The organism is Streptomyces sp. CT34, assembly GCF_000805335.1.
GTDB lineage: Bacteria > Actinomycetota > Actinomycetes > Streptomycetales > Streptomycetaceae > Streptomyces.
The window spans coordinates 2,213,651-2,260,555 of sequence record NZ_KN708638.1; the positions used below are offsets into that span (position 1 = coordinate 2,213,651).

Below are 46,905 nucleotides of genomic sequence, written 5' to 3' on the forward strand. Positions count from 1 at the left end.
ACAAGGGGAGGGGGCGGGCCGGAGGGGCAGGGTGTCCGGACGTAAAGCGCAGCAGTCCGGACACCCTGCCCCGCAGGCCCGTCACCGCACCCGAAAGCCCCGCGCAGCGGACCCGCCCGCCGCAGGCGCAACGGCGCCGCACCCGGCAACGTGGGACGCCGGCAAAGCGCAGCGGAAGGGCGCAACGGCGCCGCACCCGGCAACGTGCGAGGCAGCCCCGCCGCAGGCGCACGGCGGGAAAGCCGACAACGTGGGGCGCAGGCAAAGCGCAGCGAACCGGCTACGCGCGGGAAGGCGCAGGCACGCAACGGCCCTCCTCCGTGCGGTAGTTCCACCGCGCGCCGTTCGTCACCAGTTCCTTGACGGCACGGACGAAGCGTGCCACGTGCTCGTCGGGGGTGCCGGCGCCGAAGCTGACCCGGATGGCGTTCAGCGACCGCTCCCCCGGGGCCGCTTCCGGGGCGCCGCACTCGCCCGGGTCCTGCGGGGCGCCGCCCAGCAGGGTGCGGACCAGCGGGTGCGCGCAGAACAGGCCGTCGCGGACGCCGATGCCGTACTCCGCGGACAGCGCCGCCGCGAAGTGCGAGCTGTTCCAGCCCTCGACCACGAAGGACAGCACGCCGACCCGCGGGGCGTCCTCCCCGAAGAGGGAGAGGACACGGACCTCGGGGACCTCGGCGAGGCCCGCGCGGACCGCGGCGATCAGCTCCTGCTCGCGGGCGACCAGGCCCGCGAAGCCGGCCTCGGTCAGCGCCCGGCAGGCGGAGGCGATGGCGTAGGCGCCGATGACGTTGGGCGAGCCGGCCTCGTGCCGGGCCGCGGTGGTGTGCCACTCGACGTCCACCCCGCCGTCGGTGCGCCGCGCGACCTTCCGGCTGGCGCCGCCGCCGGCCAGGTACGGCTCGGCCTGCTGGAGCCAGTCGGCGCGGCCGGCCAGTACGCCGGCGCCGAACGGGGCGTACAGCTTGTGGCCGGAGAAGGCGACCCAGTCGACGTCCAAATCGGCGATGTCCACCGGGTGGTGCGGGGCGAGCTGGGCCGCGTCCAGCACGAGCCGCGCGCCGTGGGCGTGCGCGGCGGCGGCCAGCTCGCGGACCGGCCACAGTTCGCCGGTGACGTTCGAGGCGCCGGTGACGCAGACCAGTGCCGGGCCGTAGGGCTCGCGGGCGGCAAGCGCCTTGTCCAGGGTGTCCACCGCCTGGCGCGGTGTGCGCGGTGCGTTCAGATAGGTCACCGCGAGGTCCGCGCGGTGCTCCCAGGGCAGCAGCGAGGCGTGGTGCTCGGTCTCGAAGACGAACACCCGGGTGCCCCGCGGGAGCGCGGCGGCCAGCAGGTTGAGCGAGTCGGTGGTGGAGCGGGTGAAGACGACCTGGTCGTCGGCGCGGCAGCCGAGGAAGTCGGCGACGGTCCCGCGGGCGTTCTCGAAGAGGTCGGTGGAGAGCTGGGAGAGGTAGCCGGCACCGCGGTGGACGCTGCCGTAGTACGGGGCGTACGCGGCCACGTCGTCCCAGACCCGCTGGAGCGCCGGCGCGCTGGCGGCGTAGTCCAGGGCGGCGTAGTCGACCTCACCGCCGGTCACCAGCGGGACGAGGACATCGCGCCCGAGTACGGGGAGCGGGGCACAGACGGAGCGGTCGGCGGCAACGGCGGAAACTGGCATGGCGAACTCCCGTAAGAGACAAGCGAATTCGCTGCGGGCGGGCGCATCGGCAGGCGTACGGACGTACACCGGAGCGCACCGCGGCACCGCAACGTGAAGGAAAGCCCTCGACACAAGAGGAGGGAAGGGGTGCGGAAAACGGGCCGACCGGCCCTAACGCATTCGCTGCATCACGGAAGGACTCCCTCGGGGACCAGGATCCCTGCCGAGGGATCCGCGCTTGCCGCAGACCTCGCTGCCTGCGGCCTGGTCATCACCCGGGGCACCCCGCCACGGAAGGAGGGTTGCCGGACAGCGGGCCGGGGCCTGTGTCGCTGTCACTCGTGACCTGGGCTGAATCATGCCACACGCTCGACACGGCGCAAGCCCCGGTCCGTATCCCGGACCGGGGCCCGCGTCACATCCGACGGACGTCAGGCGTTGCTGGCCGCCACCCAGCGCTCCAACGCCCGCTTGGCGGCGCCCGAGTCGATCGCCTCGGCGGCCTTCCCGAGGCCGGTGCGGATCTGCTCGGCCAGCGGGGCGTGCGACGGCTCCAGCGCCACCAGCGCCGCCGCGGCGTTCAGCAGCACGGCCTCGCGGACCGGCCCGGTCTCCCCGTCCAGCAGCCGGCGGGCCACGTCCGCGTTGTACGACGCGTCGGCGCCGCGCAGCGCCGCCACCGGCACCAGCGCGATGCCGACGTCCCGAGGGTCGAAGGGCTCCTCGCGGACCGTGCCGTCGCGCACGATCCACACCCGGGAGGTGGCGGTCGTGGTCAGCTCGTCCAGCCCGTCGTCGCCGCGGAACACCAGCGCCGAGGAGCCGCGCTCGGCGAGCACCCCGGCCATGACCGGCGCCATCCGGGCGTCCGCGACGCCGGTCGCCTGGGCGCGGACCCGGGCGGGATTGGTCAGCGGGCCCAGCACGTTGAACGTGGTGCGGATCCCCAACTGCCCGCGTGCGGCGGCCACATGACGCAGCGCGGGGTGGAACTTGGCCGCGAAGCAGAAGGTGATCCCGGCCTCTTCGGCGACCTCCACCACCCGCCGCGGGCTCAGGTCCAGATTGACGCCCAGCTTCTCCAGGACGTCGGAGGCGCCGCTGGCCGACGAGGCGGCCCGGCTGCCGTGCTTGACGACCTTGGCACCGGTGCCGGCCACCACGATCGACGACATGGTGGAGATGTTGACCGTCTTGGCGCCGTCACCGCCGGTGCCGACGATGTCCACGCTGGGACCGGGCACCTCGATCAGGCTGGCGTGCGCGTACATCGCCCGCACCAGCCCGGTGATCTCCGCGACGGTCTCGCCCTTGGCGCGCAGTGCGACCGCGAAGCCGGCGATCTGCGCGTCGGTGGCCTCACCGCGCATGATCCGGTCCATGACCCAGGCGGTGTCGTCGGCGCCGAGGTCGCGGCCTTCCAGGAGGGCGTTCAGTACGGCCGGCCAGGTGCGGTCCGCCACGCTGCCGCCGCCTGCCGGGGTCACAACGTTCATGGTCCACGCTCCTGGTTCGTCTCCTGCGTATGCCGTCACCCTATCGAGCCCCGGACACGCCGAAGGGCCCCGTCCGGGGTCTCCCCTGCTCGACGAAGTCGAGAGCTCGGGGAACGGACGGGGCCCTCTGGGTGGCGTACTACGAGCGGTGCGCGCGGTGGCGCCCGCGGGGATCAGTGGTGGCCGTGGCCGCTGGTGATCTCCTTGTACTCCTCGACGGTGGGCTTCGGGATGACGTTGTCCTCGCCGTAGTAGCCCTTGGAGAGCTTGGCCCGCAGCTTCTGCGAGCGCTTGATCTTGCGCCGGACGCCGTTCTCGTCGACCTCGGGGCCGAGTTCGACCGGCTCGGGCTGCTCGTGCTGCGTCAGGAAGTGCAGCTGCTCCTGGTCGAGCGGCTCGTGGACCTCGATGAACTCACCGTGCGGCAGGCGCTTGATGATGCCGGACTCGCGTCCGTGCAACACCTTGTCCTTGTCGCGGCGCTGGAGGCCGAGGCAGATCCGCTTGGTGGCGATGAAGGACAGCACCGGCCCGACGAAGAACGCGATCCGGACGAACCAGGTGATCGAGTTGATCGACAGGTGGAAGTGGGTGGCCCACAGGTCGTTGCCACCACCGATCAGCATCACGAAGTACGCGACCAGCCAGGCCACACCGAACGCGGTGCGGGTGGGCACGTTGCGCGGGCGGTCCAGGATGTGGTGCTCGCGCTTGTCGCCGCGGACCCAGGACTCGACGAACGGGTAGACCGCGATCGCGATCAGCACCAGCGGGAAGACCAGGATCGGGATGAGGACACCGAAGTTGACGGTGTGGCCCCAGAAGTTCCACTCCCAGCCCGGCATGACACGCACCAGGCCCTCGGCGAAGCCCATGTACCAGTCCGGCTGCGCACCGGTGGACACCTGGTCCGGCCGGTACGGGCCGATGGCCCACACGGGGTTGATGCTGGCGACCGCGGCGATCACCGCGATGACGCCGAAGACCAGGAAGAAGAAGCCTCCGGCCTTGGCCATGTAGACCGGCAGCAGCGGCATGCCGACGACGTTGTTGTTCGTCTTGCCGGCACCCGGGAACTGCGTGTGCTTGTGGTAGATGACGAGGATCAGGTGGGCCACCAGCAGGCCCAGCATGATGCCCGGCAGCAGCAGCACGTGGATCGTGAAGAACCTCGGGATGATGTCGTGCCCGGGGAACTCGCCGCCGAAGATGAACATCTGCAGGTACGAGCCGATCAGCGGCATCGCCAGGATGACGCCCTCGATGAACCGCACACCGGTGCCGGAGAGCAGGTCGTCGGGGAGCGAGTAACCGGTGAAGCCGGTGAACATGCCGAGCACGAACAGCAGGAAGCCGAAGAGCCAGTTGACCTCACGCGGCTTGCGGAACGCGCCGGTGAAGAACACCCGCATCATGTGGACCATCATCGCGGCCAGGAAGACCAGCGCGGCCCAGTGGTGGATCTGCCGGATGAGCAGACCACCGCGGACGTCGAAGCTGATGTCCAGCGTCGACTCGAACGCCTGGGTCATCTTGATCCCGTGCATCGGCACGTAGGACCCGTGGTAGGTGACCTCGGCCATGCTCGGGTGGAAGAACAGCGTCAGGTAGACACCGGTCAGGATGATGATGACGAAGCTGTAGAGCGCGACCTCGCCCAGCATGAAGGACCAGTGGTCCGGGAAGATCTTGCGCATGTTGGCCTTGGCGAGGCTGTAGATGCCCAGCCGGCCGTCCGCCCAGTCGGCGATCCGCTCGCCCCGTGGTGCCTGCCCACGGCGCGCAGTGGTCGCGGTTGTCTCGTTACTCATCCGCGCTCCCAGAAGCTCGGGCCGACGGGCTCCGCGAAGCCGCTCGCGGCCTCGAGGAAGCCGTCCTTCACCGTGATGTGCAGCTGCGGCAGGGCGTGCCCGGCCGGACCGAAGATCACCCGACCGCCGTCGGAGAGGTCGAAGGTCGACTGGTGGCAGGGGCAGAGCACGTGGTGCGTCTGCTGCTCGTACAGGCTGATCGGGCAACCGACGTGGGTGCAGATCTTCGAGTACGCCACGATGCCCTCGTGCGACCAGGCCAGTTCCTGCTTGTCCTTGATGTTCTGCGGCTGGATCCGCACGAGCATCAGGGCGTCCTTGGCGATCTTCTCGTTGAACTCCTCGTCGCTCTCCTCCAGGCCCTCGGGCTTGGCGAAGGTGAGGGAGCCCACCGCGATGTCCTCGGGACGCAGCGGGAGGTTGGTGGACGCGTTGACCAGGCGGATGCCCTTCTTCCAGCCCGTGGTGCGCAGCTTCTTCTCGGGCAGCGGGCCCAGGTCGCGCAGCAGGACGACGCCGGAGAGCGGCACCAGGGCCAGCGCGCCGAACATCGTGTTGCGGATCAGCTTGCGGCGGCCGAACTGCGACTCCCGGGCACCGTCCGCGAAGTCCGCCAGGACCTTGGCCTTGACCTCGGGCGCGGCCTCGATCGGGTGCCGCTCGTCGGCGACCTCCTCGTCGGACATCAGCGTGCGGGCCCAGTGGACCGCGCCGGCGCCGATGCAGAAGAGCGCCACACCGAGGGTCAGCCCGAGCGCGAAGTTCAGCGCGCTGATGTGGCCGAGCGGGAAGATGTAGACGATCTTGTCGATCGGGATCGCCACATACGACGCGATGAAGCCGACGGTGGCCAGCATGGACACCAGGAAGAGGAACGCCACGGTGCGCTCGGAGCGTCGGGCGGCCCGCTCGTCGATGTCCTGGACGCGGTGCTCGTGGGGCGGCAGCCCCGGGTCGGCGAAGGGGTTCTCCGCCTTCGCCACCGCGCCTTCGTGAGCCGTCTCCCGCTCACTGGGAAGGTTTTCTTCTGTCTCACTCATGACTTCTTGGCCTTCGTAGTCCGGGCTGCGACCCAGATGGCGACCGCGACACACGCACCCAGGCCGAAGATGTAGCCGAAGAGTCCTTCGGTCACCGGGCCCAGACCACCGAGTTCCATACCGCCCGGGCTCGCGGACTTATCGCTGTTGACGGCGCCGAGGTACGCGACAATGTCCTTCTTGTTCTGCTTGCTCAGCGTGCCGTCACCGAAGGAGGGCATGTTCTGCGGGCCGGTCTCCATGGCCTCGTAGATGTGCTTCGGGTTCACGCCCTCGAGCGTCGGTGCGAACTTGCCGTTGGTGAGGGCACCGCCCTTACCGGTGAAGTTGTGGCACTGCGCACAGTTGGTGCGGAACAGTTCGCCGCCCTTGCCGATGTCGGCCCCGTCGGCGCTGTACTGCGACTTGTCGGGGACGGACGGGCCGGGACCGAGCGACGCGACGTAGGCCGCGAGCTGGTCGATCTGGGCGTTGTTGTAGATGTTCCGCTTCCGCGGCACCTGGGCGCCGGGCTGCTGGGCGGGCATACGGCCGGTGCCCACCTGGAAGTCGACGGCGGCGGCGCCCACGCCGACCAGGCTCGGGCCGGTGGAGCTGCCCTGACCGCCGGTGCCGTGGCAGCTTGCGCAGCCCACGGCGAAGAGCTTCTTGCCCTCCTTGATGGCAAGAGACTGGGCGGTGTCATCGGCCTGAGCCTTGTCCGCCGGCGCGAACGCGGCGTACAGCCCCCCAGTGACCGCCAGCGCGAAGAGTAGGACGACGAGCGCCGCCAGCGGATGGCGCCGTCGTGCGGAGAGCTTTTTCACGGATTACCCCGGTGTCAGGATCTTCTGCGTCGATGCTTTGGCTATGTCTGTCTGATATGCGGGCCCGGCAACAGGCCCGGTACCGGTTACCGGATCAGGTAGATCGTGGCGAAGAGGCCGATCCAGACGACATCGACGAAGTGCCAGTAGTAGGACACGACGATGGCCGCGGTGGCCTGCGTGTGGGTGAACCTCTTGGCCGCGTACGTCCTGCCCAGGACCAGCAGGAAGGCGATCAGACCGCCCGTCACATGCAGTCCGTGGAAACCGGTGGTCAGGTAGAACACCGAGCCGTACGGGCCGGACGAGAGCGAAAGGCCCTCGTGCTTGACCAGATCGGTGTACTCGAAGACCTGACCGCCGATGAAGATGGCACCCATGACGAAGGTGATCACGAACCAGGTCCGCAGCTTCTTGACGTCGCCGCGCTCGGCCGCGAAAACGCCGAGCTGACACGTCAGGGAGCTGAGCACCAGGATCGTGGTGTTGGTCGCGGAGAACGGAAGATTCAGCGCATGGGCGGATTCCTTCCAATACGCCTCGCCCGTCACCGATCGAAGGGTGAAGTACATCGCGAAGAGGGCCGCGAAGAACATCAGCTCGGAACTCAGCCAGATGATGGTTCCGACGCTGGTGAGGTTCGGCCGATTGACCGACGGGTGCGCGTGCCCGGTTTCTACTGTCGTTGCTGTCGCCACGACCGACATTATGTCGGTCGCTTATCCCGCCCTCACTCCGGGGGGTGCCGTTCGGTGTGTCAAGGCCGTGTGCCCTGCTCGTACGGACCTCCGCGTCGGTCGCCCGAAGGGGGGAAGCGCACCCCCCGGCACCGTTCGCCGGCCCTGGACTCCCCGGTCCTGACGAGTCGTTGGGCCGATCCCGGATGCGTCCGGCATCTCCTGCCGGGGCCCGTCCGGGAGTAGCATCGCGCAACGGTTTGACCAAGCCGTACCGCTACGAAAGTGGAGGAACGATGCAGGCGACTGCCACGGTGCTGGTCTACAGCGACAACGCCAACACCCGCGAGCAGGTCCGGCTGGCGGCCGGGCGGCGGCCGGCCGCCGATGCCCCGGAGATCGAGATCCTGGAGTGCGCCACCGCCCCGGCCGTCCTGGAGGCCCTGGAGCAGGGCGGCATCGACGTCTGCGTCCTGGACGGCGAGACCGCTCCGGCGGGCGGTATGGGCGTCTGCCGGCAGATCAAGGACGAGATCTTCCAGTGCCCTCCGGTGCTGCTGCTCATCGGCCGCCCGCAGGACGCCTGGCTCGCCACCTGGAGCCGCGCGGACGCCGCGGTGACCCATCCCGTCGACCCGGTGGCGTTCGCCGAGGCGCTGGCCGGTCTGCTGCGCCGCCGGCGTCTCGCGCAGGCCGTGGCGCCGGTCCGAGCGGGGGCCTGAGGGGCCGCTGAGCGGCCTTCAGAACTGCGGGCGCAGCCGGGCGTCAGCGGCGGGGTTCTGCTCCCGCTCGGCCGCGCCTGTGGTGGTGGAGGCCCTGTTCTTGAGAGCGCTGCCGGCGCGCCAGTCCTTCCAGGGCATGTTCCAGTCGCCGAAGCCGTTGTCGAACGGTGACATGGCGGCGCCGCCGCTGTTGACGACCTTGACGATGTCGCCGACCCGGACGGTGTTGAAGAACCACTGGGCGTTGCCGGTGGACATGCCGGTGCAGCCGTGGCTGACGTTGGCCGCGCCCTGGGAGCCGACCGACCACGGGGCGGCGTGCACGTACTCCCCGCTCCAGGTCACCCGGGTGGCCCAGTAGACCGGCAGGTCGTAGGAGTCCGAACTCCCGGCGGCGATGCCCACGGTGGAGCTGCGCATCCGTACGAAGCTCTCCTTGCCGAGCACGACCTTGACGCCGTTGCGGGTGGAGAAGCCGGGCTTGCCGGTGGTGACCGGGATGGTGTTGATCGTCTTGCCGTTGCGCAGCACGGTCATCTGGTGCGCGGCGGCGTCGGTGACGGCCTCGACCCGGTCGCCGGTGGTGAGCCGTACGGGCTTGGCGGGGCCGCCGTAGAGCCCGCCGGAGATCTTCAGGCCGTCGAGGTTGCTGTGGACGGCGACGGTGGCGTGGGCGGGCCAGTATTCCTTGGGGCGGAAGTGCAGCTTCTTGTTGTCCACCCAGTGCCAGGCGCCCTCGACGCGCGGTGTGGAGTCGACCTTCAGGGCACTCTCGACGACGGCCCGGGCCTTGGGGTCGGTGACCGGCTTGCTGAGTTCGGCGGTGACCGGCTGGCCGACGCCGTACTGGCCGCTCTCCGGGCCGAACCTGACGGTCAGCCGGTCGTCCGCGTCCTTGGTGTCGACCACCAGGGTCTTGCGGCCCGGGGTGCCGTCCTCCTCCTCGGTGCTGACCTGCACCGAGTAGCGCGTGCCGGCGGCCAGCGGCACGGTGGTGCGCCAGTGCTTGCCGTCGGCGCTCAGCTCGCCCCGGATGTAGCGGCCGGTGGCGTCGGTGGCGGTGACATCCGTGATACGCACCTCGTCACCCTTGACGGCGAGCTCGAGGGGCTGGTCGGGGTCCGCCTTCTTGCGTCCGTCGGCCGGGGTGTTGGCCGATATCTGGTCGCCCGCGTCGTAGGGATCGGTCGAGAGTGTTTCCGACGCCGAGCCCCCGCACGCGGCAGTGCTCACCGCAAGGGGTACGAGCAGGAGGCCGCAGCTCAGCACCGTCCGGGTTCGAGGTCTGTGGTTCATGCCCCAAACGTACGAAGAAGCGCCCGTACCGGCGCGCTGGAGGACTGCAAACGGGTCTGTCCCGAAGGGCCGAACAGAGCGGGCCCGGACACCCCATCAGGTGTCCGGGCCCGGCCGTACGGCGTGTCTGCCGCGCGCTGCGCGGAGGGTGCCTTACTGGGTGCGGTTCTCGCCGCGGTAGTACTCGAACACCCAGCCCCAGAGGGACACGAGGATCACCGGCAGGGAGAAGTACAGCAGCCAGAAGCCGAAGACCACGCCCATGAAGGCGAGCGCGCCGCCGATGCCCAGGAAGAGCGGCTGCCAGCTGTGCGGGCTGAAGAAGCCCAGCTCACCGGCGTCGTCCGCGACCTCGGCGTTCTCGTTGTCCTGTGCGCCCGCGTCGACCCGCCGGGCCGTGAAGGCCAGGTAGTAGCCGACCATGATGCACAGACCGAAGGCGAGGAACAGTGCGGTGGTGCCCGCCGGCTCCTTCGACCAGATGCCATAGACGATCGCCATGGCCAGGACGAAGACGGAGAGCCAGATGAACATCTTGCCCTGGATCTTCACTTGCCCGCCTCCTTGCCGCCGGCCAGCGCCTTGTCACCCTCGCGGCCGTGGTGCAGCGCGTCCAGCGCCGCGATCTCCGGGTGGTGCAGGTCGAACGCCGGGGATTCGGACCGAATACGCGGCAGGGTGAGGAAGTTGTGCCGCGGCGGCGGGCAGGACGTCGCCCACTCCAGCGAGCGGCCGTAGCCCCAGGGGTCGTCGACCTCGATCTTCTCGCCGTACTTGGCGGTCTTCCAGACGTTGTAGAGGAACGGCAGGATCGACATGCCCAGCAGGAACGAGCTGATCGACGAGATGGTGTTCAGCGTGGTGAAGCCGTCGGCCGCGAGGTAGTCCGCGTAACGCCGGGGCATGCCCTCCGCGCCCAGCCAGTGCTGGACGAGGAACGTGCCGTGGAAGCCGACGAACAGCGTCCAGAACGTGATCTTGCCGAGCCGCTCGTCGAGCATCTTGCCGGTGAACTTCGGCCACCAGAAGTGGAATCCGGCGAACATCGCGAAGACGACCGTACCGAAGACCACGTAGTGGAAGTGCGCCACGACGAAGTACGAGTCGGAGATGTGGAAGTCCATCGGCGGCGAGGCCAGGATGACGCCGGTCAGACCACCGAAGGTGAAGGTGATCAGGAAGCCGATCGCCCAGAGCATCGGCGTCTCGAAGGACAGCGAGCCCTTCCACATCGTGCCGATCCAGTTGAAGAACTTCACACCGGTCGGGACCGCGATGAGGAACGTCATGAAGGAGAAGAACGGGAGCAGGACCCCGCCCGTCACATACATGTGGTGCGCCCACACCGTGACCGAGAGACCGGCGATGGAAATCGTCGCGGCGATCAGACCGATGTAACCGAACATCGGCTTCCGGGAGAAGACCGGAACGACCTCGGAAATGATGCCGAAGAACGGCAGCGCGATGATGTACACCTCTGGATGGCCGAAGAACCAGAAGAGGTGTTGCCAGAGCAATGCCCCGCCATTTGCCGCGTCGAATACATGGGCACCGAATTTACGGTCCGCCTCCAGGGCGAACAGCGCGGCGGCCAGCACCGGGAAGGCGAGCAGGACCAGCACACCGGTCAGCAGCACGTTCCAGGTGAAGATCGGCATCCGGAACATCGTCATGCCCGGGGCGCGCATGCAGATGATGGTGGTGATGAAGTTGACCGAACCGAGGATCGTGCCGAAGCCGGAGAAGGCCAGACCCATGATCCACATGTCGGCGCCGACGCCCGGCGAACGCACCGCGTCGGAGAGCGGCGAGTACGCGAACCAGCCGAAGTCCGCCGCGCCCTGCGGGGTGAGGAAGCCGGCGACCGCGATGAGCGAGCCGAAGAGGTAGAGCCAGTAGGCGAACATGTTCAGCCGCGGGAACGCCACGTCGGGCGCGCCGATCTGCAGCGGCATGATCCAGTTCGCGAATCCGGCGAACAGCGGCGTCGCGAACATCAGCAGCATGATCGTGCCGTGCATCGTGAACGCCTGGTTGAACTGCTCGTTCGACATGATCTGCATGCCGGGACGCGCCAGTTCGGCGCGCATGAGAAGCGCCATCAGGCCGCCGATGCAGAAGAACGCGAACGACGTGGCCAGGTACATCGTGCCGATGGTCTTGTGGTCAGTGGTGGTGAGCCACTTGACGGCAGCGATGCCGGGTTGCTTCTTGCGTACGGGCGGTGCTGCCGGAGCCGTATCGGCGGCGGCACCCTGAGGTTCGTTGAGGATGCTCACTGGTTCTTGGTCTCCGCATTCCTGGCGTGATCAGTCTGCTTGATACCCGCCGGCAGATACCCGGTCTGCCCCTTCGCCGCCAGGTCCTTCAGGTGCTGCCGGTACTGGGCAGGCGAAACGACCTTGACGTTGAAGAGCATCCGGGAGTGGTCGACACCGCAGAGCTCGGCACACTTGCCCTTGAAGGTGCCCTCCTTGTTGGGGGTCACCTCGAAGACGTTGGTGTGCCCGGGGACGACGTCCATCTTCATCAGGAACGGCACCACCCAGAAGTCGTGGATGACGTCCCGGGAGGTCAGGATGAACTGGACCGTCTCGCCCTTCGGCAGCCACAGCGTGGGACCCGGGTTACCGGTCTGCGGGTTGCGCGTCGCCGGGGTTCCCGTGTCGTAGACGCCGTCGGCATGCGCCGGGGCATTCTTCTTCCACTTGTCCGGAATGGCCGCGAGCTCCGGAGAGTTGATGTTCGTGGCCGCCTTGCTGCCGCCCACGTTCTCCAGGTAGTTGAACGCCCAGCTCCACTGGAAGCCCACGACGTTGATGACGTGGTCCGGCTTCTTGGAGGTCTTGAGGAGCGCACTCTCATCGCGCGCGGTGAAGTAGAAGAGCACCGCGATGATGATGAACGGGACGATGGTGTACAGCGCCTCGATCGGCATGTTGTACCGCGTCTGCGCAGGGACCTCCACCTTGGTCCTGCTGCGGCGGTGGAAGATCACGCTCCAGATGATCAGGCCCCACACCAGCACGCCCGTTGCGAGGGCGGCGGCCCAGGAGCCCTGCCAAAGGGAGAGGATCCGCGGCGCCTCGTCGGTGACGGGCGTCGGCATGCCGAGGCGGGGGAAGTCCTTGTATGTGCAACCAGTCGCGGTCGCCAGGACCAGGCCCGCAGCAAGCACCTGCGGCAGCTTCCGCCGCATCGGGCGCCGCGACGAGCGGTCGGAGCCGTTGGGACTCACGTAGCGCCTTCCCGAGAGTCTCGCCCGCGCGGTCGGCTGCGGCCTTACTCGCTGGTCGGTCGCCGCCCTGCGTCGGGCAGGGGTTTGGATGTTTATGCGGACCAAACCCTACTGGACGCTATTTGGGGTCGCGCGGGGAGGGTGCCCAACGCGCCGCGCGGCACCCCTATGGGGTGGCCGGGTGCTCCGCGGCCCGCTCGCCGGGGCCCCGATCAGCCCCCGCCACCAGGCATCTGACGCCCTGCCCGGCGGTGCGGCGGCCGGTGTTCTACCGTCTCGTACGTGCCCTACTTCGACGCCGCCTCGGCCGCTCCCCTGCATCCCGTCGCCCGGGAGGCACTGCTCGCCTCGCTCGACGAGGGGTGGGCCGACCCGGTCCGCCTCCACCGCGAGGGGCGGCGGGCCCGGCTGCTGTTGGACGCCGCGCGGGAGACCGCCGCCGAGGCGGTGGGCTGCCGGCCCGATGAGTTGACGTTCACCCCTTCGGGGACGCACGCGGTGCATTCGGGCATTCTCGGCACGCTGGCGGCCCGCCGGCGGGCCGGCCGCCGGCTGGTGCACTCCGCCGTCGAGCACTCCTCGGTCCTGCACGCCGCCGAGGTGCACGAGGCGGCCGGCGGGACGCTGACCGAGGTGCCGGTGGACAGTGTGGGCCGGGTGGCGCCCGGGGAGGTCGCCGTGGCGCTGGGTGCGGACGCCGCGCTGGTCTGCCTCCAGTCGGCCAACCACGAGGTGGGGACCGAGCAGCCGGTGGCGGAGGTGGCCGCGCTGTGCCGGGAGGCCGGGGTGCCGCTGCTGGTGGACGCGGCGCAGTCGCTGCCCTGGGGGCCGGTGCCGGGTGCCTGGTCCGTGCTGGCGGCGAGCGCCCACAAGTGGGGCGGGCCGCCCGGGGTGGGGCTGCTGGCGGTCCGCAAGGGAACCCGGTTCGCGCCCCAGGGACCGCTGGACGAGCGGGAGTCGGGCCGCAGCCCGGGGTTCGGGAACCTGCCGGCGGTGGTCGCCGCGGCGGCGTCCCTGCGCGCGCTGCGGGCGGCGGCGGAGACCGGGCCGGACGAAGCGGCCCGGCTGCGGGGGCTGGTGGAGCGGATCCGGGCGCGGGTGCCGGAACTGGTCCCGGACGTCGAGGTGGTCGGCGATCCGGTGCACCGGCTCCCCCATCTCGTCACCTTCTCCTGCCTCTACGTCGACGGGGAGGCCCTGCTGCACGAGCTGGACCGCTCGGGCTTCTCCGTGTCGTCCGGTTCGTCGTGCACGTCCAGCACGCTGACGCCCAGCCATGTGCTGCGCGCGATGGGCGTGCTGTCGGAGGGGAACGTCCGGGTCTCGCTGCCGTACGGCACCGGCGAGGCGGATGTGGAGCGGTTCCTGGAGGTGCTGCCGGAGGCGGTGCGCTCGGTCCGGGAGCGGTTCGGGGTGCCGGTGCGGGAGACACCCGCGGCGGCGGAAGAGGAACCGGGCGGGGTGGTGGTCGACTCGCTCGGCAGGCGCTGCCCGATTCCGGTCATCGAGCTGGCGAAGGCGATCGGCGGGGTGCCGGTCGGCGGGACCGTGACGGTGCTGTCGGACGACGAGGCGGCGCGGCAGGACATCCCCGCCTGGTGCGCGATGCGCGGCCAGGAGTACGTGGGCGAACGGCCCGCGGAACGCGGCGCCGCATACGTGGTGCGGCGCCGCGGCTGATCCGGCGGCTCAGGCCAGGTGCTGCTGGACCTCGGCGGCGGCCTCGTGGCCGTACGCCTTGGTGAAGCGGTCCATGAAGTGGCTGCGGTGCAGCTCGTACTCCTGGGTGCCGACGGTCTCGATGACCAGCGTCGCCAGCATGCAGCCGACCTGGGCGGCGCGCTCCAGGCCGACGCCCCAGGCCAGACCGGCCAGGAAGCCGGCCCGGAAGGCGTCGCCGACGCCGGTCGGGTCGGCCTTGGTCTTCTCCTCGGGGACGCCGACCTCGATGGCCGGCTCGCCGACCCGCTCGATACGGACGCCGTCGGAGCCGAGGGTGGTGACGCGAGTGCCGACCTTGGTGAGGATCTCCTCGGCGGTCCAGCCGGTCTTGGACTCGATCAGCCCCGCCTCGTACTCGTTGTTGAAGAGGTAGGTGGCGCCCTCCATGAGGGTGCGGATGTTCTCGCCGCCCATGCGGGCGATCTGCTGCGAGAAGTCGGCGGCGAACGGGATCCCGCGGGTGCGGCACTCCTCGGTGTGCCGGATCATCGCCTCCGGGTCGTCCGCGCCGATCAGCACGAGGTCCAGGCCGCCGACCCGGTCGGCCACGGCCTGGAGCTCGATCAGCCGGGCCTCGCTCATGGCGCCGGTGTAGAAGGAGCCGATCTGGTTGTGGTCCGCGTCGGTCGTGCAGACGAAGCGGGCGGTGTGCAGGACCTCGGAGATGCGCACCGAGCGGGTGTCGACGCCGTGCCGGTCGAGCCAGGCGCGGTACTCCTCGAAGTCGGTGCCGGCGGCGCCGACCAGGACCGGCCGGATGCCGAGCTGGCCCATGCCGAAGCAGATGTTGGGGGCGACCCCGCCACGACGGACGTCGAGCTGGTCGACCAGGAAGGAGAGGGAGACGGTATGCAGCTGATCGGCGACCAACTGGTCGGCGAAGCGGCCGGGGAAGGTCATCAGGTGATCGGTGGCGATGGAGCCGGAGACTGCGATACGCACGGCGGGTCTGCTCCTGCGGAAGGCGTGAGGTTGGCGGACGGAGGGCAACGCTACCCGGCGGGTCGGCCTGCATCTGCCCAATCCAGGCCACTCGGATCCGCCGAAACTACCCAATAGTAGGTCTTTCTCGTCGCGCGTGGGGTGCGTACGGTTCCTCGTATGACCAAGCCTGTGAAAGCCCTCACACGCCCTGCCCCGTCCGCCGCCTCGGCGCAGGAGCCGGAGTCGCTGGACCAGTTGCGCGGGGACTGCGCGCGGATGGCCGCGCACTGGACGGGCCGGCGGCGGTCCGCGCCCGCGCCGGGCCGGCCCGCCGATCTGCACGGGGTCCGGGTCCCCGCGAAGTCTGCCGCACTCGTCGACGGGATGTCCGAGTACGGCGACTGAGGCACCCGGAACCACCCGCGCCCCCGCTCCGTCCCATCGGCGTGCACCCCGCCCCGGGGTGACACGTCAGATGTTCTGCGGAGCCGAAGGAGCGAAGCGGTGAACACCGAGGACAGTACGGACACCCCGGACACGCCGGATACCCCGCAACCCGCCGGCCGGCGGCGGACCCCTCTGGTGGTCGCCTCGGTGGCCGCCGCGGTCCTGCTGGCCGGCGGCGGCGCTGCGTACTGGGCCGCCTCGGCGGGCGGTGGCGGCGCGGCCGGCCCGGCGGGCGCCGGTGCGCAGGGCACTCCGCCGCCGTTGACGCTGGACGACCGGGCGGGTGGTACGGGGGGTTCGATAGCCGTCGGGGAGCCCGCGCCGGAGGGGGCGCACTACAAGGTGGTGGGCACGCTGCCCGGGGGGCCGGGGTCCGCACCCGTGTACCGCCCGCAGGGCGAGGTCGCCCGGCAGGCCGTGGAACGGCTGGCGAAGGCACTGGATGTGACCGGAAAGGTCCGTTCGGAGGGCGCCGCCTGGAAGGTCGGCGGGCTCCCCCACGACGCCCGCGGCCCCAGCCTCGAAGTGAACAAGACCGGCTCCGGCGCCTGGACCTACCGGGTCACCCCGGGCCGGATGATGTGCCCGCTGCACATCTCGGGCGGCGCGGGCGGCAGCACGCCCGGCTGCCCCTCGTACCGCGGCGGCGCGGACGCCGGGGCGTCGCCGGACGACGGCGGCAAGGGCGCGGTGTCGGAGGCCGGGGCCGAGGCGGCGGCGCGGCCGGTGCTGGCGGCGCTCGGCCAGCAGAACGCCCGGCTGGACGCGCGTGGGCTGGCCGGTGCGGTGCGGACGGTGCGGGCCGATCCGGTGGTCGGCGGGCTGCCGACGCTCGGCTGGCAGAGCACGTTCCAGGTCGGCCCGGACGGTCGACTCGTGGGCGGCAGCGGGGAGTTGGCCCAGCCGGTCAAGGGCGCGGACTACCCCGTGCTGAGTGCACGGAAGACGCTGGACCGGATGAACGCGCAGGGCGGCCGGACGCCCGCCGAGGTGACCGGCGCGGTCTTCGGGCTCTCGGCGCAGTACGCGGACGGCGGCCGGATGCTGGTCCCGTCGTGGCTGTACACGGTGCACCGGGCGGATGCCGCGAAGGGCCGGGACGCGACCTCGACCCTCGCTCGGGTCGCGGTGGACCCGAAGTACCTGCGGCGGCCGGACGGCGGCCCGCAGCCGTCGGGGAAGCCCGGCGAGACGGCGATGCGGCTGGAGCGCTACTCGGTCAGCGGTGACGGCAGGACGCTGACCGTGCACTTCTGGGGCGGGGTGTGCAGCACCTACGACGCGAGCACCCAGGAGTCGGCAACGGCGGTGCGGATCAAGGTCACCGGGAAGGAGAAGCACCCCGGCCAGATGTGCGTGAAGATCGCCAAGGACTTCACCAAGACGGTGGCGCTCCAGCAGCCGCTGGACGGCCGGAAGGTCGTCGACGTGACCTCGGGCAGCACGGTGGCACAGAAGCCGGAGACGCCCGGGAAGTGAGCCGGTCCGGCGGCGGACACGGAAACGCCACGGGCGGCGCTCCCGCGGGGAGCGCCGCCCGTGTGCGTCGTGGGCCCGGGGCCCTCAGCTGAAGGAGTCGCCGCAGGCGCAGGAGCCGGTGGCGTTCGGGTTGTCGATCGTGAAGCCCTGCTTCTCGATGGTGTCGACGAAGTCGATGGAGGCGCCGCCCAGGTAGGGCGCGCTCATCCGGTCGGTGACGACCTTGACGCCGTCGAAGTCCTTGACGACGTCGCCGTCGAGCGAGCGCTCGTCGAAGAAGAGCTGGTAACGCAGGCCGGAGCAGCCGCCGGGCTGGACCGCCACCCGCAGCGCGAGGTCGTCCCGACCTTCCTGCTCCAGCAGGCTCTTGACCTTCGACGCCGCCGCGTCGGACAGGATGATGCCGTCGGTGACGGTGGTCTCGTCCTGAACGCTCATCTACATCTCTCCCGGGTTGTACGGACGGCTTGCCAGCGGTTGCCTACAGGTCCAACCGGCGGCTTCCCGGATTAATTCCGGCTGCGCGTGACGTGTTCTGCCTTTCTTCATGCTCGCACACCGGCGCGCGTACGCAGCCGGCCGCCCGCGGCCCCTGGGCCGGAGGGCTGATGCGTCACATCGACACTATGGCCATCGTCAAAGTGACGTGAAGCCGCTATGATAGATAGCGTCAAATAGACGAAAAGGCCACGTGCCAAAGAGCTGTCCGCAGAGAAGAGAGGGTGCGTGTCGTGACCACCGCCCAGCCCCTGGACGTCCAGCCGACCCCGCTGGCGCTGCTCCTCCTCGGCCGCGAGGCCGACCCCAGGAGCGAGCGCGGCGTGGAGTGTCCCGGCGATCTGCCGGCCCCCTCCGACCCCGACCTCGTCGAGCGCGCCCGCGCGGCCAAGGCGAAGCTCGGGGACAAGGTCTTCGTCCTCGGGCACCACTACCAGCGCGACGAGGTCATCGAGTTCGCGGATGTGACCGGCGACTCCTTCAAGCTCGCGCGGGACGCCGCGGCCCGGCCGGACGCCGAGTACATCGTCTTCTGCGGTGTGCACTTCATGGCCGAGTCCGCGGACATCCTCACCGGCGACGGCCAGCAGGTGATCCTCCCCGACCTGGCCGCGGGCTGCTCGATGGCCGACATGGCCACCGCCGAGCAGGTCGCCGAGTGCTGGGACGTGCTGACCGAGGCGGGCATCGCCGAGCAGGTCGTGCCCGTCTCGTACATGAACTCCTCCGCGGACATCAAGGCGTTCACCGGCAAGCACGGCGGCACGATCTGCACCTCCTCGAACGCGAAGCGGGCGCTGGACTGGGCCTTCACGCAGGGCTCGAAGGTCCTCTTCCTGCCGGACCAGCACCTGGGCCGCAACACCGCCGTACGGGACCTGGGCATGTCCCTGGACGACTGCGTGGTCTACAACCCGCACAAGCCGAACGGCGGGCTGACCGCCGACGAGCTGCGGGCCGCGAAGATGATCCTGTGGCGCGGCCACTGCTCGGTGCACGGCCGCTTCTCGCTGGACTCGGTCAACGACGTCCGCGAGCGCATCCCGGGCGTGAACGTCCTGGTCCACCCCGAGTGCAAGCACGAGGTCGTCGCGGCGGCGGACCACGTCGGTTCGACGGAGTACATCATCAAGGCCCTGGAGGCCGCGCCCGCCGGTTCGAAGTGGGCGATCGGCACCGAGCTGAACCTCGTCCGCCGGCTGGCCAACCGCTTCGCCGCCGACGACAAGGAGATCGTCTTCCTCGACAAGACGGTCTGCTTCTGCTCGACCATGAACCGCATCGACCTGCCGCACCTGGTCTGGGCGCTGGAGTCCCTGGCGGACGGCAAGGTCGTCAACCGCATCCAGGTCGACAAGGAGACCGAGAGCTTCGCCAAGCTGGCGCTGGAGCGGATGCTGGCGCTGCCGTAGCCGGCCGGGCAGCCCCCTCCGAGGACCGGTCCGGTCAGTCCGTCCCGACCCACTGCCGGGACGGGCCGACCGTGATGCGGTGGGCGGCCCGCGGCGGGCTGCCGTCCGCGAGCCAGTCGCGGTAGGCCGCCGAGACCTCGTCCCACAGGCGGCGCGGGCCGAACTGCTCGGTCTCGTACGTCTCGTGGCCGGGGACGTACTCGACGGTGGCCCAGGACGTGCGGGCGTCGTCGAAGAGCCAGTAGGTGGCCTCGTCGCTGCCGTCGTCGGCGGGGTACAGGAGCGGCCAGGCGTCCCGTACGCGCAGGCCGACGGCGAAGCGGGCGTCGAGGTCGTGCTCCAGGACGCGGGGGTCGATGGCGGTGCGCGCGGTGTCGCCCCGCTCGCCGTGGTACCAGTCCTCGATGCGGCCGTACGAACGGCGTTGCTGACGGGCCCACATGAAGGCCGGACGGCCCGAGAAGCCGCCGGTCGCCTCGCCGTCGTGGACGGTGAGGGTGGCGAAGGAATAGGAGTGGAACGAGGAGCCCCACGGGGTGAGGATCGTTCCCTCGTCGACGGTCTGGGCCACCCAGGCGTAGGGGATGTCGCGGACCGTGCAGGTGGCGATGACCCGGTCGTAGCGGGCCCGTTCGGGGACGCCGGCGAGGCCGTCGCCGCAGACCATGTACGGGCGCAGACCGGCCCGTTGGAGGTTGCGGCGGGCGATGTCGTACAGGGCCTTGTCGGTCTCGACGGTGGTCGTGCGGTCCTCGCCGAGGCGGTGCGCGAGCCATGCGGCGTGGTAGCCGGTGCCGGTCCCGATCTCCAGTACCGCGTCCCCATCCTGGACGATGTCGTCCATGGTGAGCATCAGGGAGGGCATGGAGGTCGAGCAGGTGGGGAAGTCGACCTGTCCGTCGTCCCGCTGCTCACCGTCGTTGTGCTGGGTGATCAGCGGCAGGTCCGCGTAGACCATGCGACGCCACTCGTTCTCGTCGCGGGAACGGGAGACGGTGCGGCCCGCCACTTCGAAGGTGTCGGGAACGAAGTGGGCGCGGTCGACGGCGGCGACGGTCGACGCCCAATCCGGCGTCAGGGCGCCCTTGTTGCGCAGGATCTCCAGGAGCCGGCTCGGCGAGGACATGGCGGACCGCCCGGCTACTTCTTCTTGGGCGGGTCGCTCACCGGCTTGTTCCACTGGCCGTCGGACTCTTTCGGGCTCTGCCGCTTGTCGCCGTCCCGGCCGTCCCTGCCGTCTCCGTGCTTACCCATGAAGTCCCCCTTCCGGGATGCGGATGCCTCCCGCGACGGCGGTACCCGGTGGCCGGGATCGCTAACCACGGGGCCGCGGGGCGGCGGAGATTCCTGGCCAGGGGTCATGTGATGTCAACTGCCCCGGGGGTTCACCGGTTACCCGGCGGCCCCGCATCCGGGAACGACGAGCCCCCGCGGCCTCGCTCGAAGGCGGCGGGGGCTCGGTGCGCGCCGGTCGTCAGCGGGCCGGGGGCGTCACACCCCGGCCGGCTCCGGCTGCCGGTCGGTGTCGGCGGGCGCCGGCGGGGTGCCGTCCTGCGCCGCCCGCTTCGCCGCCTTCTTCTTCGCCCGGTGCTCCTTGCGGAGTTCGATCACCGCGTAGAGCGTCGGGACGAGGAGGAGGGTGAGGAGGGTGGAGGTGATCAGGCCGCCGATGACCACGACCGCCAGCGGCTGGGAGATGAAGCCGCCGTCGCCGGTGAGGGACATCGCCATCGGGAGCAGCGCCGTGATCGTCGCCAGCGCCGTCATCAGGATGGGGCGGAGGCGGTGCCGGCCGCCCTCGACGACGGCCTCGACGACGCCGTGACCCTGCGCGCGGTACTGGTTGATCAGGTCGATCAGCACGATGGCGTTGGTGACCACGATGCCGATGAGCATCAGCATGCCGATCATCGCCGGGACGCCGAGCGGGGTGCCGGTGGCGACCAGCAGGCCGATCGCGCCGGTGGCCGCGAACGGGATCGAGATCAGCAGGATCAGCGGCTGGACGATGGACCTGAAGGTGCCCACCAGCAGCATGAAGACGATCGCGATGGCCGCGAGCATGGCCAGGCCGAGCGAGGAGAAGGCGTCGCTCTGGTCCTGCGAGACGCCGCCGATGGTCGCGGTGGCGCCGGACGGCAGCTTCAGGCTCTTGATCCTGCTCTGGAGCTGGGTGGAGACCGCGCCGGTGTTGTCGCCGGTGGGCTTGGCGGTGACGGTCGCCGAGCGGGCACCGTCGATGCGGGTCAGCTGGACGGGACCGGGGACGGTCCTGACGGTGGCGAGGTCGCCCAGCTTCGCCGTCCCGGCCGGCGTCGGGATCGGCAGATCCTTCAACTGGGCCTCGGTGGTGGCCGGGTGGGCCGACTTGATCACCACATCGCGCTCGGTGTCGTCCAGGACGGCCTTGCCGCTGGGCGTGCCGCCGACCGCCTGGGCGACGGCCGCGCCGAGGGTGGTCTGGTTGTAACCGGCCGCGGCGGCCTTGCCGTTGGGCGTGACGGAGATCCGCGGCACGCTCTGCGAGAGGTCGCTCTGGACGTCGGTGACGTGGTCGAGGCCCGCGACGGCCTTGCGGACCTGCTCACTGGCCTGCTTCAGGACGGCGGGGTCGCCGGCCTTGACGACCACGCTCAGGTTCTGGTTGCCGAAGCCGCCGCCGCCCGCGGTGACGGTGGTGTCGCCGATGGACGGGCCGAGCTCGGCGAGGCCGGTCCGCAGCGCGTCGGTGACCTTGGCGGAGTCCGCGGTGTCCGTCAACTTGACCTGGTAACCGGCCTGGTTGGCGCCGGTGCCGCCGCCGAAGGCCGCCATCATGCCGGACGAGCCGACGGTGACCTGGTAGTCCTTGACGCCCTTGGTGCCGGCGAGCAGCCGCTCGACCTTCTTGGCCTGGGTGTCGGCCGCGCCCAGGCTCGTGCCGGGCTTGAGCTGCTGCTTGATGCTGAGGGTGTCCTGCTTGCCCTGGTCGAAGAAGTTGGTCTTCAGCAGCGGGCCCATGGCGAAGGTGCCGACGAGGATCACCACGGCGATCAGCAGGCTGGTGAAGCGGCGGCGGGTGGCGAAGCGCAGGACCGGGACGTACAGCCGCTGGAGCGGGCTGCGGGTCTCCTTCTCCTCGGCCGCCCGGCGCAGTTCCTCGGGGTCGGTGCCCTCGGGGATCCGGGGAGCGCGCAGGAACCAGTACGAGAGGACCGGCACCACGGTCAGGGAGACCAGCAGCGAGGACAGCAGCGCGACGGTGACGGTGATGGAGAAGGAGCCGAAGAGGGCGCCGACCATGCCGCCGACCACACCGATCGGGAGGAAGACCGCGACGGTGGTGAGGGTGGAGGAGGTGATCGCGCCGGAGACCTCCTTGACGGCGGTGAGGATGGCCTCGCGGCGCTCCTCGCCGTAGCCCAGGTGCCGCTTGATGTTCTCCAGGACGACGATCGAGTCGTCGACGACGCGGCCGATCGCGATGGTCAGCGCGCCGAGGGTGAGCATGTTGAGGGAGAGGTTCCCGGTCCACAGCACGATCAGCGTGATGACCACGGACAGCGGGATGGAGACCGCGGTGACCAGGGTCGAGCGCAGGCTGAGCAGGAAGACCAGGATCACGATCACGGCCATGGCCAGGCCGAGCAGGCCCTCGGTGGTCAGCGACTCGATGGACTTGGAGACCTGCGGGCCCTGGTCGGAGGCGATGGTGACGCTGGTGCCCGTGCCGAGGTCCTGGCGGATCTTGCTCAGCCTGCCCTTGACCGCGTCGGAGATGGCGACGGCGCTGCCGTCCTGGTTCATCGTCACGCTGACGGAGAGGCTGGGCCGGCCGTCGGTGCGGGTGATGGAGGTCGGGGTGGCCGAGGTCTCCTGGACGCCGGCGACGTCACCGAGCCGGACCGCCCTGCCGCCCTGGCCGCCGGCCGTGCCGCCCGCGCCGGCGGACGGGGTGACCATCAGGTCCCTGATCTGCCGGACGGAGGTGAACCCGGCGCCGACCTGGACCGTCCTGCTCTGCCCGTTCTCGGCGAACGCGCCGGCCGGCACCGACGTACCGCCGGCCTGGAGGGCCTGGCCGAGCGCCGCGGGGTTCAGCCCGGCGGCGGCGAGCTTCTGGTTGTCGGGGGTGACCGCGACGATCCGGTCCTGGACACCGCTGACGTTGACCTGGCCGACCCCGTCGATGTTCTTCAGGTCCGGGACGACGCTGCGGTTGAGCTGGTCGGCGAGGGTCTGCTGGTCCTTCGACGAGGAGGAGACGGCGAGGACGACGGTGGGCAGGTCGTCGGTACCGCCCGACACCACCTGCGGGTCGACGTCCTTGGGCAGCTTCGCGCGGGCCCGGTTGACGGCCTGCTGGACGTCGGCGACCAGGGTCTTGGAGTCGTTGCCGTAGTCGAACTGCGCCATGACGACGCCGGAGCCCTCGCTCGACGTCGAGGTGACGCTCTTGATGCCGTTGACCGCCTGGATGCCGTTCTCCAGCGGCTCGATCACCTGCTTCTCGACGACATCGGGCGACGCACCCTGGTAGGGCGCGACCACGGACACCATCGGCAGGTCGATGGACGGCAGGAGCTGCTGTTTGAGCTGCGGGATCGCGATGGCGCCGAAGGCGATCGCGACGATCGACATCAGCGCTATCAGGCCCCGTTGTACGAGGCTGATTCGGGACAGCCAGGACATGGGTGCGGTCTCTCTCTTCTGTTCAGAAAGGTCCGGGGAGGTCGGACGACGTCGGCCGGGGCCCTAGCGGACCCGCGGGAAGGGCCGGCACCGGCCCACCTACACCCTCCGCCACGGCAGGGCCGGTTTTCCTCGCTCGCAAGTCGGTTTCCGGTCAGCGGCCGTACCGCGTTCGGAGTACGGACCGCTCCACCCTCACTGCACCCGTGGGCGTACGAGTCCCGATTCGTAGGCGATGACCACCAGCTGCGCGCGGTCGCGGGCGCCGAGCTTGGCCATCGCGCGGTTGACATGCGTCTTGACGGTGAGCGGGCTGACTTCCAGCTGCTCGGCGATCTCGTCGTTGGACAGCCCGCCGGCCACCAGGACCAGCACCTCGCGCTCGCGCCCGGTGAGCGTGGCCAGCCGCTCGGAACCCGGCCCAGCGGGGCCCTCCCCGCCCGAACTGTCGCCCTGCGCGAGGAACTTGGCGATCAGGCCCTTGGTCGCCGCGGGCGACAGCAGCGCCTCCCCGGCCGCCGCGACCCGGATCGCGCCCAGCATCTCGTCCGGTTCGGCACCCTTGCCGAGGAAGCCGCTGGCCCCGGCCCGCAGCGACTGGACGACGTAGTCGTCGACCTCGAAGGTGGTCAGGATGACCACCCGGACACCGGTCAGCTCCGGGTCCTGGCTGATCATGCGGGTGGCGGCCAGGCCGTCGGTGCCGGGCATCCGGATGTCCATCAGGACGACGTCGGGGCGCGCCGCGCGCGTCAGCTCGTACGCCTGCGCCCCGTCGGACGCCTCCCCCACCACCGTCATGTCCGGCTCGGAGTCGACCAGGATGCGGAACGCGCTGCGCAGCAGCGTCTGGTCGTCGGCCAGCAGCACCTTGATCGTCATCTCGTCGCCCCCGTGGTCAGGTCGTCTCGCCGGCGCGGGCGCCGTTCAGTGGCAGGGTGACCCGCACCTGGAAGCCGCCGGTCGGGCGCGGCCCGGTGACGACCGTGCCGCGCAGCGCGGAGACCCGCTCGCGCATCCCGATCAGACCATGGCCGCCGCCGCTGCCGTGCGGCGCCCCCTCCTGGCCCGCGCCGCCGGTGCCGTCGTCGCGGACGGTCACGGTCAGCGCGGTCTCCGACCGGACGATCCGCACCGCGGCGCGGGCGCCGTCGCCGGCGTGCTTGCGGACGTTGGTCAGCGCCTCCTGGACGACCCGGTAGGCGGTGAGGTCGACGGAGGCGGGCAGCGGCTGCGGGGCGGCCGGCCGCTCCAGGTCCACGGGGAGCCCGGCGCGGACGAAGCCGTCGATCAGCTGGTCCAGGACACCGAGGCCCGGCGCGGGCTCGGTCGGCGCCCTGGGGTCGTCGGACTGGCGCAGCAGGCCGACCGTGGCGCGCAGTTCCTCCAGCGCCGAGCGGGACGCCTCGCGGACATGGGCGAGGGCCTGCTTGGCCTGGTCGGGGCGGTTGTCCATGACGTGCGAGGCGACCCCGGCCTGGACGTTGACCAGGGCGATGTGGTGGGCGACGACGTCGTGCAGCTCCCGGGCGATGCGCAGCCGCTCCTCGGCGACCCGGCGGCGGGCCTCCTCCTCGCGGGTGCGCTCGGCGCGTTCGGCGCGCTCGCGGATGGCATCCACGTATGCCCGCCGGCTGCGGACCGCGTCGCCGGCCGCCGCCGCCATGCCCGTCCAGGCGAAGATCGCGAGGTTCTCCTGGGCGTACCAGGGCCGGTGCCCGAAGAACATCGCGGCGGCGGTCAGCACGACGACGGTCAGCGCGCCGACCCGCCAGGTGGTGGGCCGGTCGGTCCGGGACGCCAGGGTGAACAGCGCGATCACCGCGGAACCGGCCACCGGGGCGCGCGGGTCGCCGGACTGCGCGAGGAGTTCGACGACGGTCAGCCCGCAGGTCGCGGCCAGGACCGTACGGGGCATCCGGCGGCGCAGCACCAGCGCACCGGAGGCGAGGGCGGCCAGCACCACGGTGGTGGCCGTCAGGTGGCGCAGGCCGAGGCGGGGGATGTGCGGGCCGTGCGCCCCGTGCGGCGCGGCCACCGCACCGCACAGGATCGCCGCGAACGCCACCACCGCCACCGCGGCGTCGACCGCGAGGGCGTGCGTCCGGTGCCACTGGCGCAGCCGCGCGACCCGGGTCGCGTCCGGGGTGCCGCCCGCCGTACGGCACCGCGCCGAGCTGCCGCTCGGGGCGGTTCGTTCCGGGGTGGTGGTGGGCGACGGGCGGGCGGTCACAGGAGGAAACGGTAGCGCCCCGGTCCCACCGGGGGGGCCGGGGCGCTGTCCGTAGTGCGCTGGGGTGGAGCTGCCGGGCGACCGGTCAGCCCGGGATCAGGCCGTCATCGCTGAGCATCTCGCGGACCTCGTCGAGCGTGGCGTCCGGGCCCGGCAGGATCAGCTCGGAGGGCTCCAGGGCGTCGTCCGGAAGCGGGGTGCCCAGCCGGCGCACCGCGTCCAGCAGCGCCCCGAGGGTGCTCCGGAAGCCTGCCTCGTCGCCGCTCTCCATTTCGGCGAGCAGTTCGTCGTCCAGTTTGTTGAGCTCGATGAAGTGGGAGTCGTCCAACTTCACCTGGCCCTCCCCCATGATCCGTACGATCACGACGGTCTCCCTCGGTGCGGTCCGGCGGTACCGGCGGCGGTCGCTACGGCGATCGGCGCTGCGATGACCGACAACGCGATCACCGGGAGGCCAACCGCCGCCGTCCCTCACTGCTTGTCGAGACGCGGGTGCTCCTGTTGCGGGGCCTGCTGGGCGGCGCCGTTCGGGCCGCCCTCGATGGCCTGCTGCTGGGTGGACGGGCCGCCCGCCAGCTCGGCCTTCATGCGCTGGAGCTCCAGCTCAACGTCGCTGCCGCCGGAGAGCCGGTCCAGCTCGGCGGTGATGTCGTCCTTGGCCATGCCGGACGGGTCGTCCAGCGCACCGGAGGCCATCAGCTCGTCGATGGCGCCGGCCCTGGCCTGGAGCTGCGCGGTGCGGTCCTCGGCGCGCTGGATCGCCAGGCCGACGTCGCCCATCTCCTCGGAGATACCGGAGAACGCCTCGCCGATCCGGGTCTGCGCCTGGGCCGCCGTGTACGTGGCCTTGATCGTCTCCTTCTTCGTGCGGAAGGCGTCGACCTTGGCCTGCAGCCGCTGCGCGGCGAGCGTGAGCTTCTCCTCCTCGCCCTGGAGCGTCTGGTGCTGCGTCTCCAGGTCGGTGACCTGCTGCTGCAGCGCGCTGCGCCGGGTCAGCGCCTCGCGGGCCAGGTCCTCGCGGCCGAGCGCCAGTGCCTTGCGGCCCTGGTCCTCCAGCTTGGCGGACTGGCCCTGGAGCTGGTTGAGCTGCAGCTCCAGGCGCTTGCGGGAGGTCGCCACGTCGGCGACGCCGCGGCGTACCTTCTGCAGCAGTTCCAGCTGCTTCTGGTACGAGTAGTCGAGGGTCTCGCGCGGGTCTTCGGCCCGGTCAAGGGCCTTGTTGGCCTTCGCGCGGAAGATCATCCCCATCCGCTTCATGACACCATCGCTCATGGGCCTCGCGCGCCCCCTTCTGACCGACTTGCATCGGGCTTAGGCTCCAGCACATCTACAGACCCCACAGTACGGGCCTTGGTTCCATTACCGCACTGTTCGGGCCCGGATGCGCTCCTCCTCCAGGACGATCAGGCCGTCCGGCTTCTCCCGCCCAGGGAGTAGGGCGGTCCCGGGAAATCCGCGCGGCGCCCGGCCCGTCCCGTTATGTCGACGCCCCGCGGTCGGTGCCGTTGCCGGATCGTTCCCCGTCGGCCCGTGGCCCATTCACGACGACCACGTACTCTTGGGTGTTGTGTTCCGAAGCCGTTCGAAGGATGGGCAGGCCGCGACCGCCAAGGTGACCGCGGACCAGCCCCAGCAGCCCCGCGACCCGCAGGCCCCCAAGGGCCGCCCGACGCCCAAGCGCAGCGAGGCCCAAGGGCAGCGCCGCTCGCGTGCGCAGACGCCGACCAACCGCAAGGACGCCGTCAAGGCCCAGCGGGAGGCGCGCCGGGCCGACATGGCCCGCCAGCGCGAGGCGCTGGCCAACGGCGACGAGCGCTATCTGCCGGTGCGCGACAAGGGACCGGTGCGCCGGTTCGCGCGCGACTACATCGACGCGCGCTGGTGCGCCGCGGAGTTCTTCCTGCCGATGGCCGTGGTGATCCTGGTGCTCACCATGATCCGGGTGCCGTCGATCCAGAGCATCGCACTGCTGCTGTGGGCCGCGATCATCGTGCTGATCGTGATCGACTCGGTGGTCATCTGGTTCCGGCTGGGCGCGCGGCTCCAGGAGAAGTTCCCCAAGGAGAACCTCAAGGGCGCCAAGCCGTACGCCATCATGCGGACGCTCCAGATGCGGCGGCTGCGGCTGCCCAAGCCGCAGGTCAAGCGCGGCGAGCGGCCCTGAGCCCGAGGGCTCGGGGCACCCTGCACGGCGGACGGCGCCGGGCCGTTCCGGCCCGGCGCCGGTCAGCGTCGGCCGGTGTCAGTCGGTGTCCGTTTCCGCCTCCGCGTGCAGGCTCATCGGCGCCGGATAGATCTCCGTGCCGTCCTCGAAGAGCCGGACCTGGTCGACGCCGCCGTTCAGCAGGGCCCGCCACTCCTCGCCGATCCAGGACTCGGCGTCTCCCTGGGTGGTGAACTCCTCCGGCTCCACCGAGGGCACCGCCTCCGAACCGTCCGCCTTCTCGAACCGCCACGTCCACGCCATGTGCGCCTCCTGGATCCCACCGGGTACGTCGTCGTACGTCGTGCTTCCGGGCCGAGCTTCCGTGCTTGATCGAAAGCCTATCGGCCGTGTCGAGGGGTGCCCCCGCGCGCTGACCACCGCGGGACGCGAGAAACTCGGCGGGTGGATCTGACTCTCCTCGGCACCGGGGCCCCGCAGGGGCTGCCGCGCCCCGACTGCCCGTGTGCCGCCTGTGCGACCGCCGTCGGCGACGAGGCGCGGGCGTCGACCGCGCTGCTCGTCGACGGTGCGCTGCTCATCGACCTGACGCCGGGACCGGCCTTCGCCGCCGCCCGCGCCGGCCGGTCGCTGGCCGGGGTGCGGCAGGTGCTGCTCTCGCATCCGCACGACGGCCCGGCGCTGGAGGTGCCGGCCGGGCTGCCGCAGCCGGGCCGGGTCGCCGACGGGCGGGAGCTGGCCCTGCTGGGCGGGCACCGGGTGCGGGCGGTCGCGGTGGATGTGCCGGGGACGGGTTACGAGGTCACGGGCGGGGACGGCGAGCGGCTGCTGTATCTGCCACCGGGGGCCGCGCCCACCGGGGCAGCCCCCGCGAACGGCGGCTACCACGCGCCCGCCGGCACCGGGCCGTACGACCTGGTGCTGCTCGACGTCCTGGCCCGGCCGGACGCGCTGGCCCGGCTGCGGGCGGGCGGCGCGGTGGACGCGGCGACGGACGTGGTCGCGGTGCACCTCGACCACGGCGTGCCGCCCGGTCCCGAACTGCACCGCAGACTGGCGGCGTTGGGCGCCCGCACGGTGCCGGACGGCGGCTCGCTGGTGGTCGGCGAGTACCACGCGGTGCCCGATCTGCCGCGCCGCACGCTGGTGCTGGGCGGCGCGCGCAGCGGGAAGTCGGTGGAGGCCGAGCGGCGGCTGGCGGCCTTCCCCGAGGTGCTCTACGTGGCCACCGGCGGCACCCGGGAGGGGGACGAGGACTGGGCGCAGCGGGTGGCGCTGCACCGCGAGCGGCGCCCCGGCAGCTGGCGCACGGCGGAGACCTGCGACCTGGTGCCGCTGCTCGCCGACGCCCCGGGGCCCGGTGCGGAGCCCGGCACCGGACGGCCCGCCGCTCCCCCGCCGCTGCTCATCGACTGCCTTGCGCTGTGGCTGACACATGCCATGGACGAGGTGGGGGCCTGGGACGACGCGGCCTGGGAGGCCGGCGGGCGGCGGGCCCTGCGGGAGCGCTGCGACGCACTGGTCGCGGCGGTCCGGGCGACCCGCCGCCGGGTGGTGGCGGTCAGCAACGAGGTCGGCTCGGGGGGGGGGCCGGCGACCGCGGCGGGCCGCCGCCTCCGCGATGAACTGGGGCGGCTGAACGCCGCGTTCGGCGCCGAGTGCGAGCAGCTGCTGCTGGTCGTCGCGGGCCAGGCACTCACACTGCGCGGCTGACGGCGGCGCCCCGCCCCGCGGCCGGCGCCCGCCCGTACGCGGTCGGCGGGAAGCGGTGCCCGGCGGTCCGCCGGCCCGCCGGCGCGGTCCGCTGACGATCCGTCGGCGCAGCTTCCCGCCTGCGCGCGCCCTCCCCGCCCCGTAGCCGGTAATCTGCGCCCAATGAGCGCCCTGAACCTCGATGACTTCGCCCAACTGATCGAGCGCCCCGACGCGGGTGTGCGCCGTGACGCCGAGGAGCGGCGGGCCCGGCTGGCCGTACCGCCCGGGGCGCTGGGCCGGTTGGACGAGCTGGGCGAGTGGCTGGCCGCGGTACAGGAGCGGGTGCCGGTGCGGCCGATCGAGCAGCCCCGGGTGCTGCTGTTCGCCGGGGACCACGGGGTGGCGCGGCTGGGCGTCTCGGCCAGGCCGGCCGGCGGGACCGCGGACCTGGTGCGCGCCGTACTGGACGGGGCGAGCCCGGCGGCGGTGCTGGCGCGCGGCGCCGGGGTGCCGGTCCGGGTGGTGGACATGGCGGTGGACTGCGATCCGGCACAGCTGCCGGAGGAGGTCACCCGGCACCGGGTGCGGCGGGGTTCGGGCCGGATCGACGTCGAGGACGCGCTGACGGCACAGGAGGCCGAGGCGGCGTTCCGGGCCGGTACGGCGATCGCCGACGAGGAGGCGGACGCCGGCTGCGACCTGGTCGTCCTGGGCGATCTGAGCGTCGGCGGCACGACCGCGGCCGGCGCCCTGATCGCCGCGCTGTGCGGCACGGACGCCTCGGTGGTCACCGGGCGCGGCGGCCGGCCGATCGACGACCTGGCCTGGATGCGCAAGTGCGCGGCGATCCGGGACGCGCTGCGCCGGGCCCGGCCGGTGCTCGGCGACCAGCTGGAGCTGCTGGCCACGGTCGGCGGCGCGGACCTGACCGCGATGACCGGGTTCCTGCTCCAGAGCGCGGTGCGCAAGATGCCGGTGATCCTGGACGGTGTGGTGTCCGCGGCCTGTGCGCTGGTCGCGCAGCGGGTGGCGTTCCGCGCGCCGGACTGGTGGGTGGCCGGGCAGGCCAGCGGCGAGCCGGCGCAGGCCAAGGCGCTGGACCGGATCGCGCTCAACCCTCTCCTCGATCACGGCGTCACAGCTGGGGAGGGGACGGGGGCGCTGCTCGCCCTGCCGCTGGTACGGGCCGCGGCGGCCCTGGCCGCGGAACTGCCGGAACGCGACACAAGCGCCGGGCCGGTGCACCGCTGACCGGCGCCGGGCCGGCGGTGGCTCCCCATAAGATCGTGCTTTACACGCTTTTATCGGGAGACTTCGCTTGAGTCCGGAGGAAGACCGCCTTCGCGGCCGTTGGTCACAGCGCGGTGCCGCGTTCGGCATCTGGTATCTGCGCGCCGTCACTTTCGTCAATTTCCTCAGTGCGGTGTGGGTGTCGTTCGGCAATGACATCCGGCGGCACAACGTCGAGGAGTTCTTCACCCCGTATCTGCTCACCGCCGGTTTTGCCTCCGGTGCTTTTTCGCTGTTCCTGGCGGTGACGCTGCGGCGGCGCAAGCGGGCTTCCTGGATCCTGAATCTGGTGCTGTCCGGGCTGTTCCTGCTGCTGCTCCTTTTCGCGATGGTGGCCGCACCGGAATTCCGCGGGCATGCCCAGAACTGGGTGTCGCTGGTGCTGACCCTGCTTTTCACGGTCTCGCTGGTCGCCGGGCGGCGGGAGTTCTACGCCAGGGGCGACCGGGCGAATCCGAAGCTGGCGGCGCTGACCGCGGCCGGCGGGCTGCTGGCCGCCTCGCTGCTGGCGGCGCTGCTGGTGACGGCCACCAACGGCGCCGCGGCCGGGTCGTCCACGTTCGTCGAGCGCTGGCGGTACGGGCTGATGCGGCTGGTGTCGCTGGCCGCCGACGACGGCAGGTTCCCCGGGATCTCCACCCCGAACTGGGTCGGTGTCGTGATCAACGTGCTCAGCACGGCGCTGCTGGTGGCCGTCCTGTGGGCGGCGTTCCGGTCCGTGCGCAGCACCGACCCGATCACCGCGGACGACGAGGAGCGGCTGCGGGCCCTGCTGGCGCGGCACGGCGACCGGGACTCGCTGGGGTACTTCGCGCTGCGCCGCGACAAGAGCGTGCTGTTCTCCCCCAGCGGCAAGGCGGCGGTGACCTACCGGGTGGTCGGCGGGGTGTCGCTGGCCTCCGCGGATCCGCTGGGCGACCCCGAGGCGTGGCCGGGCGCGATCGAGCGGTGGCTGGCCGAGGCCCGGGAGCACGGCTGGGCGCCCGCGGTGATGGGCGCCAGCGAGGAGGGCGGCACCATCTATGCCCGGCACGGGCTGGACGCGCTGGAGCTCGGTGACGAAGCGATCGTGGAGACCGCGGAGTTCACCCTCGGCGGCCGGGCGATGCGGACCGTGCGGCAGGCGTACCACCGCATCGAGCGGGCCGGGTACACGGTCCGCATCCGGCGGCACCAGGACATCCCGCCCGAGGAACTGGCGCAGCTGCTGCGGCTGGCGGACGACTGGCGGGACGGGGAGACCGAGCGGGGTTTCTCGATGGCACTGGGGCGGCTCGGGGATCCCGGTGACGGGCGCTGTGTGATGCTCGAATGCAGCGACGCGGAAGGCCGGTTGCGGGCGCTGCTGAGTTTTGTGCCGTGGGGGGCGAAGGGGCTGTCGCTGGATCTGATGCGGCGCGACCGGGAGTCCGAGAACGGGCTCATGGAGTTCATGGTGCTGGAGCTGATCCAGCGGGCGAAAGAGGTGGAGATCACTCAGATCTCACTCAACTTCGCGATGTTCCGGTCCGTCTTCGAACGTGGTTCGCGGCTCGGCGCGGGTCCGGTGCTGCGCCTGTGGCGCTCACTGCTCAGTTTCTTCTCCCGGTGGTGGCAGATCGAATCGCTGTATCGCGCCAATGCCAAATACCGGCCGATCTGGGAGCCCCGGTACATGCTCTTCGAAAAGAGCACGGATTTGCTGCGGATCGGCATTGCCGCCGGCCGCGCCGAGGGCTTCCTCGAAGCGCCCGGCCTGCCGAAGTGGCTGAACCGCAAGCACCTGGAGAATGTGAGATGAGCAAGGCCGGGGCGGGCCGACGGGAGGTGACCGCTCTCCGTCGCGCCGTGCGCGCCGAGTGGGGCCCGCTCCTGAGCACCGTGTGGTCGGCGCTGGCCGCGGCGAAACTGCGGGCGATCCCCATGACGTTGGGCGCGGTGGCGCTGACGCTGGTCCTCCAGTTCGTGCAGAACCGGCCGTGGGGCTACCACGCGGTGCAGAACATCGGCTCCGTCCAGGCGTACGAGCATCTGTGGCTGGCGCTGCTGCGGACCCCGCTGTCGCTGTTCGTCCCGGCCCTGGACCTGCCGGTGTGGGGCGCGCTGGCGCAGGTCCTGGTGGTCTTCGGCATCGCGGAGATCTGCATCGGCTGGCGGCAGACGCTGCTGGTCGCGTACGCCGCCACGCTCGCCGGGACGATGTACGCGCGGATCGGCCTGTGGCTCGGCCCGGGCGGCCCGATCGGGCTGCCGGACTCGGACAAGTTCGTGGTGGACACCGGCCCGTCGGCGGCGGTGGTGGGCCTCGCGGTCGTCGTCTGCTGGCGCTACCGGGCCCGCTTCACGTGTGTGGCGGTGGTCGTCGCGATGCTCGTCGAGGTGGCGTTCATCAAGAACAACCTCGCCGGCAAGGAGCATGTGGCGGCGGTGCTGGTGGTGCTGGTGCTGTGCGTGGTCTGGGACTGGTGGCGACCGCGCAAGCCGCTGGACACCCAGTACGCCAGCGGCCGGCAGCTCCCCTGGTAGGCGCCTCGCCGCGCCCCGGTAGCCTGCCGCGGTGACCGACGCCGTGCCCTCGCCGCCTCCGCCGCCCGCCGCACCGCCCTCCGCCGCCGACGCCCTGCGGTTCGCGTTCGGCACGCTGACCGTGCTGCCGGTGCGGGTCGCCCGCTGGGACCGGGCGGCGGCCCGCGGCGGGGTGCCGTGCGCGCCGCTGGCCGGGCTGGTCGTCGGGCTGTGCGCGGCGGCACTCGGCGGGGCGCTGCTGCTGCTCGGCGGCGGCCCGCTGCTGGCCGCGGTCGGCAGCGCGGCGGTGCCCGCCGTGCTCACCCGCGGACTGCATCTGGACGGGCTCGCGGACACCGCCGACGGACTGGGCAGCGGCAAGCCGGCGGACGCGGCGCTGCGCATCATGAAGCGGTCCGACATCGGCCCGTTCGGGGTCGTCACGCTGCTGTTCTGCCTGTTCGCGCAGGTGGCGGCGGTGTCCCGGCTGTACGCGGCGGGCTGGGCGCAGGGCGCGGCCGGGGTGGCGGTGGCCGCGGTCACGGCGCGCTGCGCGCTGACCCTGGCGTCCCGTACGGGGGTGCCGGCGGCCCGCCCCGAGGGGCTGGGCGCGGCGGTCGCACAGACCGTTCCGGTGCGGGCGGCGCTGGGGTGCGCGGCGCTGGTGACGGCCGGATGCGCGGCGGCGGGCGGGGTGTTCGGGCCCTCCGGGGCGCTGCACACCGGGGTCGCGGTGCTGCTCGGGCTGGCGGCCGGGGAGGTGCTGCTGCGGCACTGCCGGCGGCGGTTCGGCGGGGTGACCGGCGATGTCTTCGGCGCGCTCGCGGAGAGCGCGGGGCTTGTGGCACTGGTGGCACTGGCCCTGGGCTGACGGCCCGTGAGGCGGCCAACCGCCGTACGGGAGCGGCCGGTTGCGCGTCCGGGGTGCGCCTTCCGGGCGCCCGTCCCGGCCGGGTGCCGCGACCGGCCGGGCCTGGCGGCGTCTCCGAGCGTAGGCTCGGCCGCAGCAGCGCGCTTCGCGCGAGACGGAAACCCCGGACGGAACAGGACCTTCATCACCGTGACTGCACTGACCCTCAGTACTTCTTCCGCCGCAACGGTGCGTGCGGATGCCGTCGTCGTCGGCGTGGCCAAAGGCGCCAAGGGCGTTGTGATCGCCCCCGGCGCCGAGGCCGTGGACAAGGCGTTCGGCGGCAAGCTCGGCGCCGTGCTGGAGACCCTCGGCGCGACCGGTGCCGAGGGCGAGGTGACCAAGCTGCCCACCGCCGACGGCGTCAAGGCGCCGGTCGTGCTGGCGACGGGCCTGGGCGACGCGCCGGCCAAGGGCGAGGCGTACGGGAACGAGGCGCTGCGGCGCGCGGCGGGCAGTGCGGCCCGGGCGCTGGCCGGCACCAAGAAGGCCGGCTTCGCACTGCCGGTCGAGGACGCCGAGGCCGCCGCCGCGGTGGGCGAGGGCGCCCTCCTCGGCGCGTACTCCTTCACCGCGTTCCGCAGCAACGGCAAGAACGGCCCGAACGGCAAGGCCGCCAAGGGCGGGAAGAACGACACCAAGTCGGTGCCGCTGGGCGAGGCCGCGATCCTCGGCGCCAAGCCGCGCGACAAGGAGTTCCGGGCCGCCGCCGAGCGCGCCCAGGCGCTGGCCGCGGAGATCAACCGCGCCCGCGATCTGATCAACACGCCCTCCAACGCGCTGGACCCGAAGCAGTTCGCGGCCGAGGCGCAGGCCGCCGCCAAGGAGTTCGGCCTCCAGGTCGAGGTGCTGGACGAGAAGGCGCTCAAGAAGGGCGGCTACGGCGGCCTGCTGGGCGTCGGCCAGGGTTCGCAGGCGCCGCCGCGGCTGGTGCGGATCGCGCACACGCACGCCGACGCGGAGAAGACGCTGGCGCTGGTCGGCAAGGGCATCACCTACGACTCGGGCGGTATCTCGCTCAAGCCGGCCGGTCACAACGAGACCATGAAGTGCGACATGAGCGGTGCCGCCGCGGTGTTCGCCGCGGTGGTGGCCGCCGCCCGGCTGGACCTCCCGGTGAACGTCACCGGCTGGCTGGCGCTCGCCGAGAACATGCCGTCCGGCTCCGCCACCCGCCCCGGCGACGTGCTGACGATGTACAGCGGCAAGACCGTCGAGGTGCTCAACACCGACGCCGAGGGCCGGCTCGTCCTGGCCGACGCGCTGACCCGGGCCTCGGAGGAGTCGCCGGACGCGATCGTGGACGTGGCGACGCTGACCGGCGCGATGGTGCTGGCACTGGGCCACCGCACCTTCGGGATCATGGCCAACGACGACGCCTTCCGCACCGCGATCCACGAGATCGCGGAGGAGGTCGGCGAGCAGTCCTGGCCGATGCCGATGCCGACCGAGCTGCGCAAGGGGATGGACTCCCCGGTCGCCGACATCGCCAACATGGGCGACCGGATGGGCGGCGGCCTGGTCGCCGGGCTCTTCCTGAAGGAGTTCGTCGGCGAGGGCATCACCTGGGCGCACCTGGACATCGCCGGCCCCGCCTTCCACGAGGGCGCGCCCTGGGGCTACACCCCCAAGGGCGGCACCGGCTCGGCGGTGCGCACCCTGGTGCGGCTGGCCGAGTGCACCGCCGCCGGCGACCTCGGCTGAGACGGCCGGCTCCCGGCCGTATCGCCGGATATGTCCCCGCGGCCCCGGGCCACCCGCCCGGGGCCGTCGCGCGGTCCCGTATCGTCGCTCACCACGGCGGCCCGTCCGCGTTCGCCCTCGACGAAATCCCCCGCCCTCCCGCCGCTGCCGCCGGGCGGGGTGCCCCCAGCGGTGGCGGGGGGAGTGCCCCCGGCCCACCACCACCCTTCCCGGGTGGCGCTTCGCGCCGCAGTACCCTTGCGCATGGCTCCGTCACACCGTTCCGGCGGCGGATGGGCCATCCGGAGTCCGGCCCCGCGTCCCGGCTTCGTTGAACAAGTGCGAAGATGGGTTCTCGGCAGGACAGGGCCCCCCTTACCAGGGCCGAGTTAAAGCGGCCGAACAACAGCCGCGGTCCGGTCATCGACGACCGGCTCCGGCGCACCCATGCATGGAGGACGTGACGTGGCGAACGACGCCAGCACCGTTTTCGACCTAGTGATCCTCGGCGGCGGTAGCGGCGGTTACGCCGCCGCACTGCGCGGGGCGCAGCTTGGTCTCGACGTCGCCCTGATCGAGAAGGGCAAGGTCGGCGGCACCTGCCTGCACAACGGCTGCATCCCCACGAAGGCTCTGCTGCACGCCGGTGAGATCGCCGACCAGGCTCGCGAGAGCGAGCAGTTCGGTGTCAAGGCCACTTTCGAGGGCATCGACATCGAGGCGGTCCACAAGTACAAGGACGAGGTCATCTCGGGCCTGTACAAGGGCCTGCAGGGCCTGATCGCCTCCCGCAAGGTGACGTACATCGAGGGCGAGGGCCGGCTGTCCTCCCCGACCTCCGTCGCGGTCAACGGGCAGCAGGTCCAGGGCCGCCACGTGCTGCTCGCGACCGGCTCCGTGCCGAAGTCGCTGCCGGGCCTGGAGATCGACGGCAACCGCATCATCTCCTCGGACCACGCGCTCACGCTCGACCGCGTCCCGAAGTCCGCGATCATCCTGGGCGGCGGCGTGATCGGCGTCGAGTTCGCCTCGGCGTGGAAGTCCTTCGGCACCGACGTCACCGTCATCGAGGGCCTCAAGCACCTCGTCCCGGTCGAGGACGAGAACAGCTCCAAGCTGCTGGAGCGGGCCTTCCGCAAGCGCGGCATCAAGTTCAACCTCGGCACCTTCTTCGACAAGGCCGAGTACACCGCCGACGGCGTCCGCGTCACCCTCGCCGACGGCAAGACCTTCGAGGCCGAGGTGCTGCTGGTCGCGATCGGCCGCGGGCCGGTCTCCGCCGGTCTCGGCTACGAGGAGCAGGGCGTCGCGATGGACCGCGGCTACGTCCTGGTCGACGAGTACATGCAGACCAACGTGCCGACGATCTCGGCCGTCGGTGACCTCGTCCCCACCCTCCAGCTCGCGCACGTCGGCTTCGCCGAGGGCATGCTGGTGGCGGAGCGGCTGGCCGGTCTGAAGACCGTGCCGATCGACTACGACGGCGTCCCGCGCGTGACGTACTGCCACCCCGAGGTCGCTTCGGTGGGTATCACCGAGGCCAAGGCCAAGGAGCTGTACGGCGCCGACAAGGTCGTCGCTCTGAAGTACAACCTCGCGGGCAACGGCAAGAGCAAGATCCTCAAGACCTCGGGCGAGATCAAGCTCGTCCAGGTCAAGGACGGTGCCGTGGTCGGCGTCCACATGGTCGGTGACCGTATGGGCGAGCAGGTCGGTGAGGCCCAGCTGGTTTACAACTGGGAGGCCCTGCCGGCCGAGGTTGCGCAGCTCGTGCACGCGCACCCGACGCAGAACGAGGCGCTCGGCGAGGCCCACCTGGCCCTGGCCGGCAAGCCTCTCCACTCCCACGACTGACCCCAGTCCCGGGCGCGACCACAAACCGCACTTCCCCAAGTTCCCGACTTCGCTCGAACTGGGGGGAGAACCCTAGTAAGGAGCAACAGAAACCATGGCGGTTTCCGTAACCCTGCCGGCGCTCGGCGAGAGCGTCACCGAGGGCACCGTTACCCGCTGGCTGAAGGCCGAGGGTGAGCGCGTAGAGGCCGACGAGCCGCTGCTCGAGGTGTCGACCGACAAGGTCGACACCGAGATCCCGGCCCCGGCCTCCGGCGTGCTGGCCTCCATCAAGGTGGCCGAGGACGAGACCGTGGAGGTCGGCGCCGAGCTGGCCCTCATCGACGACGGCACCGGTGCGCCGGCTGCCGCTCCGGCCCCGGCCGCCGCCGAGGCGCCCGCCCCGGCCGCCCAGCCCGAGCCCGCCGCGGCTCCGGCGCCGGCCGCCGCCCCTGCCGCCGCCCCCGCCGGCGCTGCCGAGGGCACCGATGTCGTCCTCCCCGCGCTCGGCGAGAGCGTCACCGAGGGCACCGTCACCCGCTGGCTGAAGGAGGTCGGCGAGGAGGTCTCCGAGGACGAGCCGCTGCTGGAGGTCTCCACCGACAAGGTCGACACCGAGATCCCGGCGCCGACCTCCGGCGTCCTGCTGGAGATCGTGGTCGGCGAGGACGAGACCGCCGAGGTCGGCGCCAAGCTCGCGGTGATCGGCGCCAAGGGTGCGGCTCCGGCCGCTGCCCCGGCTCCAGCCGCCCCGGCCCCGGCCCCGGCGCCCGCCCCGGCCCCGGCGCCCGCGCCCGCCCCCGCGGCGCCCGCTCCGGCTGCTCCGGCTGCCCCCGCCCCGGCTCCGGCCCCCGCGCCCGCTCCGGCTCCGGCTCCGGTCGCGCCCGCCCCCGTCACCCCCGCCCCGGCGGCCGGTGAGGGCGAGGGCGCGTACGTCACCCCGCTGGTGCGCAAGCTGGCGCAGGAGAGCGGCGTCAACCTCGCCACGGTCAAGGGCTCCGGTGTCGGTGGCCGGATCCGCAAGCAGGACGTCATCGCCGCCGCCGAGGCCCTCAAGGCCGCCGTCCCGGCCCCGGCCGCGCCGGCCGCCGCCGCGGCCAAGCCGGGCGCCCCCGTTCTCGAGGTCTCGCCGCTGCGCGGTCAGACCGTCAAGATGCCGCGGATGCGCAAGGTCATCGGCGACAACATGATGAAGGCGCTGCACGGCCAGGCGCAGCTGACCTCCGTGGTCGAGGTGGACATCACCGCGATCATGCGGATGCGCAACAAGGCCAAGGACGCCTTCGCGCAGCGCGAGGGCGTCAAGCTCTCCCCGATGCCGTTCTTCGTCAAGGCCGCCGTCCAGGCGCTGAAGGCCCACCCGGTCGTCAACGCCCGGATCAACGAGGACGAGGGCACCATCACCTACTTCGACACCGAGAACGTCGGTATCGCGGTGGATGCGGAGAAGGGCCTGATGACCCCGGTCATCAAGAGCGCGGGCGACCTGAACATCGCCGGCATCGCCCGTAAGACCGCGGAGCTGGCGGGCAAGGTCCGGGCCAACAAGATCACCCCGGACGAGCTGTCCGGCGCGACCTTCACCATCAGCAACACCGGTTCGCGCGGCGCCCTGTTCGACACCGTGATCGTGCCCCCGAACCAGGTCGGCATCCTGGGCATCGGTGCCACCGTCAAGCGCCCGGTGGTCATCAACCACCCGGACCTCGGCGAGACCATCGCGGTGCGCGACATGACCTACCTCGCGCTCTCCTACGACCACCGTCTGGTGGACGGCGCCGACGCCGCCCGCTACCTGACCACGGTCAAGCAGATTCTGGAGGCCGCGGAGTTCGAGACCGAGATCGGTCTCTAGCGGTGACTCGGGTGACCGAGGATCGCGACGAGGCCGGAATCGGTCTCTGACACCTGCGGCACGCCGTAGCCGTGCAAAGGGGCCGGCCCCGGTTCGTTCCTGACGAGCCGGGGCCGGCCCTTGCGCATGTCCGCCTCACCGATAATGGCCCCCACCGGTCCTTTTGCCCCATGGGGCCCCACCCGCTCTGAAGGAGCACGTCATGACCCCGCCCGTCGTCCATTCGCTGCGCGAGCAGATCCGCGAGCACATCCTCGAAGGGATCGTCAGTGGCCGCTGGCAGCCGGGCGAGCGGATCGTGGAGCGGCGGATCGCGGTCGAGCTGGAGGTCAGCCAGACCCCGGTGCGCGAGGCGCTGCGGGAGCTGGAGTCGCTCCAGCTCATCGAGTCGGCGCCGAACAAGGGCGTCCGGGTGCGGAATCTGACCGCGGACGACCTCAAGGAGAGCTACCCGGTGCGGGCCGGGCTGGAGCAGGTGGCCGCGGAGCTGGCGGCCGGGCGGCTGGCGGAGAACACCGCGGCGCTGGAGCGCGAGGTGGCGGCGCTGCGCGAGGCGGACGCGACCGGCGACGGCGAGGCGCAGGTCCGGCACACGGTGGCCTTCCACCGCGAGATCGTGCGGGCGGCCGGGAACGCCGTGCTGCTGCACACCTGGGAGTCGCTGGGCGTCGAGGTCTGGACGACGCTCTCCATCCGCTGGTTCAGCCCGGAGCAGCGCTCGCACGCCCAGGACCACCAGGAGATCGTGGACGCCTTCCGGCGGCGCGACCCGAAGATCGGGACGCTGCTGAAGGCGCATGTGCTGAGCTGCGCGCCGCGCGTGTGAGGTCCCGGCCGGCCGTGCTCGCGGCCGGTTGCGGCGATGGCGGCCCGGCCGGTTCCCCGGCGTACCGGCGGGGCCGCGGGGCGTAACGGAGGCGGTCTCCGGAGCTGGCACGGGGTGCCCTGAAATGCGGCATCCCGTGCCGACCTGCGGTTATTCGCCCGACGAGCGTTGATCGATCATCGATCAGAGGCGTATCGTCGACGGTTGGGGCGCGACACCCCTGCCTGCCGAATGCCTGCCGAACTCGCATTCCCACCCGTCCGGAAAGGGGCCACCCATGCCCGATCCCGTGCGCCTGCCGTACAGCCAGCTCGACCAGCTCCCGGACCGCGATCCCGAGGAGACGGCCGAATGGCGCGAGTCGCTGGACGCCGTCACCGAGGCAGCGGGCCCGCATCGCGCCGCGTACCTGATGCGCCGCGCCCTGGAGCACACCGCGCGCACCGAAGGCACCGACCTGCCGTCGCTGCTGGAGACGGACTACGTCAACACCATCCCGACCTCCGCCGAGCCCGCGTTCCCGGGTGACGAGGCGCTGGAGGCCCGGATCACTGCCTGGAACCGCTGGAACGCCGCCGCCATGGTCACCCGCGGCTCCCGGCTCGGCCTGGGCGGCCACATCGCCACCTTCGCCTCGGCGGCCTGGCTCTACGAGACCGGCTTCCAGCACTTCTTCCGCGGCAAGGAGGGCGACGGCTCGGGCGACCAGCTCTACATCCAGGGCCACGCCTCCCCCGGCATCTACGCCCGCGCCTTCCTCGAAGGCCGGCTCACCGAGGACCAGCTCGACCACTTCCGCCAGGAGGCCGGTGGCCAGGGCCTGCCCTCGTACCCGCACCCGCGGCGCCTCCCCTGGCTGTGGGAGTTCCCCACCGTCTCCATGGGCCTCGGCCCGCTCTCCGCGATCTACCAGGCGCGCTTCAACCGCTACCTGGACCACCGCGGCATCAAGGACACCGCCAACTCCCATGTCTGGGCGTTCCTGGGCGACGGCGAGATGGACGAGCCGGAGTCGACCGCCGCACTGGCACTGGCCGGCCGCGAGGGCCTGGACAACCTGACCTTCGTCATCAACTGCAACCTCCAGCGCCTGGACGGCCCGGTCCGCCCCAACTTCAAGATCGTGCAGGAGCTGGAGGCCCAGTTCCGCGCCGCCGGCTGGAACGTCGTCAAGGCCCTCTGGGGCCGGGCGTGGGACGAGGTCTTCGCACTCGACACCGACGGGGCGCTGCTCCAGCGCCTCCGCGAGACCCCCGACGCGCAGTTCCAGACGTACGCCACCCGCGACGCCGCCTACCTGCGCGAGCACTTCTTCGGCGCGAGCGCGTCGCTGCGTGCGCTCGCCGAGCAGCTCTCCGACGCCACGCTGCTGGAGCTGTTCCAGACCTCCCGCGCCGGGCACGAGCCGCGCAAGGTGTACGCCGCCTACAAGGCCGCCGTCGACCACAAGGGCGCGCCGACCGTCATCCTGGCGCAGACCGTCAAGGGCTACACCCTCGGCACCGGCTTCGAGTCCCGCAACGCCAACCACCAGATGAAGAAGCTGACCATGGCGGAGTTCCGCGCGATGCGCGATCTGCTCGAACTCCCCATCCCGGACAGCGCGTTGGAGGGCGACCTGGTGCCGTACTGGCGCCCGGCCGAGGACTCCCCGGAGATGCGGTACCTGCGCACCCGGCGCGCCGCCCTGGACGGCCCGGCCCCGGCCCGCAGGGTCGTGGCCAAGCCGCTGCCGATGCCCGCCGACAAGACCTTCGACGCGCTGAAGAAGGGCTCCGGCAGCCAGGAGATCGCCACCACCATGGCGTTCGTCCGGCTCGTCAAGGACCTGATGCGGGACAAGGAGACCGGCCGGCGCTGGGTCCCGATCGTCCCGGACGAGGCCCGTACCTTCGGTATGGAGTCCCTCTTCCCGACGGCCGGCCTCTACTCCCCCAAGGGCTCCACGTACGACCCGGTCGACCGCGACCAGCTCCTCTGGTACAAGGAGGCCAAGGACGGCCAGATCCTCAACGAGGGCATCACCGAGGCCGGTTCGCTCGCCGACTTCACCGCCGCCGCGACGTCGTACGCGACGCACGGCGAGCCGATGATCCCGTTCTACATCTTCTACTCGATGTTCGGCTGGCAGCGCACCGCCGACCAGTTCTGGGCGCTGGCCGACCAGTTGGGCCGCGGCTTCGTCATCGGCGCCACCGCCGGCCGCACGACGATGACCGGCGAGGGCCTCCAGCACGCCGACGGGCACTCCCACCTGATCGCCTCGACCAACCCGGCGGCGGTCTCGTACGACCCGGCGTTCGCGTACGAGGTGGCGGTGATCGTCAAGGAGGGTCTGCGCCGGATGTACGGCCCGGACGCCGAGGACGTCTTCTACTACCTGACGGTCTACAACGAGACCAAGGTGCAGCCGGCCATGCCGGAGGGTGTCGAAGAGGGCATCCTCAAAGGCCTGTACCGCTACCGGGAAGCCGTCTCCATAGAGGGCGCCGACGTCCCGCGGCTCCAGCTGCTGGCGTCGGGCACCGCGATCCACTGGGCCCTGGAGGCGCAGCAACTGCTGGCCGCCGACTGGGGCGTGGCCGCGGACGTCTGGTCGGCCCCGTCCTGGACGGAGCTGCGCCGCGACGCCCTGGAGTGCGACGCGGCCCGCCTGGAGGGCGAGGACCGCATCCCGTACGTCACCCGTGCGCTGGCCGGCGCCCCCGGCCCGGTCGTCGCGGTCAGCGATTGGATGCGGGCGGTCCCGGACCAGATCGCCCAGTGGGTCGAGCAGGACTGGACCTCCATCGGGACGGACGGCTTCGGCCTCTCCGACACCCGGGAGGCGGCCCGCCGGCACTTCGGCGTGGACCCGCAGTCGGTGGTCGTCCAGGCGCTCGCGGCGCTGGCCCGCCGCGGCGACGTCAAGCCGGAGACGGTCAAGGAGGCCCGGGAGCGCTACGGGCTGTGACACCCGGTGCGGTCCCGCCCGGGTGACCGCACCCACCGTACGCGGGCGGCCCCGGCCGACACCGGGCGCCGCCCGCCCGCCGACTCCCGTGCGAAGACCACCTCCCGCGCCCGGGGTCTTCGCACGGGGCCCGCTCGCCGCCTCGCCCGCGGGGCGTTGTCAGTGGTGCCCGGCATGATGGATTCATGCGTGCCGCACGGCTGATCAGGATGGTGTTGCTGCTCCAGTCCCGGACGTCGATGACGGCCGGTGAGCTGGCGCGGGAGCTGGAGGTCTCGGAGCGCACGGTCGCCCGGGACGTCCTGTCGCTCTCGGAGGCCGGCGTGCCCGTGTACGCGGACCGCGGCCGGGCCGGCGGCTACCGCCTCATAGGCGGGTACCGCACCCGGCTCACCGGCCTCGGCCGCAGCGAGGCGGAGGCGCTCTTCCTGTCCGGAGTGCCCTCCGCCCTGCGGGAGATGGGCCTGGCGGACGCCGCGTCCGCGGCCCGGCTGAAGGTGTCCGCCGCGCTGCTGCCCGAGCTGCGGGACGCCGCCTCGGGCGCCGCCCAGCGGTTCCATCTGGACGCACCGGCCTGGTATCAGGAGCCGGAGACGCCCGCGCTGCTGCCCGCGATCGCCGACGCGGTGTGGGACGACCGCCGGCTGACGGTCCGCTACCTCCGCAAGGACCGTGAAGTGGTACGGGAGTTGGAGCCGTACGGGCTCGTGCTGAAGGCGGGCGTCTGGTACCTGGCGGCCCGCGCGAGCGGCGGGCGGCCCGTGGCGGCGGCCGGTCCCGGGGCGCCGCGGGAGACGTCCGCGCCGGGCGACGGCCGACGGACCGCGGGCTTCCGGGTCTACCGGGTCGACCGGTTCACCGCCGTCGCAGCCGCCCCCGCGACCGATCCCGCGGGGCCGGCGGAGCCGCCCATGGGTCCCGGCACCGCGGGGGCCGCCCCCGGGCCGGGGCGCACCGGCGGGCGCTTCCGGCGCGACGAGGAGTTCGATCTGCCCTCGTTCTGGGCCGAGCGCGCCCAGGAGTTCGCCCGGTCGCTGCTGCGCGAGGAGGTGGTTCTGCGGCTCTCCCCGCAGGGCGTGCACCGGCTCCCGTACGTCACCGAGCGGTCCGCGGCCCGGGAGGCGATAGCGGCGGCGCTGGCGGACGGCGGGCCCGACGGGCAGGGGCGGCTGACGGTCACCCTCGCCGTGGAGTCCGCGGAGGTCGCCTACTCCCAGCTGCTGGCGCTCGGCCCGGAGGGCGAGGTACTCGCGCCCTCCGGGCTGCGGGAGCGGTTCGCCTCGGCCGCCCGGCGGACGGCCGCGCTCTACGCCCCGCCGGGAGAGGAGGGTGCCGCGGCCGGCGTGCGGTAGTCCTCCGGTCCCGCGTCCCTGCCGCCGATCACGACCTCCTCGAAGTAGCCGAAGCAGTCGGGCCGGGTGCCGTCCGCGTCGGTGAAGCCGTACTCCTTCGCCAGCTGACCGCTGGAGAGCGAACGGCCGCTCCAGCGCGCCTTGTTCGGGTCGCCAGCCAGCGCCCGCACCGCGCGGCCGATCAGGGCCGGGGATTCGGCGATGGCGAAGTGCGGCTCCTTCGCGATCGCGTCGCGCCAGGTCTCCTCCGTGACGCCGAAGTGGTCCAGCATCTCCTCGGAGCGCAGGAAGCCGGGGGTGAGCGAGACGGCTGTGCCGCCGTACTCCTTCAGCTCGGCGGCGAGCCCGAAGGCGATCCGGTGCGGGACGTTCTTGGTGATGTCGAAGCAGAGGCTGTCGCGGTAGGCGCGGTTGAACGAGGCGGTGCCGTCGGTGATCTCGACGACCAGTCCGCCGGGGCGCCGGATCAGCAGCGGCAGCGCGTAGTGGCTGGTGATCACGTGCGAGTCGACGCCGAGCCGGAACATCCGCAGCCCGCCCGCGAGATCGAGGTCCCAGACCTTGGTGTCGAACTCGATCAGGCGGTCGCCGCCCCAGAGGCTGTTGACCAGGACGTCCAGCCGGCCCTGCTCCCGGTCGATGCGCTCGACCAGCGCCTTGACCTGCTCCGGCGCCAGGTGGTCGGTCGGCACGGCGACGCCGGTGCCGCCCGCCCGTCGCCCACCCCCCTTGCCGGAGGCCCTACGAGCCGCCTCTCCGGCTGCGGTCACCAGCTCCGCGGTCTGCTCGATCGTCTCGGTGGCCCGGCCGACCTCGCTGACCCGCTCCCGGGTCGTCCGCCCGGTCACGTACACCAGGGCGCCGGCGCGGCCCAGCTCCACGGCCATCGCCCGGCCCGCACCCCGGGTGGCCCCGGCGACCAGCGCCACCCGCCCGGTCAGATCGGCGGCCGGCAGCACCCCGCCGGGGTCCGCCGCGTCCGTCCGCCCCGCCGCTCCCGCGGGCTCCGCCGGTTCCCCCTGGGCCGCCGGTTCGTTGTGCGCCACGTTCGCCACTCCTCGCTGTCAGGTGTCCCGCATCCGTACACCGCGACCCTGACAGCGAATCCCGACACCTTCCGTCCGGATTTCCCGCCGGTTTCCCCGCCGGCCTCGCCGGTCTTCCGCCGGCCGTCTCTCCGGACCGTCGGCCGGCCGCCCGCGCACCGGGCCCGCCGCCGCTCACGGCCGGAGGGCGCGCAGCCTCCCGCCGTCCCGCAGCCGGCCGGTGACCTGCGCCGCGGCGTCCTGGGCGGCCGGTACGGCGAGCGTCGGCGCCTGGGCTCCGGCCCGGACGCCGCCCGTGACGTCGATACCGCCGACCTGGCTGCTGCCCGCCGCGAGCAGATACCACTTCCCGGATTTCGCCTGCCAGTGGACATCGCTCAGGACGTGCCGGCCGAAGCGGCTGCACACCGCCGAGTTGGCCTCCCGGCCGGTGATCCGCCCCGGGTCCCCCGGTCCCGCGGCGGGCGGCTGGAACTGGACCATGGCCCGGCCGGGGCCGCGCCAGGTGTCGGCGCGGTTGCAGACCCAGGTCGCGGTGCCGGCGTTCTCCGGGAGGACCTGCCGGGCGTACGCCCAGCTGTTGACGGACCGTACGCCGGAGCCGCGCAGCGACCGCAGGGTGCAGGCGGTCCGGGCCCAGCTGTGCAGCGCGGCGGGACCGGTGACCTCGCCCGGGCCGGCCGCGCCCGCGGCGGGGCGC

General features: G+C 71.9%; 37 protein-coding genes, 1 pseudogene and 1 riboswitch. Of the genes and pseudogenes, 17 read left to right on the top strand and 21 right to left on the bottom strand.

What is annotated here, in order from left to right; genetic code table 11:
• Window positions 1-280: 280 nt before the first annotated feature.
• From RZ84_RS09865 to RZ84_RS09890, 6 genes are all read right to left on the bottom strand, one after another.
• Window positions 281-1,660: an aminotransferase class V-fold PLP-dependent enzyme gene (locus RZ84_RS09865; protein ID WP_043263998.1), complete on the bottom strand. Its 1,380-nt coding sequence runs from the start codon at window positions 1,658-1,660 to the stop codon at window positions 281-283.
• Between the two features lie 211 nt (window positions 1,661-1,871).
• Window positions 1,872-1,989: riboswitch (SAM riboswitch) on the bottom strand.
• Between the two features lie 84 nt (window positions 1,990-2,073).
• Window positions 2,074-3,138, bottom strand: coding sequence for an anthranilate phosphoribosyltransferase (gene trpD, locus RZ84_RS09870; protein WP_043263999.1), 1,065 nt, complete (start codon window positions 3,136-3,138; stop codon window positions 2,074-2,076).
• Between the two features lie 173 nt (window positions 3,139-3,311).
• Complete coding sequence (locus RZ84_RS09875) at window positions 3,312-4,949, bottom strand: cytochrome bc1 complex cytochrome b subunit (RefSeq protein ID WP_043264000.1); 1,638 nt, start codon at window positions 4,947-4,949, stop codon at window positions 3,312-3,314.
• The gene (locus RZ84_RS09880) at window positions 4,946-5,989 is read right to left on the bottom strand and encodes a cytochrome bc1 complex Rieske iron-sulfur subunit (protein WP_043264001.1); all 1,044 of its coding nucleotides are present in this window, start codon (window positions 5,987-5,989) and stop codon (window positions 4,946-4,948) included. Before RZ84_RS09880 ends, RZ84_RS09875 begins: the two co-directional genes overlap by 4 nt.
• Window positions 5,986-6,795, bottom strand: coding sequence for a cytochrome bc1 complex diheme cytochrome c subunit (locus RZ84_RS09885; RefSeq protein ID WP_043264002.1), 810 nt, complete (start codon window positions 6,793-6,795; stop codon window positions 5,986-5,988). Before RZ84_RS09885 ends, RZ84_RS09880 begins: the two co-directional genes overlap by 4 nt.
• Before the next feature lie 86 nt (window positions 6,796-6,881).
• Window positions 6,882-7,502, bottom strand: a complete 621-nt coding sequence (locus RZ84_RS09890) for an aa3-type cytochrome oxidase subunit III (RefSeq protein ID WP_043264003.1) — start codon at window positions 7,500-7,502, stop codon at window positions 6,882-6,884.
• A gap of 266 nt (window positions 7,503-7,768) precedes the next feature.
• Between RZ84_RS09890 and RZ84_RS09895 the strand changes: the two genes are divergently transcribed.
• Entirely contained in the window at window positions 7,769-8,194 is a 426-nt protein-coding gene (locus tag RZ84_RS09895) for a DNA-binding transcriptional response regulator (protein WP_043264004.1), read from the top strand.
• An 18-nt stretch (window positions 8,195-8,212) separates the two neighbouring features.
• Here the strand turns inward: RZ84_RS09895 and RZ84_RS09900 are convergent, their stop codons facing one another.
• The 4 genes from RZ84_RS09900 to coxB form a co-directional block, all read right to left on the bottom strand.
• Complete coding sequence (locus RZ84_RS09900; RefSeq protein ID WP_241777639.1) at window positions 8,213-9,490, bottom strand: L,D-transpeptidase; 1,278 nt, start codon at window positions 9,488-9,490, stop codon at window positions 8,213-8,215.
• Between the two features lie 153 nt (window positions 9,491-9,643).
• The gene (locus RZ84_RS09905; RefSeq protein ID WP_043264006.1) at window positions 9,644-10,042 is read right to left on the bottom strand and encodes a cytochrome c oxidase subunit 4; all 399 of its coding nucleotides are present in this window, start codon (window positions 10,040-10,042) and stop codon (window positions 9,644-9,646) included.
• On the bottom strand, window positions 10,039-11,769 hold the full coding sequence (gene ctaD, locus RZ84_RS09910) for an aa3-type cytochrome oxidase subunit I (protein ID WP_043264007.1): 1,731 nt from the start codon (window positions 11,767-11,769) through the stop codon (window positions 10,039-10,041). Before ctaD ends, RZ84_RS09905 begins: the two co-directional genes overlap by 4 nt.
• Complete coding sequence (gene coxB / locus RZ84_RS09915; protein ID WP_043264008.1) at window positions 11,766-12,728, bottom strand: aa3-type cytochrome oxidase subunit II; 963 nt, start codon at window positions 12,726-12,728, stop codon at window positions 11,766-11,768. The genes ctaD and coxB overlap by 4 nt, the downstream gene beginning before the upstream one ends.
• 282 nt (window positions 12,729-13,010) lie before the next feature.
• Between coxB and RZ84_RS09920 the strand changes: the two genes are divergently transcribed.
• Complete coding sequence (locus RZ84_RS09920) at window positions 13,011-14,408, top strand: cysteine desulfurase/sulfurtransferase TusA family protein (RefSeq protein WP_043264009.1); 1,398 nt, start codon at window positions 13,011-13,013, stop codon at window positions 14,406-14,408.
• Between the two features lie 9 nt (window positions 14,409-14,417).
• Here RZ84_RS09920 and RZ84_RS09925 read toward each other — a convergent pair whose 3' ends face one another.
• Window positions 14,418-15,392 (bottom strand): carbohydrate kinase family protein, encoded by a 975-nt coding sequence (locus tag RZ84_RS09925; protein ID WP_043264010.1) that lies wholly within the window; start codon window positions 15,390-15,392, stop codon window positions 14,418-14,420.
• A 159-nt stretch (window positions 15,393-15,551) separates the two neighbouring features.
• On the opposite strand from RZ84_RS09925, the gene RZ84_RS09930 reads away from it, so the two are divergent.
• Window positions 15,552-15,779 (top strand): hypothetical protein, encoded by a 228-nt coding sequence (locus tag RZ84_RS09930; protein WP_043264011.1) that lies wholly within the window; start codon window positions 15,552-15,554, stop codon window positions 15,777-15,779.
• A 99-nt stretch (window positions 15,780-15,878) separates the two neighbouring features.
• Window positions 15,879-17,300 (top strand): hypothetical protein, encoded by a 1,422-nt coding sequence (locus RZ84_RS09935; RefSeq protein ID WP_043264012.1) that lies wholly within the window; start codon window positions 15,879-15,881, stop codon window positions 17,298-17,300.
• A gap of 84 nt (window positions 17,301-17,384) precedes the next feature.
• Here RZ84_RS09935 and erpA read toward each other — a convergent pair whose 3' ends face one another.
• Complete coding sequence (gene erpA / locus RZ84_RS09940; RefSeq protein WP_043264013.1) at window positions 17,385-17,738, bottom strand: iron-sulfur cluster insertion protein ErpA; 354 nt, start codon at window positions 17,736-17,738, stop codon at window positions 17,385-17,387.
• A gap of 293 nt (window positions 17,739-18,031) precedes the next feature.
• Here erpA and nadA point away from each other — a divergent pair, with 293 nt between their 5' ends.
• Window positions 18,032-19,210 carry a quinolinate synthase NadA gene (nadA, locus tag RZ84_RS09945; protein WP_198539964.1) on the top strand — a complete coding sequence of 393 codons (1,179 nt, stop codon included), beginning with the start codon at window positions 18,032-18,034 and terminating at the stop codon, window positions 19,208-19,210.
• 34 nt (window positions 19,211-19,244) lie between these two features.
• On the opposite strand, the gene RZ84_RS09950 is transcribed toward nadA, so the two are convergent.
• The 6 genes from RZ84_RS09950 to RZ84_RS09980 form a co-directional block, all read right to left on the bottom strand.
• Window positions 19,245-20,336: a methyltransferase domain-containing protein gene (locus tag RZ84_RS09950; RefSeq protein ID WP_043264015.1), complete on the bottom strand. Its 1,092-nt coding sequence runs from the start codon at window positions 20,334-20,336 to the stop codon at window positions 19,245-19,247.
• A 365-nt stretch (window positions 20,337-20,701) separates the two neighbouring features.
• On the bottom strand, window positions 20,702-23,881 hold the full coding sequence (locus RZ84_RS09955; RefSeq protein ID WP_043264016.1) for an efflux RND transporter permease subunit: 3,180 nt from the start codon (window positions 23,879-23,881) through the stop codon (window positions 20,702-20,704).
• Window positions 23,882-24,076: 195 nt separating this feature from the next.
• Window positions 24,077-24,763: a response regulator gene (locus RZ84_RS09965; protein WP_043264018.1), complete on the bottom strand. Its 687-nt coding sequence runs from the start codon at window positions 24,761-24,763 to the stop codon at window positions 24,077-24,079.
• Between the two features lie 16 nt (window positions 24,764-24,779).
• The gene (locus tag RZ84_RS09970) at window positions 24,780-26,003 is read right to left on the bottom strand and encodes a sensor histidine kinase (RefSeq protein ID WP_043269498.1); all 1,224 of its coding nucleotides are present in this window, start codon (window positions 26,001-26,003) and stop codon (window positions 24,780-24,782) included.
• A 196-nt stretch (window positions 26,004-26,199) separates the two neighbouring features.
• Window positions 26,200-26,478, bottom strand: coding sequence for a PspA-associated protein PspAA (locus RZ84_RS09975; protein ID WP_043264019.1), 279 nt, complete (start codon window positions 26,476-26,478; stop codon window positions 26,200-26,202).
• A 107-nt stretch (window positions 26,479-26,585) separates the two neighbouring features.
• Entirely contained in the window at window positions 26,586-27,371 is a 786-nt protein-coding gene (locus RZ84_RS09980; protein ID WP_043264020.1) for a PspA/IM30 family protein, read from the bottom strand.
• 310 nt (window positions 27,372-27,681) lie between these two features.
• On the opposite strand from RZ84_RS09980, the gene RZ84_RS09985 reads away from it, so the two are divergent.
• Window positions 27,682-28,278 carry a DUF3043 domain-containing protein gene (locus RZ84_RS09985; protein WP_043264021.1) on the top strand — a complete coding sequence of 199 codons (597 nt, stop codon included), beginning with the start codon at window positions 27,682-27,684 and terminating at the stop codon, window positions 28,276-28,278.
• Between the two features lie 78 nt (window positions 28,279-28,356).
• Here the strand turns inward: RZ84_RS09985 and RZ84_RS09990 are convergent, their stop codons facing one another.
• Window positions 28,357-28,581, bottom strand: a complete 225-nt coding sequence (locus RZ84_RS09990) for a hypothetical protein (RefSeq protein WP_043264022.1) — start codon at window positions 28,579-28,581, stop codon at window positions 28,357-28,359.
• Between the two features lie 141 nt (window positions 28,582-28,722).
• Between RZ84_RS09990 and RZ84_RS09995 the strand changes: the two genes are divergently transcribed.
• The 11 genes from RZ84_RS09995 to RZ84_RS10045 all read left to right on the top strand — a co-directional run bounded on the left by RZ84_RS09995 (window position 28,723) and on the right by RZ84_RS10045 (window position 45,159).
• Window positions 28,723-29,991, top strand: a complete 1,269-nt coding sequence (locus RZ84_RS09995) for a bifunctional adenosylcobinamide kinase/adenosylcobinamide-phosphate guanylyltransferase (RefSeq protein WP_043264023.1) — start codon at window positions 28,723-28,725, stop codon at window positions 29,989-29,991.
• 162 nt (window positions 29,992-30,153) lie between these two features.
• Window positions 30,154-31,224: a nicotinate-nucleotide--dimethylbenzimidazole phosphoribosyltransferase gene (cobT, locus tag RZ84_RS10000; protein ID WP_043264024.1), complete on the top strand. Its 1,071-nt coding sequence runs from the start codon at window positions 30,154-30,156 to the stop codon at window positions 31,222-31,224.
• 67 nt (window positions 31,225-31,291) lie between these two features.
• A complete protein-coding gene (locus tag RZ84_RS10005; RefSeq protein WP_241777640.1) occupies window positions 31,292-33,043 on the top strand; it encodes a phosphatidylglycerol lysyltransferase domain-containing protein in 1,752 nt (583 codons plus the stop codon).
• The gene (locus tag RZ84_RS38840; protein ID WP_043264026.1) at window positions 33,040-33,768 is read left to right on the top strand and encodes a hypothetical protein; all 729 of its coding nucleotides are present in this window, start codon (window positions 33,040-33,042) and stop codon (window positions 33,766-33,768) included. Before RZ84_RS10005 ends, RZ84_RS38840 begins: the two co-directional genes overlap by 4 nt.
• 43 nt (window positions 33,769-33,811) lie before the next feature.
• Complete coding sequence (locus RZ84_RS10015; protein ID WP_107068251.1) at window positions 33,812-34,618, top strand: adenosylcobinamide-GDP ribazoletransferase; 807 nt, start codon at window positions 33,812-33,814, stop codon at window positions 34,616-34,618.
• A gap of 189 nt (window positions 34,619-34,807) precedes the next feature.
• Window positions 34,808-36,361: a leucyl aminopeptidase gene (locus tag RZ84_RS10020; RefSeq protein WP_043264027.1), complete on the top strand. Its 1,554-nt coding sequence runs from the start codon at window positions 34,808-34,810 to the stop codon at window positions 36,359-36,361.
• Between the two features lie 444 nt (window positions 36,362-36,805).
• The gene (gene lpdA, locus RZ84_RS10025) at window positions 36,806-38,194 is read left to right on the top strand and encodes a dihydrolipoyl dehydrogenase (protein ID WP_043264028.1); all 1,389 of its coding nucleotides are present in this window, start codon (window positions 36,806-36,808) and stop codon (window positions 38,192-38,194) included.
• A gap of 94 nt (window positions 38,195-38,288) precedes the next feature.
• Window positions 38,289-40,028: a 2-oxoglutarate dehydrogenase, E2 component, dihydrolipoamide succinyltransferase gene (gene sucB, locus RZ84_RS10030; RefSeq protein ID WP_043264029.1), complete on the top strand. Its 1,740-nt coding sequence runs from the start codon at window positions 38,289-38,291 to the stop codon at window positions 40,026-40,028.
• 202 nt (window positions 40,029-40,230) lie between these two features.
• The gene (locus RZ84_RS10035; RefSeq protein WP_043264030.1) at window positions 40,231-40,854 is read left to right on the top strand and encodes a GntR family transcriptional regulator; all 624 of its coding nucleotides are present in this window, start codon (window positions 40,231-40,233) and stop codon (window positions 40,852-40,854) included.
• A 277-nt stretch (window positions 40,855-41,131) separates the two neighbouring features.
• Entirely contained in the window at window positions 41,132-43,807 is a 2,676-nt protein-coding gene (gene aceE, locus RZ84_RS10040; protein WP_043264031.1) for a pyruvate dehydrogenase (acetyl-transferring), homodimeric type, read from the top strand.
• A 185-nt stretch (window positions 43,808-43,992) separates the two neighbouring features.
• Window positions 43,993-45,159, top strand: coding sequence for a helix-turn-helix transcriptional regulator (locus RZ84_RS10045; RefSeq protein WP_043264032.1), 1,167 nt, complete (start codon window positions 43,993-43,995; stop codon window positions 45,157-45,159).
• On the opposite strand, the gene RZ84_RS10050 is transcribed toward RZ84_RS10045, so the two are convergent.
• Together RZ84_RS10050 and RZ84_RS40875 are read right to left on the bottom strand one after the other, a co-directional pair.
• Window positions 45,114-46,115, bottom strand: coding sequence for an SDR family oxidoreductase (locus RZ84_RS10050; protein ID WP_052230454.1), 1,002 nt, complete (start codon window positions 46,113-46,115; stop codon window positions 45,114-45,116). The two genes, RZ84_RS10045 and RZ84_RS10050, sit on opposite strands and share 46 nt — an antisense overlap.
• A 264-nt stretch (window positions 46,116-46,379) precedes the next feature.
• Window positions 46,380-46,905, bottom strand: a pseudogene (locus RZ84_RS40875) (hypothetical protein); the annotation flags it as partial.

Coding starts and splice junctions, on each gene's coding strand:
- RZ84_RS09880 (WP_043264001.1), bottom strand. CDS start 5,989: ATGAGTGAGACAGAAGAAAACCTTCCCAGTGAGCGGGAGACGGCTCAC.
- RZ84_RS09990 (WP_043264022.1), bottom strand. CDS start 28,581: ATGGCGTGGACGTGGCGGTTCGAGAAGGCGGACGGTTCGGAGGCGGTG.
- RZ84_RS09980 (WP_043264020.1), bottom strand. CDS start 27,371: ATGAAGCGGATGGGGATGATCTTCCGCGCGAAGGCCAACAAGGCCCTT.
- RZ84_RS09875 (WP_043264000.1), bottom strand. CDS start 4,949: ATGAGTAACGAGACAACCGCGACCACTGCGCGCCGTGGGCAGGCACCA.
- RZ84_RS09950 (WP_043264015.1), bottom strand. CDS start 20,336: ATGTCCTCGCCGAGCCGGCTCCTGGAGATCCTGCGCAACAAGGGCGCC.
- RZ84_RS09965 (WP_043264018.1), bottom strand. CDS start 24,763: ATGACGATCAAGGTGCTGCTGGCCGACGACCAGACGCTGCTGCGCAGC.
- sucB (WP_043264029.1), top strand. CDS start 38,289: ATGGCGGTTTCCGTAACCCTGCCGGCGCTCGGCGAGAGCGTCACCGAG.
- RZ84_RS09955 (WP_043264016.1), bottom strand. CDS start 23,881: ATGTCCTGGCTGTCCCGAATCAGCCTCGTACAACGGGGCCTGATAGCG.
- RZ84_RS10035 (WP_043264030.1), top strand. CDS start 40,231: ATGACCCCGCCCGTCGTCCATTCGCTGCGCGAGCAGATCCGCGAGCAC.
- RZ84_RS38840 (WP_043264026.1), top strand. CDS start 33,040: ATGAGCAAGGCCGGGGCGGGCCGACGGGAGGTGACCGCTCTCCGTCGC.
- aceE (WP_043264031.1), top strand. CDS start 41,132: ATGCCCGATCCCGTGCGCCTGCCGTACAGCCAGCTCGACCAGCTCCCG.
- RZ84_RS09895 (WP_043264004.1), top strand. CDS start 7,769: ATGCAGGCGACTGCCACGGTGCTGGTCTACAGCGACAACGCCAACACC.
- RZ84_RS09865 (WP_043263998.1), bottom strand. CDS start 1,660: ATGCCAGTTTCCGCCGTTGCCGCCGACCGCTCCGTCTGTGCCCCGCTC.
- trpD (WP_043263999.1), bottom strand. CDS start 3,138: ATGAACGTTGTGACCCCGGCAGGCGGCGGCAGCGTGGCGGACCGCACC.
- erpA (WP_043264013.1), bottom strand. CDS start 17,738: ATGAGCGTTCAGGACGAGACCACCGTCACCGACGGCATCATCCTGTCC.
- cobT (WP_043264024.1), top strand. CDS start 30,154: ATGAGCGCCCTGAACCTCGATGACTTCGCCCAACTGATCGAGCGCCCC.
- RZ84_RS09900 (WP_241777639.1), bottom strand. CDS start 9,490: ATGAACCACAGACCTCGAACCCGGACGGTGCTGAGCTGCGGCCTCCTG.
- RZ84_RS10045 (WP_043264032.1), top strand. CDS start 43,993: ATGCGTGCCGCACGGCTGATCAGGATGGTGTTGCTGCTCCAGTCCCGG.
- RZ84_RS09930 (WP_043264011.1), top strand. CDS start 15,552: ATGACCAAGCCTGTGAAAGCCCTCACACGCCCTGCCCCGTCCGCCGCC.
- RZ84_RS09890 (WP_043264003.1), bottom strand. CDS start 7,502: ATGTCGGTCGTGGCGACAGCAACGACAGTAGAAACCGGGCACGCGCAC.